Annotated in this window: 53 protein-coding genes and 1 tRNA gene (1 of these 54 only partly in view); 21 read left to right on the forward strand and 33 right to left on the reverse strand. The window is 33.5% G+C overall.

The window, feature by feature from the left end; translation table 11 throughout:
* The 3 genes from QLQ94_RS06415 to QLQ94_RS06425 form a co-directional block, all read left to right on the forward strand.
* A protein-coding gene (locus tag QLQ94_RS06415) for a LysR substrate-binding domain-containing protein (protein ID WP_271338359.1) crosses the window boundary here: on the forward strand, positions 1-289 show its end. 587 nt of this gene lie to the left of the window's left edge; the window shows 289 of its 876 coding nt (coding positions 588-876); its start codon lies off the left edge, out of view; its stop codon occupies positions 287-289.
* Positions 290-489: 200 nt separating this feature from the next.
* A tRNA-Ser gene (locus QLQ94_RS06420) sits at positions 490-576 on the forward strand.
* A gap of 125 nt (positions 577-701) precedes the next feature.
* Positions 702-1,706, forward strand: coding sequence for a virulence RhuM family protein (locus QLQ94_RS06425; protein WP_482499365.1), 1,005 nt, complete (start codon positions 702-704; stop codon positions 1,704-1,706).
* Positions 1,707-1,955: 249 nt separating this feature from the next.
* On the opposite strand, the gene QLQ94_RS06430 is transcribed toward QLQ94_RS06425, so the two are convergent.
* The 13 genes from QLQ94_RS06430 to QLQ94_RS06490 form a co-directional block, all read right to left on the reverse strand.
* The gene (locus tag QLQ94_RS06430; RefSeq protein WP_482499366.1) at positions 1,956-4,655 is read right to left on the reverse strand and encodes a COG1470 family protein; all 2,700 of its coding nucleotides are present in this window, start codon (positions 4,653-4,655) and stop codon (positions 1,956-1,958) included.
* Between the two features lie 106 nt (positions 4,656-4,761).
* Positions 4,762-5,790, reverse strand: a complete 1,029-nt coding sequence (locus QLQ94_RS06435) for a hypothetical protein (protein WP_271338362.1) — start codon at positions 5,788-5,790, stop codon at positions 4,762-4,764.
* Positions 5,783-6,574: a fimbrial biogenesis chaperone gene (locus QLQ94_RS06440; protein WP_271338363.1), complete on the reverse strand. Its 792-nt coding sequence runs from the start codon at positions 6,572-6,574 to the stop codon at positions 5,783-5,785. Before QLQ94_RS06440 ends, QLQ94_RS06435 begins: the two co-directional genes overlap by 8 nt.
* Before the next feature lie 115 nt (positions 6,575-6,689).
* On the reverse strand, positions 6,690-7,211 hold the full coding sequence (locus QLQ94_RS06445) for a hypothetical protein (RefSeq protein ID WP_271338364.1): 522 nt from the start codon (positions 7,209-7,211) through the stop codon (positions 6,690-6,692).
* A gap of 412 nt (positions 7,212-7,623) precedes the next feature.
* Positions 7,624-9,228 (reverse strand): sensor histidine kinase, encoded by a 1,605-nt coding sequence (locus tag QLQ94_RS06450; RefSeq protein ID WP_482499368.1) that lies wholly within the window; start codon positions 9,226-9,228, stop codon positions 7,624-7,626.
* A gap of 206 nt (positions 9,229-9,434) precedes the next feature.
* Entirely contained in the window at positions 9,435-9,752 is a 318-nt protein-coding gene (locus QLQ94_RS06455) for a hypothetical protein (protein ID WP_482499369.1), read from the reverse strand.
* Between the two features lie 22 nt (positions 9,753-9,774).
* Positions 9,775-10,281 carry a GNAT family N-acetyltransferase gene (locus tag QLQ94_RS06460; protein ID WP_427403032.1) on the reverse strand — a complete coding sequence of 169 codons (507 nt, stop codon included), beginning with the start codon at positions 10,279-10,281 and terminating at the stop codon, positions 9,775-9,777.
* 79 nt (positions 10,282-10,360) lie between these two features.
* The gene (locus QLQ94_RS06465) at positions 10,361-11,320 is read right to left on the reverse strand and encodes a nitrilase family protein (RefSeq protein WP_482499371.1); all 960 of its coding nucleotides are present in this window, start codon (positions 11,318-11,320) and stop codon (positions 10,361-10,363) included.
* Positions 11,321-11,389: 69 nt separating this feature from the next.
* A complete protein-coding gene (locus QLQ94_RS06470) occupies positions 11,390-12,217 on the reverse strand; it encodes an AraC family transcriptional regulator (RefSeq protein ID WP_482499373.1) in 828 nt (275 codons plus the stop codon).
* A 9-nt stretch (positions 12,218-12,226) separates the two neighbouring features.
* Positions 12,227-12,772: a cysteine hydrolase family protein gene (locus QLQ94_RS06475; protein WP_482499375.1), complete on the reverse strand. Its 546-nt coding sequence runs from the start codon at positions 12,770-12,772 to the stop codon at positions 12,227-12,229.
* A 93-nt stretch (positions 12,773-12,865) separates the two neighbouring features.
* Positions 12,866-13,633 (reverse strand): SGNH/GDSL hydrolase family protein, encoded by a 768-nt coding sequence (locus QLQ94_RS06480; protein WP_482499377.1) that lies wholly within the window; start codon positions 13,631-13,633, stop codon positions 12,866-12,868.
* 67 nt (positions 13,634-13,700) lie between these two features.
* On the reverse strand, positions 13,701-14,483 hold the full coding sequence (locus QLQ94_RS06485; protein WP_427403027.1) for a DUF3050 domain-containing protein: 783 nt from the start codon (positions 14,481-14,483) through the stop codon (positions 13,701-13,703).
* Between the two features lie 87 nt (positions 14,484-14,570).
* Positions 14,571-15,749, reverse strand: coding sequence for an acyl-CoA dehydrogenase family protein (locus tag QLQ94_RS06490; RefSeq protein WP_213295687.1), 1,179 nt, complete (start codon positions 15,747-15,749; stop codon positions 14,571-14,573).
* A gap of 167 nt (positions 15,750-15,916) precedes the next feature.
* On the opposite strand from QLQ94_RS06490, the gene QLQ94_RS06495 reads away from it, so the two are divergent.
* Positions 15,917-17,665, forward strand: a complete 1,749-nt coding sequence (locus tag QLQ94_RS06495; RefSeq protein WP_482499378.1) for a helix-turn-helix domain-containing protein — start codon at positions 15,917-15,919, stop codon at positions 17,663-17,665.
* A 94-nt stretch (positions 17,666-17,759) separates the two neighbouring features.
* On the opposite strand, the gene QLQ94_RS06500 is transcribed toward QLQ94_RS06495, so the two are convergent.
* The 4 genes from QLQ94_RS06500 to QLQ94_RS06515 all read right to left on the reverse strand — a co-directional run bounded on the left by QLQ94_RS06500 (position 17,760) and on the right by QLQ94_RS06515 (position 18,479).
* Entirely contained in the window at positions 17,760-17,897 is a 138-nt protein-coding gene (locus tag QLQ94_RS06500) for an rSAM-modified peptide (RefSeq protein ID WP_271338374.1), read from the reverse strand.
* Between the two features lie 19 nt (positions 17,898-17,916).
* Positions 17,917-18,054 carry an rSAM-modified peptide gene (locus QLQ94_RS06505; RefSeq protein ID WP_271338374.1) on the reverse strand — a complete coding sequence of 46 codons (138 nt, stop codon included), beginning with the start codon at positions 18,052-18,054 and terminating at the stop codon, positions 17,917-17,919.
* Between the two features lie 19 nt (positions 18,055-18,073).
* The gene (locus QLQ94_RS06510) at positions 18,074-18,199 is read right to left on the reverse strand and encodes an rSAM-modified peptide (protein WP_271338375.1); all 126 of its coding nucleotides are present in this window, start codon (positions 18,197-18,199) and stop codon (positions 18,074-18,076) included.
* A gap of 154 nt (positions 18,200-18,353) precedes the next feature.
* Positions 18,354-18,479 carry an rSAM-modified peptide gene (locus tag QLQ94_RS06515; protein ID WP_427403026.1) on the reverse strand — a complete coding sequence of 42 codons (126 nt, stop codon included), beginning with the start codon at positions 18,477-18,479 and terminating at the stop codon, positions 18,354-18,356.
* 260 nt (positions 18,480-18,739) lie between these two features.
* Here QLQ94_RS06515 and QLQ94_RS06520 point away from each other — a divergent pair, with 260 nt between their 5' ends.
* From QLQ94_RS06520 to QLQ94_RS06545, 6 genes are all read left to right on the forward strand, one after another.
* The gene (locus tag QLQ94_RS06520; RefSeq protein ID WP_271338377.1) at positions 18,740-20,299 is read left to right on the forward strand and encodes a vitamin K epoxide reductase family protein; all 1,560 of its coding nucleotides are present in this window, start codon (positions 18,740-18,742) and stop codon (positions 20,297-20,299) included.
* Positions 20,300-20,400: 101 nt separating this feature from the next.
* Positions 20,401-20,541 carry a hypothetical protein gene (locus tag QLQ94_RS06525; RefSeq protein WP_271338378.1) on the forward strand — a complete coding sequence of 47 codons (141 nt, stop codon included), beginning with the start codon at positions 20,401-20,403 and terminating at the stop codon, positions 20,539-20,541.
* A gap of 148 nt (positions 20,542-20,689) precedes the next feature.
* Positions 20,690-20,902 (forward strand): hypothetical protein, encoded by a 213-nt coding sequence (locus QLQ94_RS06530; RefSeq protein ID WP_271338379.1) that lies wholly within the window; start codon positions 20,690-20,692, stop codon positions 20,900-20,902.
* Between the two features lie 68 nt (positions 20,903-20,970).
* Entirely contained in the window at positions 20,971-21,162 is a 192-nt protein-coding gene (locus QLQ94_RS06535) for a hypothetical protein (RefSeq protein ID WP_271338380.1), read from the forward strand.
* A gap of 316 nt (positions 21,163-21,478) precedes the next feature.
* A complete protein-coding gene (locus QLQ94_RS06540; RefSeq protein WP_482499380.1) occupies positions 21,479-23,671 on the forward strand; it encodes a peptidase domain-containing ABC transporter in 2,193 nt (730 codons plus the stop codon).
* A gap of 3 nt (positions 23,672-23,674) precedes the next feature.
* Positions 23,675-24,967 carry an HlyD family secretion protein gene (locus QLQ94_RS06545; protein WP_482499382.1) on the forward strand — a complete coding sequence of 431 codons (1,293 nt, stop codon included), beginning with the start codon at positions 23,675-23,677 and terminating at the stop codon, positions 24,965-24,967.
* On the opposite strand, the gene QLQ94_RS06550 is transcribed toward QLQ94_RS06545, so the two are convergent.
* The 4 genes from QLQ94_RS06550 to QLQ94_RS06565 form a co-directional block, all read right to left on the reverse strand.
* Positions 24,964-25,671 carry a tRNA1(Val) (adenine(37)-N6)-methyltransferase gene (locus QLQ94_RS06550; RefSeq protein WP_271337449.1) on the reverse strand — a complete coding sequence of 236 codons (708 nt, stop codon included), beginning with the start codon at positions 25,669-25,671 and terminating at the stop codon, positions 24,964-24,966. The two genes, QLQ94_RS06545 and QLQ94_RS06550, sit on opposite strands and share 4 nt — an antisense overlap.
* 127 nt (positions 25,672-25,798) lie before the next feature.
* Complete coding sequence (locus QLQ94_RS06555) at positions 25,799-26,149, reverse strand: four helix bundle protein (protein WP_271337450.1); 351 nt, start codon at positions 26,147-26,149, stop codon at positions 25,799-25,801.
* Between the two features lie 173 nt (positions 26,150-26,322).
* The gene (rimM, locus tag QLQ94_RS06560) at positions 26,323-26,847 is read right to left on the reverse strand and encodes a ribosome maturation factor RimM (RefSeq protein WP_089477692.1); all 525 of its coding nucleotides are present in this window, start codon (positions 26,845-26,847) and stop codon (positions 26,323-26,325) included.
* A gap of 15 nt (positions 26,848-26,862) precedes the next feature.
* Positions 26,863-27,429: a 30S ribosomal protein S16 gene (locus tag QLQ94_RS06565; RefSeq protein WP_427402092.1), complete on the reverse strand. Its 567-nt coding sequence runs from the start codon at positions 27,427-27,429 to the stop codon at positions 26,863-26,865.
* A 196-nt stretch (positions 27,430-27,625) separates the two neighbouring features.
* Here QLQ94_RS06565 and QLQ94_RS06570 point away from each other — a divergent pair, with 196 nt between their 5' ends.
* Positions 27,626-28,114, forward strand: coding sequence for a DUF6252 domain-containing protein (locus QLQ94_RS06570; RefSeq protein ID WP_271337452.1), 489 nt, complete (start codon positions 27,626-27,628; stop codon positions 28,112-28,114).
* A gap of 136 nt (positions 28,115-28,250) precedes the next feature.
* The gene (locus tag QLQ94_RS06575; protein WP_026982652.1) at positions 28,251-28,610 is read left to right on the forward strand and encodes an RNA recognition motif domain-containing protein; all 360 of its coding nucleotides are present in this window, start codon (positions 28,251-28,253) and stop codon (positions 28,608-28,610) included.
* A 168-nt stretch (positions 28,611-28,778) separates the two neighbouring features.
* On the opposite strand, the gene leuB is transcribed toward QLQ94_RS06575, so the two are convergent.
* The 4 genes from leuB to leuC all read right to left on the reverse strand — a co-directional run bounded on the left by leuB (position 28,779) and on the right by leuC (position 33,928).
* Positions 28,779-29,840: a 3-isopropylmalate dehydrogenase gene (leuB, locus tag QLQ94_RS06580; protein WP_271337453.1), complete on the reverse strand. Its 1,062-nt coding sequence runs from the start codon at positions 29,838-29,840 to the stop codon at positions 28,779-28,781.
* A 151-nt stretch (positions 29,841-29,991) separates the two neighbouring features.
* On the reverse strand, positions 29,992-31,512 hold the full coding sequence (locus QLQ94_RS06585; RefSeq protein WP_271337454.1) for an alpha-isopropylmalate synthase regulatory domain-containing protein: 1,521 nt from the start codon (positions 31,510-31,512) through the stop codon (positions 29,992-29,994).
* A 255-nt stretch (positions 31,513-31,767) separates the two neighbouring features.
* Positions 31,768-32,364 carry a 3-isopropylmalate dehydratase small subunit gene (gene leuD, locus QLQ94_RS06590; protein WP_271337455.1) on the reverse strand — a complete coding sequence of 199 codons (597 nt, stop codon included), beginning with the start codon at positions 32,362-32,364 and terminating at the stop codon, positions 31,768-31,770.
* Positions 32,365-32,533: 169 nt separating this feature from the next.
* Complete coding sequence (gene leuC, locus QLQ94_RS06595) at positions 32,534-33,928, reverse strand: 3-isopropylmalate dehydratase large subunit (protein WP_271337456.1); 1,395 nt, start codon at positions 33,926-33,928, stop codon at positions 32,534-32,536.
* A gap of 589 nt (positions 33,929-34,517) precedes the next feature.
* On the opposite strand from leuC, the gene QLQ94_RS06600 reads away from it, so the two are divergent.
* From QLQ94_RS06600 to QLQ94_RS06610, 3 genes are all read left to right on the forward strand, one after another.
* Positions 34,518-34,937 (forward strand): DUF417 family protein, encoded by a 420-nt coding sequence (locus QLQ94_RS06600; protein WP_271337457.1) that lies wholly within the window; start codon positions 34,518-34,520, stop codon positions 34,935-34,937.
* A gap of 169 nt (positions 34,938-35,106) precedes the next feature.
* Entirely contained in the window at positions 35,107-39,645 is a 4,539-nt protein-coding gene (gene dnaE, locus QLQ94_RS06605) for a DNA polymerase III subunit alpha (RefSeq protein ID WP_271337458.1), read from the forward strand.
* Between the two features lie 179 nt (positions 39,646-39,824).
* Positions 39,825-40,751, forward strand: a complete 927-nt coding sequence (locus tag QLQ94_RS06610; RefSeq protein WP_271337459.1) for an outer membrane beta-barrel protein — start codon at positions 39,825-39,827, stop codon at positions 40,749-40,751.
* A gap of 73 nt (positions 40,752-40,824) precedes the next feature.
* On the opposite strand, the gene QLQ94_RS06615 is transcribed toward QLQ94_RS06610, so the two are convergent.
* The 5 genes from QLQ94_RS06615 to QLQ94_RS06635 form a co-directional block, all read right to left on the reverse strand.
* Positions 40,825-42,459: an IS1182 family transposase gene (locus tag QLQ94_RS06615; RefSeq protein ID WP_482499385.1), complete on the reverse strand. Its 1,635-nt coding sequence runs from the start codon at positions 42,457-42,459 to the stop codon at positions 40,825-40,827.
* Positions 42,460-42,837: 378 nt separating this feature from the next.
* Positions 42,838-43,830, reverse strand: coding sequence for a Gfo/Idh/MocA family protein (locus QLQ94_RS06620; RefSeq protein ID WP_482499387.1), 993 nt, complete (start codon positions 43,828-43,830; stop codon positions 42,838-42,840).
* A 428-nt stretch (positions 43,831-44,258) separates the two neighbouring features.
* Positions 44,259-46,367, reverse strand: coding sequence for a prolyl oligopeptidase family serine peptidase (locus tag QLQ94_RS06625; RefSeq protein ID WP_427402091.1), 2,109 nt, complete (start codon positions 46,365-46,367; stop codon positions 44,259-44,261).
* Positions 46,368-46,800: 433 nt separating this feature from the next.
* A complete protein-coding gene (locus QLQ94_RS06630; RefSeq protein ID WP_482499389.1) occupies positions 46,801-49,008 on the reverse strand; it encodes a TonB-dependent receptor in 2,208 nt (735 codons plus the stop codon).
* Positions 49,009-49,172: 164 nt separating this feature from the next.
* A complete protein-coding gene (locus QLQ94_RS06635; RefSeq protein WP_482499390.1) occupies positions 49,173-49,526 on the reverse strand; it encodes a hypothetical protein in 354 nt (117 codons plus the stop codon).
* 191 nt (positions 49,527-49,717) lie between these two features.
* On the opposite strand from QLQ94_RS06635, the gene QLQ94_RS06640 reads away from it, so the two are divergent.
* Positions 49,718-50,452 carry a porin family protein gene (locus tag QLQ94_RS06640; RefSeq protein WP_338083393.1) on the forward strand — a complete coding sequence of 245 codons (735 nt, stop codon included), beginning with the start codon at positions 49,718-49,720 and terminating at the stop codon, positions 50,450-50,452.
* Here QLQ94_RS06640 and QLQ94_RS06645 read toward each other — a convergent pair.
* A complete protein-coding gene (locus tag QLQ94_RS06645; RefSeq protein ID WP_482499392.1) occupies positions 50,447-51,052 on the reverse strand; it encodes a hypothetical protein in 606 nt (201 codons plus the stop codon). The two genes, QLQ94_RS06640 and QLQ94_RS06645, sit on opposite strands and share 6 nt — an antisense overlap.
* A 310-nt stretch (positions 51,053-51,362) precedes the next feature.
* Here QLQ94_RS06645 and QLQ94_RS06650 point away from each other — a divergent pair, with 310 nt between their 5' ends.
* From QLQ94_RS06650 to QLQ94_RS06670, 5 genes are all read left to right on the forward strand, one after another.
* A complete protein-coding gene (locus tag QLQ94_RS06650) occupies positions 51,363-53,834 on the forward strand; it encodes a bifunctional UDP-N-acetylmuramoyl-tripeptide:D-alanyl-D-alanine ligase/alanine racemase (protein ID WP_482499394.1) in 2,472 nt (823 codons plus the stop codon).
* A 68-nt stretch (positions 53,835-53,902) separates the two neighbouring features.
* Entirely contained in the window at positions 53,903-54,280 is a 378-nt protein-coding gene (gene mscL, locus QLQ94_RS06655; RefSeq protein WP_271337466.1) for a large conductance mechanosensitive channel protein MscL, read from the forward strand.
* Positions 54,281-54,447: 167 nt separating this feature from the next.
* Complete coding sequence (locus QLQ94_RS06660; protein WP_482499395.1) at positions 54,448-55,437, forward strand: aspartate-semialdehyde dehydrogenase; 990 nt, start codon at positions 54,448-54,450, stop codon at positions 55,435-55,437.
* Positions 55,438-55,571: 134 nt separating this feature from the next.
* Positions 55,572-55,988, forward strand: coding sequence for an immunity 22 family protein (locus tag QLQ94_RS06665; RefSeq protein WP_482499396.1), 417 nt, complete (start codon positions 55,572-55,574; stop codon positions 55,986-55,988).
* 60 nt (positions 55,989-56,048) lie between these two features.
* Positions 56,049-56,549, forward strand: coding sequence for an SMI1/KNR4 family protein (locus tag QLQ94_RS06670; RefSeq protein WP_271337469.1), 501 nt, complete (start codon positions 56,049-56,051; stop codon positions 56,547-56,549).
* 74 nt (positions 56,550-56,623) lie between these two features.
* On the opposite strand, the gene QLQ94_RS06675 is transcribed toward QLQ94_RS06670, so the two are convergent.
* On the reverse strand, positions 56,624-56,941 hold the full coding sequence (locus QLQ94_RS06675; RefSeq protein WP_026982672.1) for a 2Fe-2S iron-sulfur cluster-binding family protein: 318 nt from the start codon (positions 56,939-56,941) through the stop codon (positions 56,624-56,626).
* Positions 56,942-57,001: 60 nt separating this feature from the next.
* Entirely contained in the window at positions 57,002-57,484 is a 483-nt protein-coding gene (locus tag QLQ94_RS06680) for a hypothetical protein (RefSeq protein ID WP_271337470.1), read from the reverse strand.
* Positions 57,485-57,671: the final 187 nt, after the last annotated feature.

The raw sequence follows: 57,671 nt of genomic DNA on the forward strand, positions 1-57,671 counted from the left end.
AGGATTTAATTCCAGAGAGTTTCTGGATGAATTGTTCCTGAAAAACAACATGAAGCCAAAAGTTTCTATAGAATTAAACGCGGTACATGCCTTATTGCGATTGGTTGGCGACAGTGATTATTGGGCTACAATTGTAACAGAGAAAGCTTTACAAGGCTGGAGCAATATAAAAGCGATCAATATTACAGGAGTTGCAACTCAAAGAGATTCGTTCATGTTAACGATCGAAGGAGCGTATCAAAAAAAGGCTGTAAAACTATTTATGGAAGAATTTAGAAAAAGTATGTAATTCAGAATAAAAAATAAAAGTTGGCCACGAATTTCCCGAATTTCCACGAATTATAAGTTTTCTGTTTTTATTTGTGTATTAAAAATTCGTGAAATTCGTGACAAAAAATAAAATTTACCAATACAATCAAAAGTCTTCTAAACTAATGTTGATTTTGTTTTTCTAACTCAGTTTTTTTTAAGTTATTTGCAAACCTAATTAGAGAGGTGTCCGAGTGGTTGAAGGAGCTAGCCTGGAAAGCTAGTATATGGGTAACTGTATCGTGGGTTCGAATCCCATCCTCTCTGCAAATTTTGACTTAAATAATACCAAACCCCGAAATCTGTATTTCGGGGTTTTTTTATTAACTTTCTCAATTACTAAATCTGTTGTTTCTGTTGTAATGATCCAAACGTAAAAACTTATTTTTAAGATGGAAAAACAAGAATTTATTTTTTACAATACTGTTGATGGAAAATCTAATGTAGCTCTTCTTGCTAGAGATGGAGATGTCTGGATGAATCAAAATCAACTGGCGGAACTTTTTGACACCTCTAAGCAAAACATAAGTCTACATATTATAAATGTCTTAAAAGAGAAGGAATTAGATGAGGATTCAGTTGTAAAGGATTACTTGACAACTGCCTCTGATGGTAAAAAATATAATGTTGCATTTTATTCTTTGGCTATGATTTTAGCAATTGGTTTTAGAGTGCGAAGTAAAAGAGGAACCCAGTTTAGACAATGGGCAAACCAAAACCTGCAGGATTATATGATTAAGGGTTTTGTTATGGATGATGAACGTCTTAAAAACCCAAACGAAAGATCAGATTACTTTGATGAATTACTCGAACGAATTAGGGATATTCGGGCTTCTGAAAAAAGATTTTATCAAAAAGTTCGTGACTTATTTGCTTTAAGCAGTGACTACGATGCAACAGATAAAGCTACTCAAATGTTTTTTGCTGAGACACAAAATAAATTGCTCTATGCTATTACAGGACAAACTGCTGCTGAAATTATCGTTTCCCGTGCCAATGCCAATGCATCGAATATGGCACTTACTAGTTGGAAAGGAAGCATTGTACGCAAGCAGGATATTTATACAGCAAAAAATTATCTTACTTCTGATGAAATAGATACCTTAAATCGTTTTGTAGTAGTGTTTCTTGAAACTGCGGAATTGAGAGCAAAAAACAGAAAAGATATTGCAATGAATTTCTGGAAAACAAATGTTGACAGAATTATAGAGTTTAATGATAAAGAAGTTCTGACTCACAATGGAAAAATCATTCATCTGCAGATGGAAGAAAAAGTAGATTCTATTTATGAAGACTTCCATAAACAACGTAAACAGCTAGAAGCCAAAAAAGCAGACGAGGAGGATCTCGAAGAATTGAAAGAATTAGAAAACAGACTCAAAAACAAACGAAACTAATGACTACAATACAAACTGTACAGTCAGGATTACGATTTCATGAGTTTGAAGGAGATAGCCTGGAAAGCTAGTATATGGGTAACGCTATCGTGCGTTCGAATCCCATCCTTTATGCAAGTAATACTTATTATTGAGTATTTGTAAAATAAAACCCAATGCTACATCCAGATGTAGCATTGGGTTTTTTTATGGATTAATTTTTGAGAAAAATTTCTAAAGAGGTTTTAAAAAAGGCTTTTTACAAAAACATTAATTAGAGAACTTTTTAGTATTGACTTTCTTTTCTTTTACTTTTATAATAAATTCAGGTACGACTACTATTTCTCCTGCTTTTAGAGCTATGTCATAGCTTGTTGTTTCGCAAAATGTATTGGCAGGAAGCGATTTTTCATCAATCGTGATGACGTAATTACCAATTGGAAGAAATGATATGTACTTGCCATCGTCATCAGTATATATTTTTTTGACCAGTTGATTGTCTTTCATGATGTTAAAAGAGATGCCGGAAGCACGATGATCAAAAGTAACAGCTGTTGTAGTATTGTACGCAAAGGAAACTTTTCCTTGCATTTTTCCGCTTTGGTGAAGTGGGATCGAAATGCTGTACGAATGTCGGTCAACCTCAAAAGTAGCATCATCATAATACCAGCCATCCTGTGTAAATTGCTTTAAAGAATAAGTGCCGTATGGTACCCTTTTATAAATTGCCATTCCGTCTTTATTTGTCTGCAAGGCAATTTTATTGATGTTAATCATATAATTTGCGGCGTATTTTTCGCCCGGATCATACTGATTATTATTGTTAATATCGTAATATAACAGTGCTTTGATAGTACTTTTTTGATCTGGATTTAATATGGTTTTCTGTAAATTTACCGTGACACCAATTTCAAAAGTGAAGGTATTATTGGTAAGAGATCCAGAAGAATAATTATACCAGGATGAATTAAAAAAAGTACTGAATGCTTTTCCGTTATATTTAGCATTGATAAATGCAGAGGGCGATTTTCCATATACAATATCCTTTATATACGAAACTCCGGTATTCAGGTTTACTTTGTCGTTTACAAAGTTATTGGTGTAAAATAAAGATACTGCAAGCTTCTCATAATTTACACTATTGCCGGCAACGTTAGAAAAAGCATATTCAGATAAATAATAACTGCCCGATTGAAAATTTGAATTAATATTAAAATTTCTATAACTGTAATTCGCATTTATTTTCATCTGAAACTGATTATCAGTTTGCATAGGATACCTTACAATACCGGTTTCAAGTCCTAAAACAGCTGATTGTCGTGATGAATTATTAACCCATGATAATTGCTCAACGATACGATTCGCATACATTTTTTGTGCCGTAGTAATATCTAAATCCCCTAAAAGGCGATTGTAGCTATTAGAGCTTTCGTCCTGATATTGATACAATACACTAAGAGTGAAATCTCTGAATTTAGGAAATCGGTTTCCTATTTCTATTCTGTTATTTGTTGATTTCTGTTGTGTTTCAAACGAATAGAATTTAGGCGAAAAATCAGAAAGAATTACATTTGCATGAAGGTTGTAATTTTTTATATTGGTACTAATATTCTGTTGCAGCTGCATACTTCCTCGTCGGTTTCCGGGATAATAATCAGAGCTTAAATAATAATTTCCGTTGATATTGAAGTTTTTAATTTTTCCGGAATAATTGGTTTCTCCTGCAAAAGAAGGTTTGATGAAATCCTGTATTTCATAAATACTCATTGCGCCGTTTACTTTTGCGTTCAGTCTCCAGACCGGATTAAAATCATAATTAACTTCTGTTCCCAGAATACTATGTTTTGCTTTTTCAAATGGATCATAGCGATACAAGTAGCTAGCCGAAGCATTATGCGAGCTGTTATTAGAGTTAAGCATTCCTTTGGCAAAGAAACCGTAACCATTTTTGAGCCAACTGTCCGGTTCTATCAAATTATAATTTTGATCGACAAAACCTACTTCAACTTTTTGATTTTTTTCGAACGTGTGACTGTATTCTGCACCTCGTCCTACCAGGGTCATTTCAAGTAGTTTATTAATATTTCCAATTGTATATTCATTTTTTTCCTGACGATATACTAAATTGGTATTGGTTATTAAAGGAATTTCCTGGCCATTTGTTAAAGCAATATTCCCTTGCATAAAAAGATACCCTGTAGGAATATTTACTCCACCGGATCCTCTTAGCTGATAAAAATCGATTCCGCCACCAAATCTTCTGTAGCTAGACGTAATTTGGTTTTGTGCTTCGTCCAGAAAATTAATAAATGAGTCACCTTGATATTGTTGCACGCTGGCAATATTTTGAACTTCTACCATAGTATTACCAAACATTTCTTTACTTGGATTCCTGAATCCGGATATGCGGATCGAATAGTTGGATTGTTTGGCTAACTCTTTTGAAGGAAGATAAGTGAAAGTGAAAATGGAATCTTTTTTTACAGCAATTTCAGCATTTTGTTCCAGAAATAAATTGCCATTTGTCGGGTCCGGAAACTTACAGACTAAAGTAATGTTTTGCTTAACATTCCCTTTATTGCTGACCTTTACTTTTACCTTTATAGGTTCATTGTTGGATGATCTGTAAATAGAAGTTTCTAAAGGAGTAATAATAAGTGTATTGTTGATCTCGATTACATTATTGGTACTTTGTTCTGCAAGTAATTTTCCCGAAGAATCCATCAATTTACAGATAATTAAGGAAGATCCGGCAAAAGCGTCTTCGTCAATTATAAATTTAACAGGAATGTGGCGGGTTTCATCAGGAAGCATTGCAATTTCCAGACCTTGAGATCCCAGGTTTCTATATCCTTTAGGTAAAGTAAAATAGATTTTTCCATTTATTTTATCTGGTGTTGTATTTTTAATAACTACTACTACACTCACTAAAGAACCTTTTTGAAAAGAAGCATCTTTTTCTATCTCCATAGTAACCGCATTCTGAATCTGTTGAGCATTCAAATGGTTTACCAGAATAAAAAACAAGAAAAAGAGTGATAAAAGTTTAAAGTTACAAGAACGCATCTTTTAATAATTATTGAGGGGTAATCTCATATTGTAAAGTAGTTGTATAATTATCTGATTTTGCATCAATCAAACGAACGTCCTGTGGTAGTGTGAAGTATTTGATATCGAAGCGGTAAGGTGTGTTATTAGTACTATTGCCTTGTACCAGAGTTTGATTGGCAGCACTAAGTACAATTGGAAAAATACGTTGATTGGCGTTAGAAGTTGTTGTTCCTAACGTTAAATTAATAACATTAACAGGAATCGAATTTCCGGCAGCAGATTGTAAATTGCTTTGAAGGGATCTTACCTTAATCTGAAAGTTACTGTTAGTGGTTACTGATAGTCCATCTGTATAAGTCACACTAGTTCCATTAGTATAATCCTGCATGGTTTTAAATTCTAAAAGCCCATTTGCAGCATTCATATTTATTTTTAAAGAAAGGATGTCTGCAGGAGGCGGTGCATCAGTAATATTTCCAATTTGAAATTGAAAATCATGATTCATCTTTCCAATTACGGCATTATTCTGATCGTATGCAGTAAACTCGACAGAAGCAATAAATTTTGTCCAGGCAGGGAAACTTCCTAAATAGGAACCACCAAGAAGGGTAAGTGCATATTTTAGCTGAAGGTTGTAATAACCATTTGGCGCTTGTGGATTGTTATAAATAGGGGCATTAGAATTGGGGATTAGAAAAGATTCACTATTATCTTGTAAAAAAACATTTAATGGAGCGCCAATTTGTGAAAAAGTCGGAACTGGATTTGGATACGCCTGACCAGTTGTAGAAATGGGTTGAAAAGAAATTTTATTAGAAGGGATGGTAAATTTACCATCTTCAGATATAATATTTCGTTTCAATCGTGCAGAAAGTTTCCAATGAGGAATATTCAGATTACCATTTCCGGCAAATGTAACCGTATAGGCATCAGGATTGGTATTCCCATTATAAGAGTTAATTTGTAAATAGGAATTTATCCAAGATGTAACAGAAATCTGAGCAGTGCCAAAAAAAGGAGTACAAAAGAGAATAATAAGAATATATCTATTCATAATTAAAATTTAATTCAGCCATTTCCAATTGAGACGAATCACCATAATCAATAATTACAGATGCGTTGTAAGATCCCTTTTCTAAAGCTTCAGTAACAGGAATACTTAATTTACGTAAATTTCCCGGCAGTGTATAAAAAACGATATCATTTACTACCACTTTTTTACCCGTTTTAATGTTAATAATTTCGGTTGAAATTTTACCATCTACCCAAATTTGAGATTGATTTTTAAATTTTAAGTTTAGGTTATTCGTGGATTGATCAAATTTTAAATCTTCAATTTCAATTTTTTTGGTAAGACTATTCGAAAGGGTGTGAAAAATTTTGATTCCGGAACGAATGCTCACCTTAATATTTGCTCCTTTGCTATCATAATCATCCACAGGATTCATTTGACTTACATATAAAACAGCTGTATGAGTGGGCAGACTATCATTAGCAATCTTTACAGGTGTAATAGTTACCTCCAGTTCTTTCCTTTCTCCGGGAGCTAGCGAAAAATAATTATCACTATTTTTGACAGAAATCCAGCTTGCACAAGAGTTTTTTAAAGTATTCGAAGGGTACATCATATTTTCACCTTTTTCGTCATACTCCCAATCGCCAAGACTCACAGCAAGATCCAAAGTATTCTTTGCGCTAACATTTGTTACCGTTACTTTTTGAGTACTACTGGTTCCTGGTTTCGACTCAAAATAAATTCTTGGAGGTGATACAGAAATACCAGTTTGTGCGTGTACTTGAAAAACTAAAAAACAGAAAATTAAAGCAAGTTTATTCATTTTAAGTAGGTTAAAAAAATCTGTTGGGAGATTAATTGAAGTAAAGCAAAGTTAACTAAATAAAAAATGCCACAATTTCTTGTGACATTTTTTTTATTTATTTCACCTTATGTTATTATTGACTTACAATAGTATAGGTAAGTTCAGTAGTATAAACTGTAGGATTTTGTCCTGGAACATAGTTGTCAATATAAGTATTAGCACCTGCACCTTTATACTCAATACTAATCTTTTTGTCTACTCCACCTTTTGTAGAAGTTACCAAAGTAGCATCAGTGTTTGATAATTGAACGTTTTGAGTATATTGAGCACCGTTTATAGCATCAGAACCGGCAGTTGCTTTAATTTGAATAGTATTAGCATCTATTATCTTACCTCCGTTTAGCATTGTAGCACTTGCGCTTTTTACTCTTACCTGAAAACCTCCGGTACTGTAAATACTTAATTGATCTGTATTTATTGAAGACACACCATTTTTGTAATCATCTGTAGTTGCATAAGTAAGATTTACAACTTTTAGTGAAGGACTAACCACTAAGGTCTGGATAGGTTTTAAGTTTACATTTAATGTAACATTTTGAGCATTTACTGTAACAAGGCCTAACATAAGAATAGAGGCTAAAATTATTTTTTTCATTGGGAATTTTACTAAAATTAAATTTGTTATTTTGTTTATTTTCAGTGCAAATGTAGAATGTAATTTCACATTTAATATACAAATTATCAAGTTTCAGACAAGATGTAATTATAATCGACAAACTACATTTTAAGCACTTACTAATTAATAATTAGTACTTAATAACTTACTTTAAAAAGTGATTTTTAACAAAAATTTTGGGGTAAATGGGGCTCTTTAATTTTTTTTTAGCCACAAAATCAGGCCGTTTCGTCTAGTTGAGCGGTTGAAAGAAGTTTTTTTTAGAAAAAAGCCGTTGAGTGTTTTTTGACGGGAGGCTGTAAATTTTTCTCAAAGGGATTATACAGCCAATTTATGCAAGTCAATTTTAGTGAAGAAATAAAGCTATTCTCTATGCAAAAGTTTTTCTTATTTATACGACAGGAATATAAATATCGAATTTGGCACCGTGATCAAGTTTACCGGTCGCCGTAATAATTCCGTTATGGTTTTCTACAATCTTTTTTACAATCGCAAGACCAATTCCCGTTCCTTTATAATCTGCTTTATTATTAAGTTGCTGAAACATTTCGAAAACCCGACTTTCAAATTGTGAGTCAAATCCAATACCATTATCGCTAATCGTAATATGGCAGTAATTCGTTGACTGAAGTTTTTTTGTTTTAGGTTTTGTGTAAAAACTTTTTATTATAATATGTGGGATTTCTGCTTTTTTTGAAAATTTAAGTGAGTTACTCAATAAATTATAAACCAACTGCTGAAACTGGGACGGAATTATAAAGGCATTACAATCTCCGAATATTTCGATAATTGCTTTCTTTGCTATTATTTCTTCTTTTAAATCTTCTTGTACTTTATTTATAATAGTATTAAGATTTAAGTTTTCAAATTTCTTTTCAGTTACACTAGTTCTCGAATAAGTCAATAAATCGTTTATGAGCGCCTGCATATGAAAAGCGGCAACTTCTATTCGCTCAAAATAATATTTTCCCTTATCAGTTAAATTGTGATGTTCATCTGTAGAGATCCGGTCTGAAAAAACCTGTATTTTCCTTAAAGGCTCCTGCAAGTGATGACTTGAAATATAAGTGAAAGCTTCAAGTTCGTTATTGGCGAGAATTAGTTCGGCGGCGCGTTTTTCCTTTTCATTGTTCTGAAAAGTAAGTTCAGCATTTGCGATTAGAAGCTCGGCAGCACGCTTCTCTTTTTCTTTATTCTGATACGCTAGTTCTGTATTTGCAATAACAAGTTCAGCAGCGCGTTTTTCTTTTTCTTTATTTTGAAAAGTCAGTTCCTTATTTGCAATAACAAGTTCAGCAGCGCGATCTTCTTTTTCCTGATTTTGATACGCCAGTTCTGCATTTGCAATAACCAATTCAGCGGCACGTTTTTCTTTTTCCTTGTTCTGATATAGAAGTTCAGAGTTGGCAATGCTCAATTCATCTGCCCGTTTTTGTTTCTCTTTATTTTGATATGCTAATTCCGTGTTTGCAATAACAAGTTCAGCAGCACGTTTTTCTTTTTCTTTATTTTGAAAAGTCAATTCCTTATTCGCAATAACAAGTTCAGCAGCACGATCTTCTTTTTCCTGGTTTTGATAAGCCAGTTCAGCATTTGCAATGACAAGTTCAGCAGCACGTTTTTCTTTTTCCTTGTTCTGAAAAAGTAGTTCAGAATTAGCAATGCTTAATTCATCTGCGCGTTTTTGTTTCTCTTTATTTTGATACGCTAATTCAGTATTTGCAATAACAAGTTCAGCAGCGCGATCTTCCTTTTCCTGATTTTGATACGCTAATTCAGCATTGGCGATAACCAATTCAGCGGCACGTTTTTCTTTTTCTTTGTTTTGGAAAGCCAATTCAGTATTGGCAATGATTAATTCTGCAGCACGTTTTTTTCGCTCTTCGATTTGTTGAGCAAGCCTTTTGTTAACAAGCAGCAATTCATCATTATGATTTGCTTTGTTTCGTTCTGGAAAAATCACAGAATCAGGCAGAATTATCTTTTTTTTACTCATGTTTTCGCACGCATTTATCCAAATATAAACTAACTGAATTTAATGTCTTTGGTTTAAATATAATAAGTGAAATTATAATATAAAAACAACGTGAATACTCAAAACCACATCATTTTAAATTTAGGATTTTTCTTATGATTTATAAAATAGAAAACCCTTGTAGAAATATATTCACAAGGGCTTTGTTGTATTGAAAAAATCAGTTTTTATTTGTTTGGCAGCGTAAAAGGTATTTTGTAACTAGCAGAATACTGAAGATTTTCTTCCCTTTCTTTAAATTTAAAGAATGCTTTTCGATACCACTCAGGATCGGAGGTAAAATCTTCTGCTGTAACAACATCGTAAAATTCTTCGTTTTGCCAAGGTTCAATTCCTAAAATTTGAATGCCAATTTTTTCGGCCCTGTCAAGAACTATTTCAAAATCGTTTTCAGAGAAATAATATATAGATTCAGTATCAAATCCAGTATTAAGATTCTTAAGTCCAATGAAAACATTTTTTATTAAATAATCTTGTTCGTTCATTTTAGGTTTTTTAATTAAAGGCTTACAGCTTAATCTCAAACAAACTAAAAGAACCTTCTTTATAATGTTCCGGTAATTCGCTAGTCCATTCTATAGTGCTGATACCTTTATAGTCAAAACCGCAACTTGTATAATATTGGTTTATTCTCTCGTTGCCACTATGTGTGTCAAGACGAATGTATTCCTTATTATTTTCTTTAGCATATGTTTTAACCCATTCGATGATTTTTTTGACATACGATTGTCCTCTGAATTTTGGGTTTGTAGCAATTCTATGAAGATATACGGCCGAATCTTTACTGGCTTCTTTCCAGATAATCAAATCATTAAAAGTAAGTACAAATGTACAGGCAACTTCTTCGCCTTCTTTGATGATAAAATGACGATCCTCGGCGATTTCTTTTTCTATAAGTGCTCTCTCAAAACCTCTCCAGCTTTTATTATTGACCGTTTTTTGATAAGATGTAGCTTGATTGTAAATATCGAAAACGGCGTCGATATCTTCATTTGTAGTTTTAAAAAATTCCATTATTAAAGGGTATACTGTAGATTAATGAATCCTGCAAAGGTAAAATTTCATTGTCTTAAAGTCTGTAAAAATCTTCGTTTTAACTTTTTTTAGTAGAATCCAGCCAAACGACATTTTGTTCAGATTTATGATCTTGCCCAATAATATCGCGGTATAATTCTGGTCTTCTCGCTTTTATATAACGATTCCCTCCAGCTTGAATACATTTTTCGGGCGTAATTACTGCAGTTGCAAAAGAGTCATCAAAAGAACTGCATTCAGTCAAAATATCTCCAAAGGGATCTACAATCATAGAACAGCCATTTTTTAGCTGGTCATCATCCATGCCAATTGGGTTAGAAAATACCGCATAAATTGCATTGTCATATGCTCTTGCCGGAAGCCACTTCATAAGCCAGTCTCTGCCTTTCATTCCGTCGAATTCTAATCGTAAAGAAGTGGGATCAGCTTCGCGGTTTACCCAAAGTTCAGGTGCAACAAAACCAGCGCCAGGTCGGGTAGAAGGTGTACACATCGTAACATGAGGCATAAAAATAATATCAGCACCAAGAAGTTTCGTCGCACGAACGTTTTCGATAATGTTATTGTCATAACAAATGAGGATTCCGCACTTCCAACCCTTAATTTCAAAGATGCAATAATGATCTCCAGGCGTCAGATACGGATTAATAAACGGATGTAGTTTTCTGTATTTAGCTACTAAACCATTTTTATCCACACAAACGTAAGCTTTGAAAAGATTGCTGTTTTCATCCTTTTCAAATAATCCTGCCAGAATTACGATGTCATTGTTTTTAGCAATCTCCGTAAGTTTAAGAATGCTTTCTCCACTTGGAATAATTTCGGCTATTTCCAGCATTTGTTCTTTCGATAAATGTCTGGCAAAAGTATATCCGGTGATAGAACATTCATGAAACGAAATTACATCGCAACCTTCGTTGGCAGCTTTTTGCGAAAGTTTCTCAATTACAGATAAGTTGTATTTTTTGTCACCGCTTTTATTTTCAAACTGTGCTGTGGCTATTTTTAGATTTTTCATATCGTATGCTATTTATTAAAGTCAAAAGTAGCATTGATAATATTTTCTAAATTGTATAAAACCGACATTTTAAACAATAACTGGAGGAAAAGTTTTTATAAGATTGTTGGTTAATTTTCCAGTACTATATAAATACTCTCTTGGCGATATTCCCGTATGTTTCCTGAATTCTTTAATCAGATGCGACTGATCTGAAAATCCGGCATCGTAACAAATTGTAGTAAGAGTAGTATCTTCAGATTTGTCTTTTAAGAGTTTTAGAAAATGATGTAGTCGTATAACGTTGCCAAATTTTTTCGGGTTCAGTCCAATGCATTCCTTAAATTTCCTTTCAAGATGTCTTTCAGTATAACCTGTATAATCGACTAATTGTTTTAGGGAAAAATATCCTTTATGAGCAATTATAAAATCTAATGAACTTTTTATAATCTGTTGTTCAGATTGTGGTTTTTTAGCAATAAGATTCCTGAAAAAATGATTTAAAAATTCAATCCTTGCCTGATTATTAATTTCTTCCGATAATTTTTCCTGAAGATCTAAACCTTTTTGGCCAAATACATTATCAGTGTCAATAATAGAATCCTGAAATTCATTGGCAGGAATGCCTAATAATTGATGTATTCCGTTGGGTTGAAAAACAACAATTATCAACTTGATTGCATTGTCAGAATAAATGTCTTTAAAGCCATTGAGTTGTCCGTATAAAAAAGAATCAGGCAAATAATCTTTTACATTATAATCACTAAACCCCGAAATAATCTTACTTTTTAAAGAAAATACGATACCAGTATTACCATCAGAAAATAAGCGAAGCTTTTGGGTATCAGTTGCTGCATTATCTAAAAAAAGATAATGTTTGATATAAGGTGCTAATTCTTTTGGTGGTGAAACTTGCATGATTAATTATTATTCACAATCGAAAATACCGTTGATTGTTGTTGCTCCTTTGTTTTCTAAGTCGCACAATATCGCTTGTTTCCTGTGTTGCACATCATCTCCTGTTCCTATAAACTCGTTTAGAAGCTTTACATCATATCCGTTTTCCAGAGCATCAATTGCAGTTTGCCTGATACAATATTCTGCTAAAAAGCCACATAATATAAGAGTGCGAATATGATTGTCTTTTAGATAAGTTTTAAATTCCTCTGATGAAAAACTGCTGTGTTGTGTTTTTGAAATTAACCGGGCAGCATCATCAAAAGCAATGTCAATATCATGACCTTTTGTACTTTTCAGGCACATCGAAATGCCGTCTCCGAAGTGATCTTTTTGATAATTGGAATAAATAATTACAAATCTATTCTTGTCTAGTCTTTTCGTTAATATGTTTATTCTTGCCTTAACTTCTTGTATTTGAGTAATGCTATGATTTTTTGCATAAGCGCCTTCAAGATCAGTAAAATCTTTTTGTGGATCAATGATTACTATTAGTTCCTGAGCCGTTAATTGCATAACATTTTTTTAATTCTGTTTTTAGAGTTTGAACCACGTATGAATCAACTTTCTACAAAATTAAGCAATATTTTTTCGATATTCATTTTTCAATTAATCTTGTAAAATCATTTTTACTTTAGGAATAATGCGATCTGTAAACATTTTATAAGCTGTTTCTGAAGGATGTAGGCCGTCTGAGGCAACTAAAGTACGATTGCTAAGACCTTGGCGCGTAATATCTGTTATCGAAATAAAGCTTACCCCATTGCTTATGCACGTGTTCTCAGCAAAAGTATTGTATTGGTCTAGTTCAGTAGAAATTTTCATTCGGTTTCCCGCACTGTAAGTAGAGGCAAATGGAGTATAGGCATAGTCAGGAATTGACAACACAATTACATTTTTTTTATCGCCTTTCGCCAGTGCTATGGCCTTGTTTAATAAAACAGGAAACTCTTTTTGATAAAGAGAAAAATCGATGCCTTGATATTGATTATTTACACCTATTAATAATGTTACCAAATCATAATTAGGATCTGGATTTTCGTTATTTATGGCTGAAATTAAGTTCGATGTGGTCCAGCCTGTTCGTGCAATTACTTTTAATGAAAAATCAGTTTGAGAATAAATCTTTTTCAGACTCGCTTTTAGCTGTTCCGGAAAACGACAGGTTTCGCAAACACTTTGACCAATAGTATAACTGTCGCCTAAAGCCAGATACTTTATAGAACCAGAAATTGGAGTAGTGGGAACTTGTGTTACGGGAGGTAGAGAAGGTTGTGGTGGGGTAACGGCAATTTTTGGAGCTGTATCTTCAGAGTTACAGCTTAAGAGAAATATAGAGAGAATAACAATAACTATTTGTTTGAAATGCGTTTTCATAATTTAGATAAATTAAGTTTCGGTTCATTTTAAACAAATAGTTACGTTAAATAACTTGTCTTGGTTTTTATGCCATTTCTGTTTTCATCACAATTTCTTCTTCGATAGCATTCCAGAGTCCAATACGTTTTTCTAATGCCAGGATCGAAATTTCTTCCACTTCTTTCCATTTTTGAGCATCATCTTCACACAGATCAGTAATCATTTGCATTGCCATTGGCCCGTGTTCATCTGCATCCAATTCTATGTGTCTTTCGAAATAGTAAAGCAATTTGCTCAAATCGACTTCGGGTAAGTTTTTTTGGAAGTTTTTCAGAATCGCAGTAAACATACTTGGTATTAAATCTTCTCTTCCAAAAGTAAATGCAGCGGCAATTTCATGAGGTTTTCCTTCTTCGATAACTCTAAAAGTAAAGTCCAGAAATGCTTTTGTATTAGGATGTAATGAGCTCTGTTTTATGGCAACAAATATGTTATGAAGTGAATTTACTTCAGATAAAAATGCGTTAATTCCATTGATATCCGCACCACAATCCTCCATTGCTTCAATGTACATTTCGTAGTGACTTAGTCTTCTTCCGTCAATACTTAAATCTGTTTCTTCGGCAAGAACAATTTCATTGATTAAGTATCTTGTTTCTGGGTTTTTTGTTGCAAACCAAGGTGTTGTTGTACAAGTAAGTTTAGATTGCAAAGCTTTTAAAAGCGACATAAAATCCCAAACAGCAAAGACGTGACTTTCTAAGAAACTATGTAAATCATCAATATTCTGGATTTTATTGTATAAAGAATGTTGTAAAAGTTGATCTTTTTGAGGTTGAATGCTATTGTGTATAGTTTCAATATTCATTTTAGTAAATTTTGTGCAAATATAAAAAGCTTCTCGGTTACAAGAAGCTTTTTGTATTGATTTTGTATATATTTTAATAGTTGTTTACTATTTAAAAGCTGGAATTCCAGTAACATCCATTCCTGTTATCAATAAATGAATGTCATGAGTTCCTTCATAAGTAATAACACTTTCGAGGTTCATCATATGGCGCATAATCGAGTATTCGCCAGTAATACCCATTCCGCCTAACATTTGTCTCGCTTCGCGGGCAATATGAATTGCCATATCTACATTATTACGTTTTGCCATTGAGATTTGTGCCGTTGTGGCTTTTCCTTCGTTTCTCAAAACGCCTAAACGCCAGGTTAATAATTGCGCTTTTGTGATTTCAGTAATCATTTCGGCTAATTTTTTTTGTTGCAGTTGAGTTCCTCCAATTGGTTTCCCAAACTGAATTCTTTCTTTGGCATATCTTAAGGCAGTATCATAACAATCCATCGCTGCACCAATTGCTCCCCAGGCAATCCCGTATCGTGCTGAATCTAAGCATCCAAGTGGCGCACCTAAACCGGATTTGTTAGGTAAAAGATTTTCTTTAGGAACTTTTACATTATCAAAAATCAATTCTCCTGTAGATGATGCGCGAAGTGACCATTTATTGTGTGTTTCGGGAGTTGTAAAACCCTCCATACCACGCTCAACAATTAATCCGTGAATTCTTCCTGTTTCATCTTTTGCCCAAACTACAGCAATATCAGCAAAAGGAGCATTCGAAATCCACATTTTAGCACCATTCAAAAGATAATGATCCCCTTTGTCCTTAAAATTGGTAATCATGCTTCCGGGATCAGAACCATGATCAGGTTCAGTCAAACCAAAACAGCCCATGAATTCTCCTGTAGCCAGTTTTGGTAAATATTTCATTCGCTGTTCTTCATTTCCATATTTCCAAATAGGATACATTACCAATGAGGATTGAACAGATGAGGTAGATCTGACACCAGAATCACCACGTTCGATTTCCTGCATGATTAAACCGTATGAAATTTGGTCTAAACCCGCACCACCATATTCAACTGGAATATAAGGTCCGAAACCTCCAATTTCTCCAAGTCCTTTTATAATCTGTTTTGGAAATTCAGCCTTTTGAGCATATTCTTCTATAATAGGAGAAACTTCTCTTTTTACCCATGCGCGTGCTGATTCGCGAACTAATTTATGTTCGTCTGTCAACAAATCATCTAGGTTATAATAATCTGGAGCTTGAAATAAGTCTGGTTTCATTTTTTGATAGTTTTACAAAAACAAATTTACGTAATAAAAATATAACAAAACAATGTTAAAATGTTATATTTACACAACGGATAAAGAAGAAAAATAATATAAACAGTAATTTATTTTAGTTTATTGAAAATATATGCGCTATTTTTGAGATTCAAAAAACAAAATGAATGAGGCTGATCATCTCTTTTTTATTCTTTTTTGTTCTGAATACCGCAATTTCTCAACAGAAAGATGCTTTGACAGAACAAGAGTATTTAGTATTACAAGATAAAATTCGTCTCACGGCGAATGCTAATGTAGATAGTGCTATTGTATTTGCTAATCAGATGGTGAAGTCAAATAACAATAAACATTTAGCTTTTGGAAATGGGGTGTTATCTTATCTAATACAATTAAAAGGAAATTCAGCTAAATCTAAAGAAAAATATCAACTGGCATTAACGTACTTGGACAAAATGCCGGACGGTCAGGATAAAACACAACTCAGATCTGTTTTATATAATTATAACGGATTATCAGAATGGAAAAGAGATAATTTTAGTGCAGCAATAGAAAGTTATCAGCAGGGTATTAAGCTTTCTCAACAGATTAGGGATATTATTCAAATTGTAAAATTTAAGAACAATATAGCATCAATAAATATTGCAGTAGGTAATTATCGCTTGGCAATTAAAGATTTAAGGCAGCTTAATGATTTTGTTGATAAAAATGAAAGTGTTTATACAAGAGAACAGTATCTAAATAATAAGAGTAACATCAATCTTAGTCTGGCAGGATCATACGAAACCTATTATTTGAAGGATGATCAGAAAAGAGTTTTACTGGATTCAGCTGAGTATTTTTATAAAAAGACGGTTAGTTATTCTCAAAATTTTCCGGATAATAAAATTGTAGCAAAATTAAGTTTAGGTAATATATATAGTTTACTAAGAGAATTTAAAAATGCCGAGAAGACATATTATGATATTATATTCCTTGCTCACCAAAATAATATGCCAGATATATTATGTACTGCAAATTATAATTTGGGAGACCTTTATTATACGACAAAAAAATATGATAAAGCATTAGTTTTCTTTAAAAAATCTGATTCAATTGGAGCTAATACAAAGACTAACGAAGGTGAATATTTGAGATCAAATTACTATCAGGCAAAGATTTATAATATACTTAAAGAGCCTGAACTCGCTTACAAACATTCAAAAAATTATCTGGATAATTATGAAAAATCAGAATCAAAATTAAATGATCAAATTTTAGAAGTAAACTATAAATTAGGTGTAGGAGATTTGACCAATGAAATGGTTACTATTCAGGAGAAATATAAATATGATGTTTTTTTGAATAAGGCGCTGAAAGTTTTTTACGTTGTTTTATTTGTGGCTATTGTATTTTTGCTGATTAAAAACATAAGAGATAAAAATAAGGCACATAAAAAGATGAACGCCTTAATTGAAGAATTCAAAGCCAACCTTGAGAAGAAAAGTTTAGCTGAAAATGAGGAAGTCGTCTTAGAGCCGGAGCCTGAAGAGATTCATTTTAAGAAAGAAAATGTCAATTTAAGTATTGATGAAGCAAAAGAAAATAAGATAGTAGAGAAACTGCTAGCTCTGGAAAGTAAACTCGAATACTTAAATGCCGACTTTACTTTGCCTTATGTAGCTAAAAAAATAAAAACAAACACAACTTATTTATCGTATGTTGTAAATAAACGATTTGGAAAGTCTTTTGGTGAATACTCCAACGAACTGAAGATTAATTATGTTATTAATGAGATGATTACCAATCATATGTATCGTAAATATTCTACCCAGGCTATTGCCGAAAGTGTTGGGTTTAAAAACGCAGTATCATTTGCAAAATCATTTCGCAAAAGAACTGGAGTATCTCCAGCTCAATTTGCGAATAATATTTAAAGCAAGTTTCGTAGAAACTATCTTCTGTTTTGAGTGTTTTGAGTTTTATTATTACTTATACATGTAGATATTTCTCTCATGTATTTGTAAGTTGTTACAAGCTTCCTTTTCCGTTTCCTCTTAGCGGATCTACAGGCTCTGAACGGTCGTCTCCGCCACGAACTGTTTTTTGTTCATTTTTTGATAATTGTTCTATTTCGAAATCTCCAAATGTTAGTTTTGTAGTTGTCATGATTTATTTTTTTTAATTGTTATAAACTTCCTTTTCCGTTTCCTCTTAACGGATCTACAGGCTCTGAACGGTCGTCTCCGCCACGAACTGTTTTTTGTTCATTTTTTGATAATTGTTCTATTTCGAAATCTCCAAATGTTAGTTTTGTAGTTGTCATGATTTATTTTTTTTAATTGTTATAAACTTCCTTTTCCGTTTCCTCTTAATGGGTCTGAATCTTCTCCACCACGAACTGTTTTTTGCTCATTTTTGGATAATTTTTCTATTTCGAAATCTTTGAATGTTAGTTTTGTAGTTGTCATGATTTATTATTTTTTTAGTGTTATATAAATATTTTTGATGTACAGATCAGGGGAAAATTATTTTCGCCATAAGTAATTTTTTATATGTTTTTTTTGAGTATAAAATTCCCAATTAATCACTCGTTTTTTTAGTGTTTTTATAGGCAGTTAATGATTATAAACTTCCATTTCCTGTTCCTCTAAGTGGATCAACTGGTTCACCTCCCTGAATTGTTTTTTGTTGATTTTTAGATAATTTTTCGCTCTCAAAATCTTCGAATTTTAGTGCTTGATTTTTCATGTTTTTATGTGTTAGGGTTAATGATTTATCAAAACTAGACAAAAAGCAAAACGCTTAGTCGAGAATAGGGTTTTGAAGCTTTTGAATGAAGATTTATTGATCTAATTAGTTGCTAAGCAGTTGATTGTGTGTTTTATTCAGACTGCTATAATTTATAAATTGTATGTAGTATAATTGATAAAATGTCTGTAGTTGAGGTTTTTTTCTCGGTAAAAACAACAATATTTGCAGTGTAATTATGATTTTAAAGATTCGAAAAGATGTTAAAACTTGTCCAAAAATTTCTACAAATAAATAGATACTCGGAAATTAAAAATGAGTTTAAAGATTTGTTTCTTTCTCATCCAAATTATCCTAGTTTGTTTGCCATAACAGACTCCTTAGATTTATTGTCTGTAGAGAATGCTGCGGTAAGAGTTTCGAAAGAACAAATAGTAGATTTGCCATCGAATTTTTTGGCATATTTTAAAGACGAACTTATATTGGTAGAAAAGGCTAAAAACTTCGTTCGTATTAATACGATCAAAAAAGGAAGTTTAAAAATGTCGTATGAAAAGTTTCTTTTGGATTGGAATGGAGTAATAGTTGCAATAGAACCTAATAATGTTATTGCCAGAGAGAATTTAAAAATAGAGTTTGGTTGGTTAAAATATTTTTTGCCTCTTTTACTTTTAGTTGGGTTGTCTGTTTTCTATAATGTCTATAATCCTTTTAGTCTTGTTTTTTTAACGACATCGGTATTGGGATTTATGGTGAGTGTTTTTATTATTCAGGAGAAATTGGGCTTTAAAAACAGTATTATTTCAAAATTTTGTAACCTTAGTTCAAGTTCATCTTGTGATTCAGTTATTAATTCTAAAGAAGGAAGTGAAAATAAATGGCTTAATTTTTCAGATTTACCGCTTATTTTCTTTGGTTCAAGTTTAATTGCCATATTGGTTCAGCCATTAGAATCAGCCATTTTTATAGGATTTTTAAGTTTATTGGCGATTCCGATAATTGTATCCTCAATATGGATTCAAAAGTTTGAAATTCAAAAATGGTGCGTAATGTGCTTAGCGATTTCGGCTTTAATTTTTATACAAAGTGTTATATGGTTTGCATCAGATTTGTTTACGTTGAGTTTTAGTTTCAATGATGTATTTCCATTTTTATTCTCTGTAGTGCTTCTTATTCCTATTTGGACAGTATTAAAAGGAATGATAAAAAATGTTTTGGGTAGTGAGAATTCCCTTAAAGAGATGAAAAAATTTAAAAGAAATTATTCATTATTAAACTTCTTGTCAAAAAAAGTTCCTTATACAAATGGATTCGATGATTTAAGAGGTTTGACTTTTGGAAACAGAAATGCAGCAGTAAAGCTTTCGATTATTATAAGCCCAAGTTGCGAGCATTGTCATAAAACATTTCAGGAAGCATTTGATTTGGTTTTAAGATTTCCGGACAAAATTTTTCTAAACATTTTGTTCAATATTAATCCTGAAAATGGAGAGAATCCATATAAATCAGTTGTAGAAAGACTTTTAACTATAAACAGGGTCACTCCGGGAAAAACGGTTGAAGCGATCTCAGACTGGCATATTAAAAAAACAGGTCTGAAAAAATGGTTGAAAAAATGGAATGTTGATTCAGTTAGTATGATGATCACTCAGGAAATACAAAAACAATATGAGTGGTGCTCTAAGAATAATTTTAATTATACACCAGTTAAAATTGTAAACGAAAGAGTATTTCCAAATGAATATGAACTGAGTGAATTGAAATATTTTTTAAATGATTTTAGTGAAGAAATCGAAGTTTTTGAAAAAAAGACGGCATAGTAAGTAAATGTTAGAGAATGTTCTTGAATATAATGGATAGACAGAGGCTTCAAATGTCTTTAAAAGATTGAAGTATAAACTCACAAATAAATTAAGCAATTATGTTAGAAAAGATTTTAAATCAAGAAGGAACAAAAAAATTAACAACAGAAGAAAAAAAGACAATTGAAGGTGGTAGTGGAGGTCCTTGTCCTCCAAATCAGCCTTATGGTAAAAAATGTTGGGAGAAAGATGCTGATTAATTCAGATATTAAAATTACAAGTATCAGAGAAGTGTAATTAAAAAGCTTCTCTGTACTTAAACTGAAAATCAATTATCTAAATATTAGAAATCGTAGGTTTTTATTTGAATAAAATTCGGGATTTGCATATAACTTAAAACAAAATATCATGTTAGAAAAAATATTAAACTTACAAGGTGCTGAAACGTTAGTTGTAAGTGAACAAAAAAATATTAAAGGAGGAAGTATTCCACCAGATGGTCAGTGTAATGAGTTTGTTGTATTCCGTGCTACGGAAGCTCAATGTTTAGCTTATCCATATAACTTAAGACCAGCTTATATAGGACCAAATCAATGCTCAATATTAATGGCTCCGTGTTAATTGTGTATTAAAAGTTATAATAAGTTTAATTAGATTGTGAACAACAATATTTATTGTAGAAGATTAAGATGTTAAAGAAAATTCTGAATTTAGAAAATGCGCAGCATATAAGCAAGAATGAGCAAAAAACAATAAAAGGAGGAATTCCTGAATGTTGGGTAAATGCTATTGAAGCTGGGTGCGTTTTAATATCCGTAGGCGAAACTTGTCCTGTAAATACGTTGCCAGGTATTTGTGATACAAGTCGCCTTTGTTGTTAATTTTTAACGTTTTAAGAGAAATACAATACAGCCTTTTTTAGAATTTAGTCATGTTTTTTTTAATTTGTAGGCGCTCGATCGTGGAACATTGAGCAATTTTCCCCACATTGATGATTGGTGTTGGGATTCTTTAGGAAAATTGGTCACTGGTTTGATTTTTATTTGGTTAGGGTTAGCCGGTGCCATGTCCTACAGAAATTGTATTTCTAATAAATATGTTTTTAAATACTTGACAGAGAAGATATTAATCTTCTCTGTTTTTTTATGTTAAATAAAGAAATTTAATCTTAAATTGCTTTGGAATAAAAAATATAACTTGAAAAAATTCACCCATTATAAGCAAGCTGATTATAAAGATTGTGGACCTACATGTTTAAAGATAATTGCTAAACATTACGGGAAAACAATCAACATTCAGGAGTTGAGAGATATTAGCGAAACAACTCGTGAAGGAAGTAATTTACTTTTTTTAAGTGATGCGGCTGAGAGAATTGGTTTTCGAACTTTAGGGGTAAAATTAAATCTCGAAAGATTAGAAGAAGCACCATTGCCTTGTGTCTTGCACTGGAATAAAAATCATTATGTAGTACTTTACAAAATAAAAAGAAATATTTATTATGTTTCTGATCCCGCTTTTGGCTTAATCGAATATAATAAACAGGATTTTCTTAAATTCTGGATTGGAAATAATGCTGATGATTCAACACAAGAAGGCGTTGCATTATTGATGGAAGCTTCGCCCAAGTTTTTCCAATCTGAATTTGATAAGGAAGAAAATAAAGGGTTAGGTTTTAAATTGCTATCACAATATGTATTGCGATACAAATCATTTTTGACACAACTTAGTATTGGTTTATTAGCGAGTAGTTTGATTCAGCTAATTTTTCCGTTTTTAACCCAAAGTATTGTTGATGTTGGGATACAAAACCAAAACATTCATTTTATTTATCTCATTCTTTTTGCTCAGTTATTTCTCTTTGCCGGAAGAACAGGCTTAGAACTGATAAGAAGCTGGATATTATTACATCTTTCTACAAGAATAAACATTTCGCTTATTTCTGATTTTTTCATTAAATTAATGAATCTTCCTATTTCGTTTTTTGATGTGAGAATGACCGGAGATATCATGCAGCGCATAAATGATCATCGCAGAATCGAAAAAATCCTGACTACATCATCATTAAACGTTTTGTTTTCTGTAATCAATATGTTTGTTATGGGAGGTGTTTTGGCTTATTTTAATTTGCAGATATTTTTTGTGTTTTTTGCAGGAAGTATTCTTTATTTTGGATGGATTACCTTATTCTTAAAACGCAGGGAAGTTCTCGATTATAAACGTTTTGCAGAGGTTTCGCAAGAGCAGAGCAAAGTTATGGAGCTCATTAACGGAATGCAGGAAATTAAGCTTCATAATGCCGAAAAACAAAAACGTTGGGGATGGGAGTATGTTCAGGCAAGATTGTTCAGGGTTTCTATAAAAGGATTGGTTTTAGAACAAACACAAACGATAGGTTCTTCTGTAATCAATGAGCTTAAAAATATTTTTATTATATTTCTTTCTGCAAAATTAGTCATTGATGGTTCTATAACGTTAGGAATGATGCTGGCGATAAGTTCAATCGTGGGAAGCTTAAACGGACCAATAACCCAGCTTATAGAATTTGTAAGAGAACTTCAGGATGCTAAAATCTCATTGGCCAGATTGTCTGAAATTCATGAAAAAGAAGATGAAACCCAGCAGGAAGTTCATCAAACCAGTGATGTTCCGTTTGATTGTGATATTGAAATAAAGAATCTTTCGTATCGTTATCTGGGATCTGATATTCCTGTTTTAGACGATTTAACGCTAAAAATTCCAGCCAATAAAGTAACTGCAATTGTTGGGGTTAGCGGAAGTGGAAAAACAACTTTAATGAAGGTGCTTCTTAAGTTTTATGAACCTGAAAAAGGGGAAGTAAATATTGGAAATACACAGCTTAAAAATATTTCGCAAAAAGCCTGGAGGTCAAATATAGGAGCGGTAATGCAGGAAGGTTTTATTTTTAGCGATACCATTGCCAATAATATTGCTATTGGAGTTGATAAAGTCGATAAGGAAAGATTGGTATATGCTGCAGATGTTGCCAATATAAAAGAATACATCAGCGGTTTGCCAATTGGTTATAATACTAAAATTGGCGCAGAAGGAGTAGGGATGAGTACGGGACAGAAACAACGTTTGCTAATTGCAAGGGCAGTTTATAAAAACCCTGAAATATTATTTTTTGATGAAGCTACATCAGCTTTAGATGCCAATAATGAAAAAGAGATTATGCGCAAACTGGATATTTTCTTTAACGACAAAACCGTAATTGTTATTGCACATCGATTGAGTACAGTTATGAATGCAGATCAAATTGTAGTTTTGGACAAAGGAAAAATCATCGAAATTGGGAATCATGAGATTTTGGTAAAACTAAAAGGGAATTATTTTGAGTTGGTTAAAAATCAATTACAATTAGGAAATTAAATCATGGCTGAAGACACCACATTCGAACTAAGAAGTGAAGAAGTACAGGACATTCTCACCAAAGTACCACATTGGATGATCCGTTGGGGGACCGTTTTGATATTCATAATTATTTTTATGCTGTTTTTTGTGTCCTGGTTTATAAAATATCCGGATGTTGTAAATACTGAAATTGTAATTACAACCAATATTCCGCCAGAGAAAATAGTTTCTAAATCTTCCGGCCGTATCGAAGCTATTTTGGTAAAAGATAAATCGATCGTGTCAAAAAATAGCACACTTGCTATTATTGAAAATACAGCCAATTATAAAGATGTTTTTTTATTAAAAAAGATAGTTGATCAATATGATATTAATAATCCTAAAAAAGCATTTCCTTTTGCTCTATTAAAAAATACGCAATTAGGAGAGATTGAAAGTGCTTTTGCTGTTTTTCAAAAAGATTATCAGGCTGAACAATTGAATAAGGATCTACAGCCATTTCAAGTTGAAAACAGGGCGCAGGTTTCAGAAAAGGTTCAGATAAAAGAAAGACTGGAAATACTTCAGCAGCAAAAGATAATAAATGAAAGCGAACTGCAGCTTCAGAAAAATGAAATTGCCCGTTTTGAAACTTTGTTTAATAAAGGTATTATTTCGGCTCAGGAGATGGAGGCGAAGAAGCTTGGTTATCTTCAGGCACAAAAGAATTATAAAGGGCTCTTAACGTCTATTTCTCAATTAAAGTCCTCTTTGATTGATAATTCTAAATTAAGTCAGAATTCGCAAATAAGCGGCACTAAAGAAGAAGTTACCTTAGGAAGAAACATGGCGCAATCTTTTTATCAGCTTAAAAAAGTAATAAAAGACTGGGAGATGGCCTATACTTTGAAATCTTCTGTGAGTGGCGTGGTTACTTTTTTGCAGGTTTGGACAGAGAATCAAACCATAAATGTTGGGGATAATGTTTTTTCTATTATTCCGGATACAAAAAATGGTTTTGTTGGAAAAGTAAAAGCGCCGGCGTTGAATTCCGGAAAAATAAAAGTGGGGCAAACTGTAAATATCAGATTAGCAAATTTTCCTGATCGGGAGTTTGGTGTCCTGAAAGGAAAGATTCGAAATATTTCGTTAGTTCCGGATAAAGACGGAAATTTATTATTGGATGTAGCTCTTCCAAGCGGATTGCTGACTTCATATAAAAAGCAAATCGTTTTTCAGCAGGAAATGAAAGGAAGCGCTGAAATTGTAACCGAAGATTTACGATTGATAGAAAGGATTCTATATCAGTTCAAAAGTATTTTTGAGCAGGTTTAGAATTTTAAATAAAACTCTTTAGTCAATTCAATATATTCCGGAGTATAAACGTGCCTGTCTATTTCGATCGTTAACTCATCGATTTCGATTTCTGGATTCTCATTTCGGCTAAAAGCCAATAAACTGCGTTTTATTGGTGAAGTTGGAGTTCCTTTTACGCGGGTGATTTTTATTGGATATAATTCTGATTCTTTGGCTAAAGAAATAAAGCTCTCTTCTTCTTTGAATGGGAGAATAACGGCAAATATTCCATTTTCAGAAAGTAATAAATCAGCTGCTTCGACTAATTCTTCAAAAGGCATTGCATCTTGAAAACGGGCTAAATCGCGTTGTTCATTTTCGGTTTTATAATCTTCAGCATAAAAAGGAGGATTGGAAACAATTAAATCGTATTCATCTTCCGGCTCTTCAATAAATTCATCTAAACCGGCATGAAAACAAAATAAACGGTCGCCCCAAGGAGAGTTTTCGAAATTATCAACTGCTTGTTCATAAGCATCTTCATCAATTTCAAGTGCGTCAATTTGTTCAGCATGAGTTCGCTGAGCCAGTATCAAAGCAATGATTCCGGTTCCTGCGCCAATATCTAAAATACTAAACGGATTGTGATTTACAGGAGCCCATGCGCCTAATAAAACGCCATCTGTTCCTACTTTCATAGCGCATCGATCCTGTGCAACTGAAAATTGTTTGAATGAAAACATAGATAGTAAATTCCAATTTTTTTAAATTCCAAATTCCAAACTTAAAAAAGAAATTTCCAAGTCCAAGTGTAAAGCGGAATAAAATATTTTATTTAAGGTGTAAAAATAAGATTAAAATCCTAATTAATTATTTTGATGTTTTGGTAATAATTGCGGATAGTATTTTTCTTAATTCTTCTATTTCGAATAATAAAGATTCTGAAAAAATTCTTTGTTCTGGATTTAAGTCGTGCAGTAATCTCAACCAAAATTTAGATTCTTTCGCTTCTTTTCTTGATATTTTAAGTTTAAAAATTAAATCTTTATCTCCCAGTTTTTCGTTTGCTTCAATGTAATTTGCTCCAACAGAACCAGAGGATCTTACTAACTGTTTGCCATCTTCAATATTTGATGTTGTTTTTGCTAAAGTTCTAATATAAATTCGACACTCTTTTGCAAATAAGAAAGTTCTTTCTTCTAAATCGTAGGGCTTAGGCATATAAAATCCAATTTTTAAATTCCAATATATAATGGAATTTAAAAGTAGTAAAATAGATTTAAATGAGGGTTTTTTCTTTCAAATATATTTAAGAAAACATCTTTTCTACTGAAATTTGGAATTTAAAAAAAAATGAAATTTACTTTTCAGATTGGAATTTGGAATTTTAAAACTTAAAGATACATCTCTACCAATCCTTCCGGAAGGTTCATGATCACTTTTTTATTCTCGCGGTCAATTTTTACAAGGAAATGATCAATCATAGGGATTAACATTTCGACTTCACCATTTAAAACTTCAAAAAGTGGTTGTGCCGTTGTATCATTTACAGCAGCAATTTTTCCAAAAACGCCTAAACGCTGGTCTTCGATTTCGAAACCGATAACCTCATGGAAATAAAATTTGTTGCCGGAAAGTTTTGGCAACATATTCAAAGGAAGATAAATGGCATTACCCATAATGGCATCTGCATCTTCTTCGGTATTCATGTCTTCAAAACGAATTCTAAGAAAATCGTTTTTGTGCAAAGAACTTTTTTCGATAAAAAAAGGAACCAAGTGTTTGTTGCATTCAACAAACACTGATTCCAGATTTTCGTATAACTCAGGTTCGTCCGTGTCTAAATAGGCAAGAACTTCACCTTTGAAACTAAATTTTTTAGCGATTTTACCTAAATAAAAACAATCTTCTTTACGCATTCCCGCTAAATATAATTATGCTTCAGTTGTTTCGTTATTTTCTTCAGCAGCAGGAGCTTCTTCAGTTGATTCTTCAACTTCAGCAACTTCTTCTTCAACTGCAGGAGTTGCAGCAGCGATAGCATCAGCTTCAGCTTGAGCTGCAGCAGCTAAACGTTTAGCATTAACTTCTTGTTCTGCTTTAAAAGCTTTAGATTTAGCATCAGCTTGCGCTTTTGTTAAACCGTCTTTTTTAGCATCAACTTTTCCAGCTTTAGCATCTAACCAAGCAGATAATTTAGCATCAGCTTGCTCTTGAGTCAAAGCACCTTTACGAATACCTCCATCAAGGTGGTGTTTCAATAAAGCTCCTTTGTAAGAAAGAATAGCTCTAGCTGTATCAGTTGGTTGTGCACCATTGTGTAACCATTTTACAGCACTATCAATGTTTAATTCGATAGTTGCAGGGTTTGTGTTTGGATTATAAGTACCGATTTTCTCTAAGTATTTACCATCTCTTTTTGAGCGTGCATCTGCAGCTACAACCCAGTAAAAAGGTTTTTGTTTTTTACCGTGTCTTTGTAATCTAATTTTTACTGACATAATCTTATGATTAAATTTTGAGGTACTCGACCTCTGTTAATTAAGGGCGCAAAGATATAGTTTTTTTATGAATTATGTGTTCCAAACTTTATTAAAAATATTTTAATCAGCTTTTTGTGATTTTTAGGCTGTTTTAGAGCTTAAATTTTCATTGTTTAAGTCAAATAAGGTATTTTTGCCACAAATTCATTGCTTTATGAAAAAATACATTTACCTGTTAATTACGATTTTGATGTTTGCATCTTGTACTGAAGATGTAAAATTTAATACTCCTGCCTTTCAGGGATTGAAAAATAATGTTTTTTGGAGAGCTCAAAGTTATAAAGCATATAAGGGAGTCAATACCAGTATGATTATTGAGGGTAATTTGGGCTATGAAAAAGTGATTCTACAAACGGCATCACCGGTAAAAGGAACTTATATTCTGGGTATTAATAAGGATTCAAAAGCATCTTATTCAAATACGCTTCCGTCTCAATCTGCTGTTTTTTCTACAGGTGCAGGAGTTGGGAGTGGTCAAATTGTTATTACAGAATACGATATAGAAAGTAATACTATTTCAGGGACATTTAAATTTAATGCAATAAATCAAAACACAAGTGATACTGAAAACCCAAAAATAACTTTTACAGAAGGTGTGTTTTATAAAGTACCGGCTACACTAGGCAATATTATACTTTATTAGTAAAATAATTTCTGACAGATTGGTTTTTGTTAGTTTTTTATTTTTTTAAATCAAAATAAAAACATAAATAAACTAATATATAGTAGATTACAGAAAAATAAGAGTACATTTGCTATATTATTATAAATAAGTACATATGAACATTTTTGTTGGAAGCCTTCCATTCAGTATTGAGGAAGCAGATTTAAGAGAGTCTTTCGAGGCTTACGGAGCAGTAGATTCAGTTAAAATCATTACTGATAAATTTACAGGAAGAAGCAAAGGTTTTGGTTTCGTAGAGATGCCAAACGATGCTGAAGCTCAAAAAGCAATTGATGAATTGAACGGAGCTACTGTTCAAGGTCGTGCAATTGTGGTTAATAAATCTGAACCGAAACCAGAAGGCGAAAGAAGAAGCTTCAACAATAACAGTCGTGGTGGAGATTCACGCGGTGGTTATGGTGGAGGAAACAGCCGTGGTGGAAATGACCGTGGTGGTAACAGAGGAGGATATTAATATTTTTTTCTAAATATATAAAAGGGATCAACGAAAGTTGATCCCTTTTTTTATGCGGTAAATTTTGTTTCTTCGTAGAGATGCACAGCAGTGCATCTAACACAAAGGAAAGACGCACTGCTGTGCGCCTCTACGTGAAACCTGAAACAAAATAAACTTTAAACTTTTTTATAGATTCGCTACAAGCCAGTCTCCAACTTCGCTGGTTTTGTATGCTTTAGTTCCTTTTGCAGCTAAATCTTCAGTAACAATTCCTTCTTCTAGTGATTTGTTTACAACTGCTCTAATTGCTTCGGCTTCATCTTTAAGACCAAATGCATCTTCAAACATCATGGCTGCAGATAAAATAGTAGCCAAAGGATTAGCAATATTCAATCCTGTTGCTTGCGGATAAGATCCGTGAATTGGTTCGTATAAAGAAGTATGTTCTCCAACAGAAGCAGAAGGCATTAATCCCATTGAACCTGAAATTACAGAAGCCTCGTCAGTTAAGATATCTCCAAATAGATTTTCAGTAATTAATACATCATAAGAATTTGGCCATTGTACTAAACGCATTGCAACAGCATCAACAAATTCATAAGAAACAGTAACTTCAGGATAATCTTTTTCCATTGCCTGAACAGTTTCTCTCCATAAACGTGAAGTTTCTAATACGTTTGCTTTATCAACGCAACATAATTTTTTGCTACGAGTCATCGCTAATTCGAAACCTTTTTTAGCTAAACGCTGAACTTCGGCTCTTGTGTAAACACAATTGTCAAATGCAGTTTCTCCGCCGTCTCTTCTTCCTTTTTCTCCAAAGTAAATACCTCCTGTTAATTCTCTTAAGAAAACTAAATCCGTTCCTTCGATTCTTTCTCTTTTTAAAGGAGAATTGTCGATTAAAGAAGGAAATGTAAAAGTAGGTCTCACGTTAGCAAACAAACCTAGTTTTTTACGCATCAATAATAATCCTTGCTCAGGGCGAACTGGTGCGCTTGGATCGTTATCGTATTTTGGGTGTCCAATAGCGCCAAACAAAACAGCATCGGCTGCCATGCAAATTTCGTGAGTTTCATCAGGATAAGGAACTCCAACGGCATCAATTGCGCAAGCTCCCGTAAGAGCTGGTGTCCATGTTATTTCGTGATTGAATTTTTTTGCAATTGCATCAGATACTTTTACTGCTTCATTAATTACCTCAGGACCAATTCCGTCTCCTGCTAAAAGGGCTATGTTAAAATTCATTTTTTTGAGTTTCTAAGATTCTGAGTTACTAAGTTTTTTTCTTAGCTGGTCAGAATTTTAATTTATAATTGTTTTTTATGTTTTCATAGTTTTGAGTTGCTGAGATCCTAATTTTTTTATCAGAACCTTAGAGTCTTAGCAACTTAGAACCTTACGGAATTACATTCAGCATCTTTTGAGTTGCTATAATTGCGGCAACTGTTTGATCTGAATCTAAACCACGGGTTTTAAATTCTTTTCCGTTGTTTACCCAGGTAATGATTGTTTCGCATAATGCGTCAGAGCTACTTCCTGGCGGGATTCGAACCGCATAATCGATCAGTTTTGGAAGTGTTAGTTTCTTGCTTTTATAGATTTTTGACAAAGCATTCATAAAAGCGTCAAACTGACCATCTCCTTGTGCGTTTTCCTCAATGATTTCATCATCAATTTTTAGGAGCAAAGTCGTTGAGGGACGCATTCCTTTTGAGTGCATTAATACATACGATTCTATTGTGATTTTATCTTCATAAGTATGACTGTCCAAAACATCTGAAATAATGTATGGAAGATCTTCCTTAGTAACAGTTTCCTTTTTATCTCCTAATTCAATGATTCTTTGTGTGACCAATTTTAAATCTTCGTTGTTTAGTTTTAAACCTAATTCCTGAAGATTCTTTTCGATATTGGCTTTTCCTGAAGTTTTGCCTAAGGCATATTTACGTTTTCTTCCAAAACGTTCCGGAAGCAAATCATTAAAATATAAATTGTTTTTGTTATCTCCATCCGCATGGATTCCGGCAGTTTGTGTAAAAACATTATCGCCAACAATTGGTTTATTGGCAGGAATTCTATATCCTGTAAAAGTCTCAACTAATTTACTGACCGTGTATAAAGATGTCTCTTTAATATTGATGCTAACTTCTGGCAGATAATCGTTTATAACGGCAACAGTGCTTTCAAGCGGTGCATTTCCGGCTCTTTCTCCCATTCCGTTTACAGTAACGTGAAGTCCGTTTATGCCTGCTTTTACAGCCTCCATAACATTGGCAATGCTTAAATCGTAATCATTATGTGCGTGAAAATCAAAATGAATTTGCGGATATTTTGTTCTGATTTTTGTGATGAATTCAAAAGTCAAAGACGGAATTAATACACCTAGAGTATCAGGAAGCAGAATTCTTTTGATGGGTTGAGTAGATAAAAAATCAAGAAACTGAAAAACATATTCAGGTGAATTTCTCATTCCGTTACTCCAGTCCTCAAGATAAACATTTGTTTCAATATTGTTTTCTTTTGCTAAAGCTATGATTTGAGCAATTTCTAAAAAATGCTGTTCGGGCGTTTTTTTTAATTGATGTGTCAGGTGATTCATTGAACCTTTGGTCAATAAATTCTGCACTTTGGCACCCGCTTTTTTCATCCATTCGATCGAAACGCCACCGTCTACAAACGAGAGTACTTCAATACGATTAATATATCCTTTTTCGGCTGCCCAGGATGTAATGCCTTTTACGGCCTGAAATTCGCCCTCGCTTACACGCGCCGAAGCAATTTCGATTCTATCAATATTTAATTCCTCCAACAACAATTGCGCAATGGTTAGTTTTTCTGCAGCAGAAAATGATACTCCAGATGTTTGTTCACCATCGCGGAGCGTCGTATCCATTATTTCAATTTTTCTTCTTTCCATATTGATATTCTAATTTCTAATGGCTGGATATTATTGATCCATATTTTAATTTCGACGCCGATTTTACTGATTCTCTTTACGAAGACTCGGATTACCACTGATTTTTACTTTAGCTAAAAATAAAATCTGTTTTTTTTAGCGTTTTTGCGATAGCAAATCAGTTGTATCCGCGTTCTGTGTTTTCTCATTTAATTTAGAAAAACCCGACAGGTTTTGAAAACCTGTCGGGTCTAAATAGATTGAACAAGATTTTTCTTAGTAAGGAAGTTTATCTGCGAAAGTCACGATATCTTCTTTAATATTTTGCAAATAATCAATGTCATCAAAGCCATTAACCATATTGTTCTTTTTGTAACCGTTAATAGCAAAAGATTCTTGTTGACCAGTTGCTAACAAAGTAATCGTTTGGTTTGGTAAGTTGATTTCTAATTGTGTATTAGGATCAGCTTCAATTGCTTTAAAAATAATATCTGCAAATTCTGGGCTCACCTGAACAGGCAATACGCCAATGTTTAAACAGTTTCCTTTAAAGATATCTGCAAAGAAACTTGAAACTACAGCACGAAATCCGTAATCATAAACAGCCCAGGCTGCATGTTCTCTTGAAGATCCTGAACCGAAGTTTTTTCCTCCCACAAGAATTTTTCCGCTGTAAGTTGAATTGTTCAAAACGAAATCAGCTTTTGGGGAGTCGTCTCCGTTATATCTCCAGTCTCTAAAAAGATTGTCTCCAAAACCTTCACGTTTTGTAGCTTTCAGGAAACGAGCCGGAATGATTTGATCTGTATCTACGTTCTCAATAGGCAACGGCACTGCGCTGCTGGTAAGTATATTAAATTTATCGTATGCCATTTTTATTTTTAATTTTTGATTAACGATTTTTGATTTTTCTTCTCAGAAAAGAAAAATTGTAATCGTTAATATTTTGTAAAATGTAAATTGAAATTTTTTAAAGATTTTTTTAAAAGGATTAACGAAGAAATCTGAAATCAAAAATCGTTAATCTACATTCATAAATCTTTTAAAATAACTCCCTCGGATCCGTTAGTTTTCCTGTTACAGCAGCAGCAGCGGCCATAATTGGGCTTGCTAATAATGTTCTTGAACCAGGACCCTGACGACCTTCAAAGTTTCTGTTTGATGTACTTACTGCATATTTTCCTGCAGGAACTTTGTCATCGTTCATTGCTAAACAAGCCGAACAACCAGGCTGACGCAATACAAAACCAGCTTCGGTTAAAATATCCAATAAACCTTCTTCTTTAATTTGAGCTTCAACAACGTGAGAACCCGGAACTAACCAAGCGGTAACATTATCTGCTTTTTTTCTTCCTTTTACAATTTCAGTAAAAGCTCTAAAATCTTCAATACGTCCGTTTGTACAACTTCCTAAGAAAACATAATCAATTGGTTTTCCAATCATCACATCGTCTTCTTCAAAGCCCATATAGGCAAGAGATTTTTTGTAAGTTTCCGCACCGCCTTCAACTTGATTGGCGTTCGGAATATGTTTTGAGATACCAATTCCCATTCCCGGGTTAGTACCATAAGTAATCATTGGTTCAATATCTGAAGCTTTGATGTTTAATTCAGCATCAAAAACAGCATCATCATCGGTTTTAAGTGTTTTCCAATAAGCAACCGCTTTGTCCCAGGCTTCGCCTTTTGGAGCATATAATCTGCCTTCAAGGAAATCAAAAGTTTTTTGGTCAGGCGCAATCATTCCGCCACGAGCACCCATTTCGATACTTAGGTTACAAACCGTCATACGACCTTCCATTGTCATGTTTTCGAAAACATCACCGGCGTATTCAACAAAATAACCAGTACCTCCGGAAGTAGTCAATTGAGCAATAATATAAAGAGCAACGTCTTTTGGACCAACACCTTTGCTTAATTCACCATTTACGTTGATGCGCATTTTCTTTGGTTTTGGCTGCATGATACATTGAGTAGAAAGTACCATTTCGACCTCAGAAGTTCCAATACCAAAAGCAATCGCTCCAAAAGCACCGTGAGTAGATGTGTGAGAATCTCCACATACAATAGTAGCACCTGGCAAAGTAATTCCGTTTTCAGGACCAACTACGTGTACAATTCCATTTTTAATGTGACCTAAACCCCAGTGCGAAATTCCGTATTCGGCAGCATTATCTTCAAGCGCTTTAAGCTGATTGGCAGATAAAGCATCTTCAACTGGTAAATGTTGGTTTATGGTTGGTGTATTGTGATCTGCAGTTGCAAAAGTACGTTCAGGGTATAAAACCTTAACGCCTCTGGCTTTTAATCCTAAAAAAGCAACAGGACTCGTAACCTCATGAATGAAATGACGGTCAATAAAAAACACATCCGGTCCATCTTCAATTTTACGCACTACATGTGAATCCCATACTTTGTCAAATAATGTCTTACTCATTTTTTATTTTTTTTAATTGTAATTTCTAACCACAGCAATTTCCTGCTCATTATAATAGAAAAACAAAATTAGAAAAAGATATAAGGTCGTCAATTTCAATATTTCATTATATACGATACCCAAACCAAAATACAAATTGCGATTGGCTTTTTTGTAATCAGATTTGGTTGTAGAATGGATATAAATTGGTTTTACTTTTCTTTTTTACTTCAATTTTGATGGAATTGCTTTAATTTTAATAGTTGGCAAATTTATCTCAAAATCAATACAAAATATAGCTTTCTATTATAAAAAATGTAACAATATAAATAAAAATAGTAATAATTGTTAGTTTTGGATTCTTTTTAGAACATTGGAAATAAGAAATTAGTTCACTTTTGTCAGGTATTTAAAATCAGATTTTACATCATTTTTCTAATTAAAATAATACGACATCCAAGAATTGCATTTTTTTGTTTTTTAGAATGAAATTAAACGAATATTAAAAAATTTTGATTCTTAAAATTAATCGATTATGACAAGTAGCTGACATTTAATTCCTAAAAGAACGATTAATATTGATAATTCTAATTTAAAAAAAAAAGATATTATGAATTTAAATGAATTTGCATACAAGCTTGGTGTTTTAGGAACCGTAATTATTTTAATCTGGGTAGGGCTTTTTAAATTCACAGCTGTGGAAGCCGGCGCTATAAAAGATTTAGTTGAAAATCATTTTGCAATGAGTTGGATGTATAAAGTGATGTCTGTTCAGCAGGTTTCTAATTGTATTGGGATTTTTGAAGTTGTTACCGGAATTGGACTTTTGCTTTCTTTGTTTTTTAAGAAAATTGGTTTTTATGCAGGTTGTGCTTCTGCAATTATATTTGTCACAACGTTAAGTTTTTTAATTACAACTCCCGGAGTTTTTAAAAGTGTAGAGGGATTCCCGGTAACTGATTTTTTTATTTTAAAAGACATTCCTTATTTGGCAATTTCGTTAATGGTCTGTGTAAAAGGCAGGGAATAAAATAAGTACAATTCTTAACAAAAATCAGTAGTTAATTTGTCTAAAAAAAGACTAAATTTGAACTTCCTCCATTTTTATTTCGTAGATTTCTATTGATCATTAAATCAGTGATTTATGATGTGAAAATTTTGGGATTTGGAATTTTTTAATTTGCCTTTTTACAAAACCTATGTATTTAATATTCGATACTGAAACTACTGGATTACCAAAACGTTGGGACGCTCCAATAACTGATTCTGATAACTGGCCTCGCTGTATTCAGATCGCGTGGCAGCTTCACGACGAAATGGGAATTCTTATTGAACATCAGGATTATTTGGTAAAACCTGATGGATTCAACATTCCGTATGACGCAGAACGTATTCACGGAATTTCGACTGAATTGGCTGAAGCCGATGGAATTACTTTAGCAGAAGTTTTGGAGAAATTCAATATTGCATTAAGTAAAACCAAATTTATTGTCGGTCAGAATTTAGGTTTTGACGTTAATATTATGGGGGCTGAATTTCATAGAGCTGGAGTTGATTCTCCTATGGCTTCAATGCCGGTTTTGGATACTTGTACAGAGGTTACCGCTTCATTATTAAAACTTCCGGGAGGTCGTGGAGGAAGGTTTAAATTACCAACCTTAACAGAATTGCACAGTTATCTTTTTGATAAACCTTTTGCAGAAGCGCACAACGCAACTGCCGATGTTGAGGCAACCACGCGTTGTTTTCTTGAATTAATAAGAAGAGAGGTTTTTACCAAAGAAGAACTGGATGTTCCCAAGGATTACTTTAAGGAATTTCAAAATAGAAACCCTCAGGAATTTCCTTTAATAGGACTAAAACACATCAACTTAAAAGCGGCTTCTGATAAAATCAGAGAGCAATTAAGAGCTTTAGAATCTAATGACAAACAAACTACGGTTTCCGGTTCTGACAGAGAAGATTTTAAAGCAGCAAAATATGCGCATTTACACAATCATACACAGTTTTCGGTTTTACAATCCACAATAGGAATTGCAAATATTGTTGCGGCTACAGCCAAAAACGGAATGCCGGCTGTTGCAATGACAGATACCGGAAATATGATGGGGGCTTTTCACTTTGTGAGCGCTGTTATGAATCATAATAAAGCGGCATCCGGAAAAAATAAAGCCTTAGTTGAAGCTGGCGAAGAACCAACAGAAACTGAAATAAAACCAATCGTAGGCTGCGAATTTAATGTTTGCGACAATCACCTTGATAAAAGCAAAAAAGACAATGGAAATCAGATTGTTTTATTAGCCAAGAATAAAAAAGGATATCACAATCTGGCGAAAATGTCGTCGATTGCCTTTACGGAAGGATTTTATTATGTTCCAAGAATTGATCGAAAAATTGTCGAACAATACAAAGAAGATATCATGGTTTTGTCCGGGAATTTATACGGAGAAATCCAGAGTAAAATTCTGAATGTTGGTGAAAACCAAGCCGAAGAAGCTTTGATTTGGTGGAAACAACAATTTGGCGATGACTTTTATCTTGAAGTAATGCGCCACAATCAGGAAGACGAAAATCGTGTTAACAAAACCCTGATTGAGTTTTCTCAAAAACACAATGTCAAATTAATTGCGACAAACAATACCTATTATTTAAATAAAGAAGACGCCAATGCGCACGATATTTTATTGTGTGTAAAAGATGGTGAAAAACAGGCTACACCAATTGGTCGTGGACGAGGATATCGCTACGGATTGCCTAATCAGGAATACTATTATAAGTCATCTGAAGAGATGAAAAAACTCTTCTCTGATTTACCTGATGCGATTATCAACATTCAGGAAATTGTTGATAAGGTCGAGATCTACTCACTTTATCGTGATGTATTGCTTCCTAAATTTGATATTCCGCAGGAGTTTGTAGTTATTGAAGATGAAGCGGATGGTGGAGTTAGGGGTGAGAATAAATATTTGCGTCACCTTACAATGGTGGGCGCAGAAAAGCGATATGGAGTAATTACCGAATCTATTCAGGAACGTTTGGATTTTGAATTATTAACGATTTCGAATTCCGGATATCCGGGTTACTTCCTGATTGTCCAGGATTTTATCGCCGAAGCCAGAAATATGGACGTTTCTGTTGGTCCCGGTCGTGGATCTGCAGCGGGTTCTGCCGTTGCTTATTGTTTAGGGATTACAAATATTGACCCTATTAAGTACGATTTGCTTTTTGAGCGTTTCCTGAATCCGGATCGTGTATCGATGCCCGATATTGATATTGACTTTGATGATGAGGGTCGTGGTCGTGTAATGGAGTATGTAATCAATAAATACGGTAAAAATCAGGTTGCGCAAATTATTACCTATGGTAAAATGGCAACCAAATCAGCGATTCGTGATACGGCGCGTGTATTGGATTTACCATTATTTGAAGCCGACAGAATTGCAAAACTGATTCCGGCGATGATGCCGTCAAAATGGAATTTGGCGCGTTTTATTTCTGAGAATGAAGATGAGGTTAAAAAAGCACTTCGTTCTGATGAGTTTGATAACGTAAAAGAATTAATCGCCATTGCCAATGAAAACGATTTGGCCGGAGAAACAATTCAGCAGGCAAAAATCCTTGAAGGATCAATGCGAAATACCGGAATTCATGCATGTGGGGTAATCATTACGCCATCGGATATTACGAATTTCGTTCCTGTTACAACTGCCAAAGATTCTGATTTATATGTAACCCAGTTTGATAACTCGGTTGCAGAAAGTGCAGGATTGCTGAAGATGGACTTCTTGGGTCTGAAGACCCTTACCTTAATAAAAGATACCGTTAAACTGGTAAAATATAGAAACAACATTGATCTTGATCCGGATACATTCCCAATTGATGATGTTGAAACATATGCACTTTTCCAGAGAGGAGAAACGGTTGGAATCTTTCAATACGAGTCACCCGGAATGCAGAAATATATGAAAGATCTGAAGCCAACGGTTTTTGGAGATTTAATTGCCATGAATGCCTTGTATCGTCCGGGACCTTTGGAATATATTCCGTCTTTCGTTCGAAGAAAAAATGGCGAAGAGGAAATCAAATACGATTTAGATGCTTGTGAGGAATATTTAGGAGAAACTTACGGAATTACCGTTTACCAGGAGCAGGTAATGCTTTTGTCGCAATCGCTGGCTGACTTTACAAAAGGTGAGGCCGACGTTTTGCGTAAGGCGATGGGTAAGAAACAAAAAGAAGTACTGGATAAAATGAAGCCTAAGTTTGTAGAACAAGCAGCAAAAAAAGGTCACGATGCAAAAGTTTTAGAGAAAATCTGGAAAGACTGGGAAGCATTTGCGAGTTACGCCTTCAACAAATCGCACTCGACTTGTTACGCCTGGATTGCATATCAAACAGCGTACTTAAAAGCACATTATCCTGCAGAATATATGGCAGCGGTTCTTTCGAATAACATGAATGATATTAAACAAGTATCATTTTTTATGGAAGAATGTAAGCGAATGGGATTGCAGGTTTTAGGACCGGATGTAAATGAGTCATTTTATAAATTTACTGTAAATGATGAGTATGCAGTACGTTTTGGGATGGGCGCCATTAAAGGAGTGGGTTCCGGAGCTGTGGCAACAATTGTAGAAAGTAGAAAAGATGGCAGGTACAAATCGATTTTTGATTTGGCTAAAAGAATAGATTTGCGTGCAGCTAACAAAAAAGCAATCGAAAACCTTGCTTTGGCAGGTGGTTTTGATTCGTTTGAAGGAACTACAAGAGCACAATATTTTCATGATGATGGCGACGGAATTACATTTTATGAAAAAGCGATTCGTTACGGTTCTAAATTTCAGGAAAACGAAAATTCATCGCAGGTAAGTTTGTTTGGGGAATCAAGTGAGGTTCAGATTGATGAGCCTATTGTGCCTCCGTGTGAAGACTGGAGCACGATGGAAAAATTAGCCAAAGAAAAGGAAGTAGTTGGAATTTATATTTCAGGACATCCTCTTGATGATTTTAGATTTGAGATGAAATACTTCTGCAATGCCAGATTAGAGGCTCTGAAAAGTATGAATGAATATGTAGGTAAAAATTTGAATTTTGCCGGAATCATTAATAATGTGCAGCACCGTGTAGCAAAAAACGGAAAAGGCTGGGCAGTATTTAATTTAGAAGGATATGATGAAAGTTATGAATTCAAGATTTTTGGCGAAGAATACCTAAAATTCCGTCACTTCCTGATTCAGAATAATTTTGCCTTCCTGAAAATTTTAATAAAAGATGGTTGGGTAAATCACGATACAGGTAAAAAATCTGATCCAAGATTGCAATTTGTTGAGATTAGGCAATTGCAGGATATTCTGGAAGCCTTTGCTAAAAAATTGATTTTATTACTGAATATTACAGACCTGCAAGCTGAATTTATTCATAATTTGAGTCAATTGTTCAATGAGAATAAAGGCGATAATTCTGTGACTTTTGAAATTATGGAGTTAGAAAAAATTAAACGTTTAGTTGAGGTAGAAACTCCAGCTGATTTTGAAGAAACAACTGATGCTGTTTTTGTAGATGAGAATGAAGATACAGATTCTGCCATTGAAGAAACTAAAATTCAGGAAGTAAATGAAGTTGAAGAAATAAAGGTAGTAACTAAGTTAACGATGCCAAGTCGCAGGGTAAAAGTTAAGATTTCTACCGAGCTATTGATAGAATTAGAGAAAATGCAGGTAAATTTTAAGCTAAACTAAAATTTAACAGTTAAAATTTGATATAATGCATTTTTTTTTAGTTAAAAATATGCATGCATAGTAGTTTTTTAGTACTTTAGATTAAAATTACAACGATTTCGTTCCAAGTCTAACATTACAAACTGTAAGAATATGTTAAAATAATCTATGTTTGTAAAAAATAATTAAAAAACAGAATTATGAAAAAGAACCTATTTTTACTCGGATTATTAGTTTGCTCTATGGCGACAATGGCGCAAACAGAAAAAGCAGATAAACCAGAATCATGGTATTTTAAATTAGGAGGATCTTATTTTATTCAGACTGCTGCTACTGAATTTCCAACTGTGGGAGGAAATCTTCCTTTAGACAGAACTTTTGTAGGAGGGAAATTAGTTTCTGAAGAAAGTGTTACAGGTTCTTTTGGTGAAGGTTTCAGAACTGGATTAACAGCCGGATATAGATTTAATGCCCGTTTAGGGGTTGAGTTAGGTGTTAATTATTATACTAGTAAAGATAAGACAATGGCACAAACCAGATCAGATGTGCCTATTACTCCAGCTGGTGTATATGCTTTTAAATCAGTAGGTCAGATTACTGCTTTTGATCTTGCCCCTGCATTGGTTTTGTTTTTAGGAGAACACAAAGGTTTTGAACCCTATACTAAGGTTGGTATTTTAGTTCCTATTCATGGAGATTTAGAAATCACTTCAGATGCTTACGCTCCAATTGCTTTTTCAAATACAGGAGTTCCAACTGCTTTTGGAAATGTTCATAGTGTTGATAAAGTAAAACCAAATCCAACAGTTGGATTTGTTGCTGCTTTAGGAACATCTTATAAATTAGGAAAAAATATTTCAGTTTTTGGTGAATTGGAATACCGTAACTTTACTGTACACGGAAAAACTAAAGAAACTACAGAATTTAATGTTAATGGTAATGATGCTTTGGCAACTAGATCTGCTTCTCAAATACATACAAATTACAGAGACAGATTAGACGTTAATTCTAATAATGCTTTAACAAATCCGAATGGTGTTGATAAAACAAAACCAATGGATGAATTAAGCTCGTATGTTGGGATCTCAGGTTTAGGTTTGACTTTAGGTCTTAAATACAGCTTGTAATTCTTAGAAAATTATACTTAATAAAAGAGGTTGTCTGAAAAGACGACCTCTTTCTTTTATTATACTAGTAGATTTACAGAGTGTTTCTTGAAAAATGTAAATTTGGGCTAAAATGGTCTTCTATAAACTTTTCTAAAGCTTCTACGAGATCAAAAATGAGGTTAAAATTGCCCAAACGGATTTTAGCGATCCATTTAGAAAAGTTGTGAGCAATAGCAATCAGGCCAAATTCAGTATTTACTTTGGCTGTTTTGGTAAGTGTAAATCTTTTAAATCCTTTGTTTTGCTTGATGTTAGCAAAAACCGGCTCTGGTTCAATACATCTTTTACTATAAATTTCCCTGCCCAATTCACTTTCTAAATTCTCTCTTGCCTTGAATTTCAGTCTTTGAAGATTGTGATTAATTTCTATCCGTCTGTTCCCCTTAGCTTTAAAGCATTGCCCCCGCAGAGGACATCCTGCGCAATTTAAAGCCTCATATACCGAATGATACTGTTCAAAACCAGTTGTAGTTTTTGATTTCTTAGTAAAGATACGAGGCATTTGCTGCCCCATTGGACAAACCAAAAAGTCTTGCTCATTATTATGAAACAGGTTTTGTGCGTGGAATAAATTGTTTTTATGCTTACGGGTCTCTTCGATACGGTACATGTTGTAGGGAACAAAAAAATCAATTTCTTTGTCTTCAAGGAGTTGATAATTTTCCTCACTTCCATAGCCCGCATCGGCTATAACTTTTGCAGATTGTTTGCCGTAGTTGCTTTTGAATCCTTCTAAGTGAGTCTTTAATGTGGTAAAATCAGTAGAAGTCTGGTGGGTGGAGTAATGTGTAATAATTTGATTTTCTGTAGAAATCTGAATATTATAACCCGCTTTTAATTGTCCGTTGCCCATATGATCTTCTTTCATGCGCATAAAAGTAGCATCGGTATCGGTTTTCGAATAACTGTTTCTATCCCCCAGAATTTCGAGATGTTTCTCATATTCTTTAAGTTTTACAAGCTGTTCTTTCTCGAGTTTTTGAAGTGATTTGTTCTGCTGTTTACTCAGCTTCTGCTTTTTTTCACTTTGGTTGATCTCGTGTATTTTTTCTTCTAATTTCTTACTGTCTACCTTGGTATCAGTTTGGTTATCAGTATGCATAATGTCTGACTCGATAGCCTGACCAATATCTGCCAGAACAGCATCGATTTTTCCCTGAAGCCTGTCTTTATGTTTTTCAACTGCTTTCTTCCACACAAAGCTGTATTTATGTGCGTTGGCTTCTATTTTAGTACCATCAATAAATTGTCTCTCCAGGCTAATGAGCTCTAAATCTACCATCATCAGAACGACCTGGCTGAAAAGTTTTTCGATATTCCCTTTTAATTTTTTTCCTCTAAAGTCATTGATAGTTCTAAAATCCGGCTGAAGTCCTCCCGAGAGCCACATAAAATATATATTCTCCTTCACGGCTCTAGCCAGCTTTCGGCTGGAATAGGTATTATTGAGATATCCGTAAAACAATATTTTCAATAACATCTTAGGATGGTAGCTGGATCTTCCACCGCCTTTAAACTGTGATATAATCTCGGAAATTTCCAACTGTTCAACAACACTGTCTATTAATCGGGCAGAATGATTCTCTGGGATCAGATCATTTAAATTCAATGGAAAAAGATCTTGCTGGTGAACCGAATGAGGCTTAAAAACTGGCTGCATAATCATTGATTTTAGTACTTAAATATAAGAAAAATCAATGTGTAAAACAAAAAAAAACTGCCCGAAATTACTTTTCGGACAGCCTCTTTTTTTTGTGCAATCTTGTCATTTCGAAGAATGAGAGATCACACCAGAAGCTCCGCAAAGAATATTACTAATCTTTGTCGATCAACAAGAGGGTAAAATGATGACAAGATTGTGCTGTTTTGCGTTTCAAGGGATTTTTAGCTGTCTTCGCAGTTTGCAATCAGCAATTGTGTCATTTCGACCAAAGGGAGAAATCACATCTAATATTAGACAAAGATTGACGACTTTCTATACAGAGTTTCTCATGTGATTTCTCATTGTTCGAAATGACAACATTGTGCTGAATTATTGTTGTTATTATTTTGAATTCCTAAACTCCTTCAAAACTTCATCAATCACCCAGGTTGTTCTTGCGGCTGATGTTCCTTTTGATGGATTTACGCCTTCGTTGCCCAAAATTTCTGCGACAACAGTTTCGATAAGTGGTTGCTGAATATGAAGCGGGTTTTCGATTGTGACGCTTTCTTTTTCGCCATTTGTATATTGAATGTGTATAGGATCATTGCCGAAAGTAGAGAAAGAGATTTTCCCTTTATCGCCTACAATGTCAGTATTGTCATAACGCTCAAAACTGGCGAAGTTCCAAAGACCTGTTCCGTGAATTCCGTTTTCGAATAAAAAGGACATTGAAACCGAATCTTCGGCAGGATATGCTTTAAGCTGAGAACTGGCATGTCCGCGAACTGATTGAATTGGTCCTAATACAAAATCAAGGAAATCTAACGTATGGCACGCTAAATCGACAAAGATTCCACCACCTGAAATGTGTGGTAAAACAGTCCATGGCAAATTGATTTCGTCGTCGTACCTTTCTTCAAACGGATGATATAAAACACAATTTACATGTTTTACCGTTCCTATTTTATTTTGATCGATTAATTCTTTTATTTTTAAAAATCTTGGCAAACTTCTTCTGTAATAGGCTACAAATAATGGAACATTATGTTCTTTGCAAACGCTGATCATTTCGTTGCATTCTTCAAAAGTTAACGCCATTGGTTTTTCTACATAAACCGGTTTTCCGGCTTTGGCACATAAAATAGTATATTCTTTATGAGACGATGGAGGAGTAGCAATATAAACAGCATCGACTTCCGGATCATTGATTAAATCAATAGCATTCGAATACCATTTAGATACGTTATGGCGTTTAGCATAATCTTCGGCGAGAGCAGCATCTCTTCGCATCACGGCAACTAAGGCTGAGTTGGGAGTTTTCTGAAAAGCCGGTCCGCTTTTTACTTCGGTTACATTTCCACAGCCTATAATTCCCCATTTTACAATTTTCATTTTCTGGTTTTTTTAGTTATTTCAAATTTAAGTTTTATTTAAAAAAAGCTTGCCACGAATTGCATGAATTTTCACGAATTATTTATATTGAAACTGTGTAAAAAAGTTCGCCACAAATTCACGAAGATTTAAAAGGATTTAAGCAGATGCACACAGATTTTATTTTACCGCAAAGCACGCAAAATTTTTGTATCAGACTGGTTCTGTAAAACACAAGTTCGCAAAGCTGGTTCAATACAAAGCTTTGCGAACTTTGCATTTTCTGAAGAATATTTTTATATGAAATCTTTGCGTGCTTTGTGGTAAAATTCTCAACACAAAACAAGCAAATTAAATTCGTGCTAATTAGTGAAATTCGTGGCAAAAAAAAGCCACGAACTCACAAAAATAATTCGTGAATTCGTGGCTAATAAAATTAAGAATAAGTTTTACTTTTTAGGCAAAGCTTTAAAACCCATATTATAAAGCGTGAAAGCTTGAATGTCTACGTTTTCCTGAATCGTTGCCGCAACAGATTTTCCTGCTCCGTGACCTGCTTTTACATCAATACGAATTAAAACAGGATTGTTCCCTGTTTGTTTTTCTTGTAATTCAGCCGCAAATTTAAAACTATGTGCAGGAACAACACGGTCATCGTGATCTCCTGTTGTAACCATAGTTGCAGGATATTGAACACCTTTTTTTACGTTTTGTACAGGAGAATAACCTTTTAGGTATTCAAACATTTCTTTATTATCCTGAGATGTTCCGTAATCGTAAGCCCAACCTGCACCAGCGGTAAAAGTATGGTAACGTAACATATCCATTACACCAACTGCTGGCAAAGCTACCTTCATTAAATCAGGACGCTGTGTCATTGTTGCACCAACTAATAAACCTCCGTTAGAACCTCCGCGAATCGCTAAGAAATCTGATGAAGTATATTTTTGAGCGATTAAGTATTCACCTGCAGCAATAAAATCGTCAAATACATTTTGTTTTTGCAATTTAGTTCCCGCATCATGCCATTTTTTACCATATTCACCACCACCTCTTAAATTGGCAACAGCATAAACTCCGCCGTTTTCCATCCAAACTGCATTTGCAATGCTGAAACTTGGAGTTAAACTAATGTTGAATCCACCGTAACCATAAAGAATTGTTGGATTTTTACCATCTAATTTTAATCCTTTTTTATACGTGATAATCATCGGGATTTTTGTCCCGTCTTTTGAAGTATAGAATACTTGTTTAGATTCGTAATCTTCACTTTTAAAATCAACTTTAGGTTTTTGATATACTTCAGATTTACCTGATTTTGGTTCTAATGAATATATCGTTCCCGGAGTTGTGTAATTTGTAAAGCTGTAATACAATGTTTTTTCGTGTTTCTTTCCTCCAAATCCACCTGCAGTTCCTACAGCAGGAAGTTTGATTTCACGCACTAATTTTCCTTTATAATCGTATTGTTGTACAAACGAAACAGCATCTTTTGTGTAATTAGCAAAAAAGTATCCGCCACCAGTTGATGGTGATAAAATATTTTGAGTTTCTTTGATAAAATCCTTCCAGTTTTCTGGTTTAGGATTATTTAAGTCAACAGTAACAACACGAGTATTTGGTGCGTTCAAGTCAGTTTCGATAAACAATTTAGTACCTTCATTCTCGATAATCTGATTGTTGCTGTTAAAATTATCTACAATCGTTACAATCGGGCTGTTCGCTTTCGTTAAATCTTTAATATACAATTCATTCCCGTAAGTAGAATTGGCAGCTGAGATTACCAGGTACTTGTCATCTTCAGTAACATAACCACCTATGTATCTGCGTTTTTGATCTGCGCCAAAAATAACTTTATCTTCTTTTTGAGAAGTTCCAAGTTTGTGAAAATATAATTTATGCTGATCTGTTTTAGCAGACAATTCACTTCCTTTAGGTTTCTCATAACTAGAGTAATAAAAACCTTCATTCCCGTGCCATGCAATTCCGCTAAATTTTACATCAACCAATGTGTCTTCTATTACTTTTTTAGACAAAGCATCAATAATGATTACTTTTCTCCAGTCGCTTCCACCTTCAGAAATGGCATAAGCAGCTTTGCTTCCGTCTTTAGAAAAATCTAAACCACCAAGAGAAGTTGTTCCGTCTTTCGAGAAAGTATTTGGATCTAAGAAAACTTCCTCTTTACCGTCTTGCCCTTTTCTATAATATACGGATTGATTCTGAAGTCCGTTGTTTTTTGAATAATAAGTGAATTTTCCTTCTACAAATGGAGCACTGATTTTCTCGTAGTTCCATAATTTCTCCATGCGTTTTTTAAGTTCGTCACGAAAAGGGATTTTATCTAAATAACCATAAGTAACCTCGTTTTGAGCTTTTACCCAAGCACCGGTTTCAGCTGATTTGTCGTCTTCAAGCCAACGATATGGATCGTTTACTTTTGTATCAAAATAGACGTCAACTGTTTCGCCTTTCTGGGTTTGTGGATATTGAATTTTATTTTGTGCAAATGAAATTCCTGCAGTTGTAATTGCCATTAATAGAAATGTTTTTTTCATTGTTTAAGTTTAACAGTTGTCACAAAAATAGCGTTTTTTGTTAGATCAGTACCTATTTAACCGCAAAGTCCGCAAAGATTTTATTTAATAATGCTTTTAAAAAATACAAAGTTCGCAAAGCTAAATTTACACAAAGCTTGCGAACTTTTTGTTTTTATAAAACCAAGCATTTTTAAAAACTTTGCATTTTACCCACCAGCTTTAAAAAAAAGCGTTGTGTTATTTGCGGTAAAAATCAGGTTGTATTAGTAAGAATCAACACAAAGCTTTGCGAACTTTGTGTTTTATCAAACAGCTTTACAAAAAAGACTTTGCGTGCTTTGCGGTAAAATTTTTCAGCAAAGTAATACAAAGCTAAACCACGTAAGAAATACAAGTTCAACCAAAAACAAAAATAAACTGATATTATACTTACATAGTTTAATTAAAAAACTTATAAGTTGAAGTTGACTCCCAGAACAATATTTCGTCCAATGTTAGGAATTCCGTCTGTTTTTAATCTTGATAAGTGAGCAATATATTTTTTGTCGAATAAGTTGTTTCCGTTCAGGTTCACATCAAAAGCATGTTTCCCTAATTTTACCGTTCCGCCAAAGCCAAGATTCACCAAAGTATATCCGTTTGAAGCCGTTTCAAAACCACTAACATTATTTTGATTGAAAGTCGAAGAAACGTTTAAAGAAGCATATCCTTCTTCGAACCAGTTTTTAATTTTAAATTCAGTTCTAAGTGTATTGTTCCAGTTGTTTGCCGGAATTAATGGCAAATAATCACCATTTTGTTTTTTACCGGTTACGGTTTCAAAACTGGTTTCAAAATGTAACCAATCAAGTGGATGCGGATGAAAGTGGAAACCAACTTCACCACCGTACAATTTTGCATTATTCTGAGTATAAGCAAAAACATCATTGTCCTCGCGAGTTTCTCCAGTTGGCGAAGTGTAGATATAATTGTTGATATGATTATAGAATCCGTTAATAAAGAACTCAAAATGCGTGTTTTTATATTCCAGATTTAAATCAGTCTGAACATTTTGCTCTGTTTTCAAATCAGCATTTCCAATTTCATATCTATTGGTTCCTTCGTGAACCCCATTTGAAGTCAGTTCAGCTAAATTTGGAGATCTAAACCCAGATGCTACATTCAGTCGAAGTGTTAATGGTTCTGCCAGTTTTGTTTTATATCCTAAAGAAGCATTAAAACTGTCAAATGACCTGTCTAAAGGTAAAAAGTAACCTTCTTCGCCTTCTGTTCCGTGTGCGATAGATGTAATATTTCGGTTATCAAAACGCAATCCGGCCTGAACAACACTATTGTTCCATTCGTAATTTGCCGTTCCAAAAACACCAAAATCATTTGTGGTAGCATCCGGAATCAAATATTCTTCGCCAGAATTTTTGTTTGTTTGATGCATTCCCTGAACACCCAAAATAGTTTCAATTTTTCCCAATTTCGGAAAATGGTACTTCGCATTATAATTAAAAGTATTCAGTTTCATATGAAGCGAAGCATCGTTACTATCTTCAAACTCACTTCTGTCATTGGCAATATATCCTAAATCAACATCTAATTTCGAGTTTTGAAAAAATATAACATTGTTTAAACTCAATAAATGATTGAAGATTCCTTGTCTCGGGAACTCTGTATTTTTGCTGGTAGATTGTTCTCCAATTCCGTTATCCGGCATTCCAAGATCCAGTTTGTTGTAGTTGTATCTTAAAACACTTGAGAAACTAGAGTTGCTGTATCCAATTCCGGTTTTAAAATCAGTTTCGTTATAACGGGTATTAGTTACACGTTCCCCATCAGCAATTTTATAATCAGAATGGGAGTTGAAACTTCCGCGAACTAAGAATTTCCAGTTATCAGTAGAGGTTTTTAAACCAAGCGAAGAATTGCTTCCTTGAGTATTAGTAAAGTATTTTTGGCTAAAATTTGCTTTGAAAGTATTTGCATCAGCAAATTTCTCTGGATTAAAATATAAAACTCCTCCCAGAGCATCAGAACCGTATAATAAAGAAGCTGGGCCTTTGATCACTTCAACACTTTCGATTCCGGCATCATTTAAACCTAAACCATGTTCGTCTCCAAACTGTTGATTTTCGATACGAACACCTTGAGAATATACTAGAACTCGATTTCCGCTTAATCCGCGAATAACCGGCTTACCAATAGAAGTTCCCGTAGAAATCTGAGAAACCCCCGGAATCGTTGCTAAACCTTCGATTAAAGTAGAAGTTCCTTTTTGCTGTAATGTTTTGATACTTTCGTGTTCAACCTTCATCACGTTTTGCGATTGTAGTTTGTTGAAAGGTGTTGAAACGACAACTTCGTCCATTTCAAAAACAGATTCAGTAAGTGTTATGTTTATTGTGTTTTCTTTTAAGAGTTTTGTAATTGATTTACTCTGAGTTGTAAATCCAACAAAAGTGAAAGAAAGTCGGAAACTTCCGTTTGGGAGATTCTTAAAATCATATTTTCCGTTCGCATCAGTCGTTGTTCCTTTGTGTAATTCAGGAGCATAAACAGACACGTTTGCCAATGGTTGGTTCTCAAGATTTGTTACTGTTCCTGAAACCGAATTTTGAGCAGAAAGAATGCTCGAAAACCCTAAAATAAGGGCTAATATTAGTTTTTTCATTTGAAAATGATGCTATAATTAATTTGATTTTTATCCTTTAAAGCACAATAACTAAAAATAATAGTAAGATTCGCCGATCCTGAAAGTTTCAGAATGGGGAAATCGACTAATTTTTTTGAAATTAGATTTAAAAGATCTTTGATTTTATTTCGAAAGTTTCGAAATTAAGAAACTATAGCTTCGGGAGGGCCACGTAATAAATACGGACTTTCTGAAAGTGAAAAAACTTTTTCAGGAAGAGAGAAAAAATAAGGGATTTCAGAATTGAAAGTATGAAATTGAAAAGCAAATTGTTCAGGTACTATATAACTTCCAAAAACAAAATGACAAACAAAACATACGTCATAATCATGATGTTGATGTGTTATTTCGCCATTAGGATCATTGTAATTATGATGGCATTGTTTCTCTGAAAGTTGTTTTGCAATATGCTCATAACTGTGTATGGACTGAAACAATATTGAGAACAATACCGTTAGAGCCAAAGAAACACTTAATATGAGTTGTTTTCTTTTCATTCCCGACAAAGGTATAAAAGATCAAAGTAAAAAAGATTTATTTTTTTGATTCTGTTGCCTATTTCTTGAAAAAAGTGCAGGAAATGATTTTATTCTCGATCAAAAAGCGAATAATTACGATCTAATTGTATCCTGAACTAGCATTATATTATATTTGTAAGTAAAATAAATTTACACTAAAAAACGTTTACTTGAAAAACTCTTTAAAACCAAAATACGATATGCGATTACTTTTCAGTTGTTTGTTTTTAGTATCGTTTTTCAATTCTTTTGCTCAGGAAGTTAAACCGGAGATAAAGCCTATTGTAAAAATTGACTCATTATATCGTGAGGATCAGTTTTACTTTTCGGTTACCTACAATCTTTTGCTTAACGGACCTACGGGTTTAAAACAAAATAAATTTTCGGCTGGTGTTTCTGCCGGTTTCTTGCGGGATATGCCAATCAATAAAGACAGAACTATTGCAATTGCAGCAGGTTTTGGTTTGAGTTACCAAAATTTCTATCAAAATTTTACAGTTTCAAAAAGTGCAGACGGAACAAATGTTTACAATGTAAGTAGTTATAGCGACATTGGTTCGAATAGATATAAGCAATATTCTGTAGATGTGCCAATTGAGTTTAGATGGAGAAACTCAACTTACGAAAGTTATAAATTTTGGAGGATTTATAGCGGTGTAAAAATGAGTTATATATTCTCAGATAAATCAATTTTAAAAGACGGAGATGCCAGTTATAAAGTATCTAATAACAAAGATATCAATCAATTTCAGTACGGAGTTTATGTTTCGGCAGGTTATAATACCTGGAATGTATATTGCTATTATGGTTTGAATGGTTTATTTGATAAATCAGTTAAAACCGTTTCCGGCGAAAATGTCCAAATGAGCGCCATGAACATTGGTTTGATTTTTTACATTTTATAACCACAAATACAAAAACAGCAATTGCGGAAATATTCCGATAAATGTTCCAATTAATAATTCATTTGGCGAATGTGCTTCCATTTCTAATCGTGAAGAAGCTACAATACCAGTCATTAAAATCAAAAAAGCAGCCCAATAAGGATTTTGCATTTGAAGATGCATATTCAAACCAATTGCAAAAATTGTAAATCCGCTGATTGCCATCATATGCAAGCTTGCTTTTATCTTAAACAAAGAGCATACTAAAGCTAAAATAGTACTAAACAAGGCACCAAGAAAAAAGAAGTGTAATTCAGGATATCGAGCAATGACAATACTTCTTTTTACCAATAAAATATACAAAAAACACTGTAAAATAAGAGGGATTCTGCGTTGAGATGTTTCATGAATCATCACCGATTTGACATGTCCGGTCGAACGAAGCAATAAGAAAAACAATACCGGTACCAAAATCGTAATAATCAGAATCTGAAATAAAACATAATACTTTTCCTGATTGGTAAAAGCATCATTTTTGCAAAAAAGGTAGAATAAAGTAGCATACATCGAGATAAAAATCGGATGTAATATATAGGAAAATATAGGAAGTATTTTTTTCAAAACGTTGTGTTTAGTGGTGTTAGCAAATATAAACAAATAATGTTTTTTGCAATGAATTTCACTAATTTTTAGGGATTTTAATTTGCCGTAATTTTTTGCCACAGATTAAAAAGATTAAAAATGATTTGTTATGGGTGTAGTTTTTTTGCCACGAATTCACGAATTAGAATTGGTGTAGATTGGTGTAATTCGTAGCAAATTTTTTTCTAATCCGTGATAATCTTTTAATCTGTGGCAAAACGAATAATTAGTGAAAATTTGTGAAATTGGTGGCAAACCTTTTTTTAAATTTGACAAAAAGATTTTCTAAATGAGCATAAATTTAAAAAGCCTGATCCCGATTCTTAATGCCGAATGGACGGGCTCAAACACTGATATTTTTATTGATCACATTTCAATCGATAGCCGTTCGTTACAAAACGGATCTGAAACGTTGTTTATTGCCTTGTCTGGTGTTAATAATGACGCTCATTTGTATATTACAGAATTGATCGAAAAAGGTGTTCAAAATTTTGTTGTTCAATATATTCCTGAAAACGCTTTAGGAAAAGCCAATTTTTTAGTAGTAAAAAATACGCTTAATGCACTGCATGAATTCGCCGCATATTATCGTAATCTTTTTCATTTTCCCATTATCGGATTGACCGGAAGCAATGGTAAAACGATAGTAAAAGAGTGGCTTAATTTCTTGTTGAGCCCCGATTTTAATATAATTCGAAGTCCAAAAAGCTATAACTCGCAAGTTGGTGTTCCGTTATCTGTAATTGCTATTAATGAAAAACACAATTTAGGAATTTTTGAAGCCGGAATTTCGACGGTTAATGAAATGGTCAATCTCGAAAAAATCATTAAGCCTACCATTGGTGTTTTAACCAACATTGGTTCTGCGCATGATGAAGGTTTTGAAAACCAGCAGCAAAAAATCAATGAGAAATTATTATTATTCAAACAGTCAACAGTAATAATTTATCAAAAGAATCTCCTTGTAGATCAATGTCTGACTTTGTTTTGTACTAAATATCCATTACAAGAAAGAGATCTTTTTTCATGGAGCTTTACAGATGTTTCTGCGGACGTTTTTATTCTGAAAAGAGAGAACAAAAGCGATTCAACCAACATTAAATACCAATATAAAGGAGAAAACTTCGATTTAGAAATTCCGTTTAGTGACTCAGCTTCCATAGAAAATGCTATTTCCTGTTTAGTCGTTTTGCTTTATTTTAAATATGATTCTGAAACTATTCAAAATAGGGTTCAGAATCTGTATCCGGTACAAATGCGCCTGGAAGTAAAAAACGGAATCAATAATTGCAGTATTATTGATGATAGTTACAGTTCTGATTTTGAATCGCTGAGAATTGCCCTCGATTTTTTAGAAAGCCAACAAAAAAAGAATGCTTCAAAAACTATTATTTTGTCAGATATTGTTCAAAGCGGATTCTCTAATGAAGAGCTGTATTCTAAAGTTGCGCAATTAATTACTGATAATAATATAAACAGAGTAATCGCTATTGGAGCAACAATCTCATCTTTTGCAGATCAATTTTCTAATTGTATTACCTTTCAAAATACAGCTGAATTTATTGCTCAAATTGAAAGCCTGAATTTCGAAAATGAAACCATATTGATAAAAGGAGCAAGATCATTTCAGTTCGAAGAGATTGTTTCTTTATTAGAAGAAAAAACACATGAAACAATTCTCGAGATTAATCTGAATTCGATAAGTCATAACCTGAATTATTATAAATCAAAATTAGCCAATAACGTCAAATTGATGGTGATGGTAAAAGCATTTGGTTACGGAAACGGAGGATTGGAAATTGCTAAATTGCTTGAACATCATAAGGTAGATTATTTAGGTGTGGCTTTTGCCGATGAAGGAATCTCACTGAAAAATGGCGGAATAAAATTGCCAATTATGGTTTTAAATCCGGAATCGACCAGTTTTCCTTCGATTATTCAATACAACTTAGAACCTGAAATTTATAGCGTAAAAGGCTTGAAAGCTTTTCTTAAAATTGCCAAAGAAAAGAACTTAAAAGATTTTCCGATTCATATAAAATTAGATACAGGAATGCATCGTTTGGGTTTTGAGGAAAATACGCTGGACGAATTGATCCAGACTTTAAAAGGAAATTCAACGGTGAAAGTAAAAAGTGTTTTATCTCATTTGGCAACAAGTGATGAAGTACGATATTTTGATTTTGTTCATTCGCAAATTAATTTATTCGAAAAATTATCGTCCCGATTAATTTCAGAATTAAATATTAATCCAATTCGCCATATTTTGAATACGTCCGGAATCAGCAATTTCCCGGATGCACAATATAATATGGTGCGATTAGGAATTGGTTTGTACGGAGTTTCAAACGATCCGGCAGAACAAAAATACCTGGAAAATGTAGGGATATTAAAATCCATTATTTCTCAGGTTCGAACGATTCCTGGCGGCGACAGCGTTGGTTATGGCCGACGTTTCATGGCTGAGAAAGAAACTAAAATTGCAACAATCCCAATAGGCTATGCTGACGGCATTTCTCGCTTATGGGGAAATTTGGTTGGATATGTTGTTATTAAAAATCAAAAAGCCCAAATTGTTGGGAATGTTTGTATGGATATGCTCATGGTCGATGTGACTCATATTGATTGTAAAGAAGGGGATTCTGTAATTATTTTTGGAGAAAATCCAACGGTTGTGGAGATGGCAGTAGCTTTAAAAACAATTCCTTATGAGATCATGACCAGTATTTCGCAACGCGTAAAAAGGGTATTTTTTAGATAGAATTATGAAATTATGCAGAAAATTACGTATTTTCGATATCAATTAATTATAAACTAAAATAAACAATTATGGGGATGTTTTCAGAATTTAAGGAATTTGCAATGAAAGGCAACGTAGTCGATCTGGCTGTGGGTGTGATCATTGGAGCTGCTTTTGGTAAAATTGTAAGCTCATTAATTGAAAATGTAATTACACCATTAATACTAAAACCGGCATTAGATGCGGCTCATTTATCGACTATCGAGGAGCTGACCGCTTTTGGAGGTGTTAAGTACGGTTTGTTTCTTTCGGCAGTAATTAACTTTTTAATTGTTGCTTTTGTTTTGTTCTTAATCATTAAAGGAATAAACCATGCAAAAAAGAAAGATGTTGCTCCGCCACCGCCGGCAGGACCAACTCAGGAAGAATTACTTATTCAGATTAGAGATCTGTTAAAAAATAAATAATATACCGCTACACTAAGTCTAATTTAACCGTTCCTTAATTGGGACGGTTTTTTTTGTTTTGTTTGATTTGTAACATTTTGTTATTTTTTGTGAAGCGCCTTGTTTTGATTTTTATTATGTATACTTTTGCAGAGTAAATTAGATTAATTCATACTAAAAATATAAAAATGAGAATAGCCGTTGTAGGTGCCACTGGTATGGTTGGCGAAATAATGCTTAAAGTTTTAGCAGAAAGAAATTTTCCAGTTACTGAGTTAATTCCTGTTGCTTCTGAAAAATCAGTAGGAAAAGAAATAGAATATAAAGGTCAAAAATATAAAGTTGTTGGGTTGCAAACAGCAGTTGATTTAAAAGCGGATATCGCTCTTTTCTCAGCTGGAGGTGATACTTCATTAGAGTGGGCACCAAAATTTGCAGCAGCAGGAACTACAGTTATTGATAATTCTTCTGCCTGGAGAATGGATCCGACAAAAAAGCTAATTGTTCCGGAAATCAATGCTGATACTTTAACAAGAGAAGATAAAATTATTGCAAATCCAAACTGCTCCACTATTCAGATGGTTTTGACTTTGGCACCATTGCATAGAAAATACAATATAAAAAGAATCATTGTTTCTACCTACCAATCCATTACCGGAACAGGTGTAAAAGCAGTGAGACAATTAGAGAACGAATACGCAGGAGTTCAGGGAGAAATGGCTTATAAATATCCAATTCATAGAAATGCAATTCCACATTGCGATAGTTTCGAAGAAAACGGATACACGAAAGAAGAAATGAAATTAGTTCGTGAAACTCAAAAAATCCTTGGGGATACCACGATTAGAGTTACGGCAACTGCTGTTCGTGTACCAGTTGTAGGTGGACATAGCGAAGCTGTAAATGTTGAGTTTACAAATGATTTTGATGTAAACGAAGTTCGTGAAATTTTGCATAACACGGATGGAATAGTGGTGCAGGATAATTTAGATACTTTTACCTACCCAATGCCACTATATGCCGAAGGTAAAAATGATGTTTTTGTTGGAAGAATCCGTCGTGACGAAAGCCAGGAAAATACATTAAACATGTGGATTGTTGCTGATAACTTAAGAAAAGGTGCTGCAACAAACACAATTCAAATCGCTGAATATTTAATTGCAGCTGGTTTGGTATAATCAGAGATTAAAGAAAATTGTTATAAAGGAAAAGCCGTAATTGCAGTAATGTGATTGCGGTTTTTTTGTTGGAGTGTTTAAAAGTTTTTGAGTAAGAAATAATACTTTTGTTTTAATCATAAAAGAGTAAAGGCATGAGAACAGAAACTAGCCATTTTTGGTTTGGTAAATTTAGATCAGAAGCGGAATGTTTTAATTTTTTAGGTGAAAATGAAACGTATTATGAAGAAGATGATATAAAGGAAGATGATATAAAGGAAGAAGATAAATATATCTCTGAATTTGCAAGATCTCAAAGTGAGAATTTTTTAGATCATGACTTTATGGAAAGCGGTTTTGAAAATGAAAATGTTTCATTTGAAGAAAAATTCTCAAAATATTCTTATGCTGACCAATGGATTGTTGAAGCAAAAAGTAGATCAAAGAATCAAAATCTGGAGAGTATAAATACGATCGTGTTCATTTCGAAAGATCAGATAGAAAAACCAGTTTCAATAATTAATTCAAAATTTGAGTTACTTTATATTGGAGAAATTGAATATGAAATTTGATTAAAAAGTTTTAAAGAAATAATCTAAATCCTATCTTAGCTTATAAATACAAAAAAACTGATGAACTTCGATAACTATAAAATAATCCCCAACTATAAAACCAATAAAACAGATTTATTCCTTGCTGAGAAAGAAGAAATCCTGGCCTGCGAAAAAACCTTAAATATTGTTTTTGACGATGATTACAAACAATATGTTTTAACATACGGAAGCGGAATTCTCGGCGGAACGTATGTTAGAATTTATCTTCCGGAAAACATAATATTAACAGATACTGAATGGAAAGATCGTATAAGTGAATATTGGTTTTGGGATGAAGGAAAAGAAATATTGACAAAAGAAGAAGTATTAAACTCTGTTAGAATTGGTGATACTTTTGATGGAGATGAAATTATTCTTTACAAAGGAGAATATTTTATCTTGCCGCGAAATAGCGAAATGATCTACAAAACAGGAAAAACACTTGAAGAAACCATTACATGGTTGTGTTCATCCGGAATCCTGACCGAAGCATTTCCTGAAAGAGAATTTGAACCTTTTGATCCAGGTGAACTTATATAAATCCCAAAAAAAAATTCCAAATTCCAATTGCTATAATTGGAATTTGGAATTTTAAAAATATTGTAATTTATAGCTTAATATTCAGGTGCTAATTCTAATTCTAATCCTTCTAACTCGGTAGTAATTGGAATCTGACAACCTAAACGGCTATTTGATTTAACATAAAATGCTTCCGATAACATAGCTTCTTCTTCATCTCCCATTTCTGGTAATGCAACATCATTAAGAACATAACACTGGCAAGAAGCACACATGGCCATTCCGCCACAGGTTCCTTCAACAGGAAGTTCGTATGCTTTGCATAACTCCATTATATTCATTGCCATATCAGTTGGAGCTTGTAATTCGTGTATAACTCCTTCTCGATCTTTAATCTTTATTAATACATCCATTTTAATTATTTGGAATTTTACTGATTAGGATTTTATAACGTGAAAAAATCCCTAATTACATTAACTATTTTTTATACTAAATGCGTATTCTTTTTTATTACCTTCTTTAAGACGCATTTTTACACCAAGGGTATTTCCGTTTTTTTCTAGTATCGTTACAAAAGCAATTACAGAATAATAATCTTTGTCTGCCTGAAAGATTAAAGTTCCTTCGTAAGTCGAATTCATTACACCTTGCTTGTCTGTTGTTACAGATACTTTTCTTGGATGACTAAATTCTGCAGTGCTATAAGTAGCTTTGTTTGCAAATTTGGCTTTTCCGTTGCAGAAATCGAATAAGAAGTCATAATTACCAATTCTCAGGGAGCCTTCTTCATCACTTGCATTAGTCGAAAATACTATTTGACCTGCGTATTTAAAATCTGACCATTCTTCTGCTTCATTTAGCCAGGCTTTGTCAACAATTAATGTTTGTGTGGTTTGCTGGGCATAACTTACAGAAACAAAAAACAACAATAAAAATAGAGCGTAATAGTTCTTCATAAATTTAAGGTTTTGGGGTTATGTGACAAATTTAAGTTAAATATGTAACAATTCCTTAACGGAAACTCTTAAATCTTTATGTTGTTTTTTATTAAATTCGTAATAAGTGACTTTAATTTTGTTTTATTTTTGAATATTTAGAAATCAAACCCTTCAAAGAGCTATTATTCCTGTTAAATATTCAAAT

The organism is Flavobacterium sp. B114r, assembly GCF_056824125.1.

Excerpts from the sequence above, each read along its gene's own strand:
- QLQ94_RS06425 (WP_482499365.1), top strand. The coding sequence starts at position 702 with ATGGAAAAACAAGAATTTATTTTTTACAATACTGTTGATGGAAAATCT.
- QLQ94_RS06430 (WP_482499366.1), bottom strand. The coding sequence starts at position 4,655 with ATGGAGATAGAAAAAGATGCTTCTTTTCAAAAAGGTTCTTTAGTGAGT.
- QLQ94_RS06435 (WP_271338362.1), bottom strand. The coding sequence starts at position 5,790 with ATGAATAGATATATTCTTATTATTCTCTTTTGTACTCCTTTTTTTGGC.
- QLQ94_RS06440 (WP_271338363.1), bottom strand. The coding sequence starts at position 6,574 with ATGAATAAACTTGCTTTAATTTTCTGTTTTTTAGTTTTTCAAGTACAC.
- QLQ94_RS06445 (WP_271338364.1), bottom strand. The coding sequence starts at position 7,211 with ATGAAAAAAATAATTTTAGCCTCTATTCTTATGTTAGGCCTTGTTACA.
- QLQ94_RS06450 (WP_482499368.1), bottom strand. The coding sequence starts at position 9,228 with ATGAGTAAAAAAAAGATAATTCTGCCTGATTCTGTGATTTTTCCAGAA.
- QLQ94_RS06455 (WP_482499369.1), bottom strand. The coding sequence starts at position 9,752 with ATGAACGAACAAGATTATTTAATAAAAAATGTTTTCATTGGACTTAAG.
- QLQ94_RS06460 (WP_427403032.1), bottom strand. The coding sequence starts at position 10,281 with ATGGAATTTTTTAAAACTACAAATGAAGATATCGACGCCGTTTTCGAT.
- QLQ94_RS06465 (WP_482499371.1), bottom strand. The coding sequence starts at position 11,320 with ATGAAAAATCTAAAAATAGCCACAGCACAGTTTGAAAATAAAAGCGGT.
- QLQ94_RS06470 (WP_482499373.1), bottom strand. The coding sequence starts at position 12,217 with ATGCAAGTTTCACCACCAAAAGAATTAGCACCTTATATCAAACATTAT.
- QLQ94_RS06475 (WP_482499375.1), bottom strand. The coding sequence starts at position 12,772 with ATGCAATTAACGGCTCAGGAACTAATAGTAATCATTGATCCACAAAAA.
- QLQ94_RS06480 (WP_482499377.1), bottom strand. The coding sequence starts at position 13,633 with ATGAAAACGCATTTCAAACAAATAGTTATTGTTATTCTCTCTATATTT.
- QLQ94_RS06485 (WP_427403027.1), bottom strand. The coding sequence starts at position 14,483 with ATGAATATTGAAACTATACACAATAGCATTCAACCTCAAAAAGATCAA.
- QLQ94_RS06490 (WP_213295687.1), bottom strand. The coding sequence starts at position 15,749 with ATGAAACCAGACTTATTTCAAGCTCCAGATTATTATAACCTAGATGAT.
- QLQ94_RS06495 (WP_482499378.1), top strand. The coding sequence starts at position 15,917 with ATGAGGCTGATCATCTCTTTTTTATTCTTTTTTGTTCTGAATACCGCA.
- QLQ94_RS06500 (WP_271338374.1), bottom strand. The coding sequence starts at position 17,897 with ATGACAACTACAAAACTAACATTTGGAGATTTCGAAATAGAACAATTA.
- QLQ94_RS06505 (WP_271338374.1), bottom strand. The coding sequence starts at position 18,054 with ATGACAACTACAAAACTAACATTTGGAGATTTCGAAATAGAACAATTA.
- QLQ94_RS06510 (WP_271338375.1), bottom strand. The coding sequence starts at position 18,199 with ATGACAACTACAAAACTAACATTCAAAGATTTCGAAATAGAAAAATTA.
- QLQ94_RS06515 (WP_427403026.1), bottom strand. The coding sequence starts at position 18,479 with ATGAAAAATCAAGCACTAAAATTCGAAGATTTTGAGAGCGAAAAATTA.
- QLQ94_RS06520 (WP_271338377.1), top strand. The coding sequence starts at position 18,740 with ATGTTAAAACTTGTCCAAAAATTTCTACAAATAAATAGATACTCGGAA.
- QLQ94_RS06525 (WP_271338378.1), top strand. The coding sequence starts at position 20,401 with ATGTTAGAAAAGATTTTAAATCAAGAAGGAACAAAAAAATTAACAACA.
- QLQ94_RS06530 (WP_271338379.1), top strand. The coding sequence starts at position 20,690 with ATGTTAGAAAAAATATTAAACTTACAAGGTGCTGAAACGTTAGTTGTA.
- QLQ94_RS06535 (WP_271338380.1), top strand. The coding sequence starts at position 20,971 with ATGTTAAAGAAAATTCTGAATTTAGAAAATGCGCAGCATATAAGCAAG.
- QLQ94_RS06545 (WP_482499382.1), top strand. The coding sequence starts at position 23,675 with ATGGCTGAAGACACCACATTCGAACTAAGAAGTGAAGAAGTACAGGAC.
- QLQ94_RS06550 (WP_271337449.1), bottom strand. The coding sequence starts at position 25,671 with ATGTTTTCATTCAAACAATTTTCAGTTGCACAGGATCGATGCGCTATG.
- QLQ94_RS06555 (WP_271337450.1), bottom strand. The coding sequence starts at position 26,149 with ATGCCTAAGCCCTACGATTTAGAAGAAAGAACTTTCTTATTTGCAAAA.
- rimM (WP_089477692.1), bottom strand. The coding sequence starts at position 26,847 with ATGCGTAAAGAAGATTGTTTTTATTTAGGTAAAATCGCTAAAAAATTT.
- QLQ94_RS06565 (WP_427402092.1), bottom strand. The coding sequence starts at position 27,429 with ATGTCAGTAAAAATTAGATTACAAAGACACGGTAAAAAACAAAAACCT.
- QLQ94_RS06570 (WP_271337452.1), top strand. The coding sequence starts at position 27,626 with ATGAAAAAATACATTTACCTGTTAATTACGATTTTGATGTTTGCATCT.
- QLQ94_RS06575 (WP_026982652.1), top strand. The coding sequence starts at position 28,251 with ATGAACATTTTTGTTGGAAGCCTTCCATTCAGTATTGAGGAAGCAGAT.
- leuB (WP_271337453.1), bottom strand. The coding sequence starts at position 29,840 with ATGAATTTTAACATAGCCCTTTTAGCAGGAGACGGAATTGGTCCTGAG.
- QLQ94_RS06585 (WP_271337454.1), bottom strand. The coding sequence starts at position 31,512 with ATGGAAAGAAGAAAAATTGAAATAATGGATACGACGCTCCGCGATGGT.
- leuD (WP_271337455.1), bottom strand. The coding sequence starts at position 32,364 with ATGGCATACGATAAATTTAATATACTTACCAGCAGCGCAGTGCCGTTG.
- leuC (WP_271337456.1), bottom strand. The coding sequence starts at position 33,928 with ATGAGTAAGACATTATTTGACAAAGTATGGGATTCACATGTAGTGCGT.
- QLQ94_RS06600 (WP_271337457.1), top strand. The coding sequence starts at position 34,518 with ATGAATTTAAATGAATTTGCATACAAGCTTGGTGTTTTAGGAACCGTA.
- dnaE (WP_271337458.1), top strand. The coding sequence starts at position 35,107 with ATGTATTTAATATTCGATACTGAAACTACTGGATTACCAAAACGTTGG.
- QLQ94_RS06610 (WP_271337459.1), top strand. The coding sequence starts at position 39,825 with ATGAAAAAGAACCTATTTTTACTCGGATTATTAGTTTGCTCTATGGCG.
- QLQ94_RS06615 (WP_482499385.1), bottom strand. The coding sequence starts at position 42,459 with ATGATTATGCAGCCAGTTTTTAAGCCTCATTCGGTTCACCAGCAAGAT.
- QLQ94_RS06620 (WP_482499387.1), bottom strand. The coding sequence starts at position 43,830 with ATGAAAATTGTAAAATGGGGAATTATAGGCTGTGGAAATGTAACCGAA.
- QLQ94_RS06625 (WP_427402091.1), bottom strand. The coding sequence starts at position 46,367 with ATGAAAAAAACATTTCTATTAATGGCAATTACAACTGCAGGAATTTCA.
- QLQ94_RS06630 (WP_482499389.1), bottom strand. The coding sequence starts at position 49,008 with ATGAAAAAACTAATATTAGCCCTTATTTTAGGGTTTTCGAGCATTCTT.
- QLQ94_RS06635 (WP_482499390.1), bottom strand. The coding sequence starts at position 49,526 with ATGAAAAGAAAACAACTCATATTAAGTGTTTCTTTGGCTCTAACGGTA.
- QLQ94_RS06650 (WP_482499394.1), top strand. The coding sequence starts at position 51,363 with ATGAGCATAAATTTAAAAAGCCTGATCCCGATTCTTAATGCCGAATGG.
- mscL (WP_271337466.1), top strand. The coding sequence starts at position 53,903 with ATGGGGATGTTTTCAGAATTTAAGGAATTTGCAATGAAAGGCAACGTA.
- QLQ94_RS06660 (WP_482499395.1), top strand. The coding sequence starts at position 54,448 with ATGAGAATAGCCGTTGTAGGTGCCACTGGTATGGTTGGCGAAATAATG.
- QLQ94_RS06665 (WP_482499396.1), top strand. The coding sequence starts at position 55,572 with ATGAGAACAGAAACTAGCCATTTTTGGTTTGGTAAATTTAGATCAGAA.
- QLQ94_RS06670 (WP_271337469.1), top strand. The coding sequence starts at position 56,049 with ATGAACTTCGATAACTATAAAATAATCCCCAACTATAAAACCAATAAA.
- QLQ94_RS06675 (WP_026982672.1), bottom strand. The coding sequence starts at position 56,941 with ATGGATGTATTAATAAAGATTAAAGATCGAGAAGGAGTTATACACGAA.
- QLQ94_RS06680 (WP_271337470.1), bottom strand. The coding sequence starts at position 57,484 with ATGAAGAACTATTACGCTCTATTTTTATTGTTGTTTTTTGTTTCTGTA.